Here is a 57,671-nt window from a genome sequence, read left to right as displayed (position 1 = left end):
GAGGGCGACGCGCTTGCGCTGGCCGCCGGAGAGCTGGTGCGGGTAGCGGTCCTCGAAGGCGGCGAGTCCGACCCGGGCGAGCCATTCACGAGCCCTGCTCTTCGCCTCCGCCTTGGGCACACCGCGGAAGCGGGGGCCGGCCATGACGTTCGACAGGACCGTGCGCCAGGGAAAGGTCGCGTCCTGCTGGAAGACGAAACCGACCTTGTCGCCGACGCCACGCACGGGTTGCCCGGCGACCAGGACCTCGCCCTGGGTGGGCTCCTCCAACCCGCTGACCAGCGTCAACGTGGTGGACTTCCCGCAACCGGTCGGTCCGACGACGGCCACGAACTCGCCGTGACCGACGGTGAGGTCGAGTTCCCGCACGGCGGTGTGCGGAGCTCCCGACGGGGTCCTGAAGACCTTGCTCGCGCCCCGCAGCTCGATGGCGGGACTGGTGTGTGCGCTCATGGCCGGGGACGGTAGAGGTGACCCACGAGACAGCATCAGCCTTCTGAGCGCATGCGCTTCTTTTGCCTGCAAAGGCCTGTTGTGCTCGTTTTGCTCGCGCTACAACAGCGAAGCCGAAACACGGGCTCGAAGCCCGCCTGGCCCTCAGGAGCGAGGCCCCATGATTGACGTCCTGGTGGTGGACGACGACTTCCGTGTCGCCGAGATCAACGCCAAGTACGTGGGAAAGGTTCCCGGTTTCCGGGTCGCCGCCCGCGCCCACAGTGCTGCCCAGGGACTCGCCTGCGTGCAGCGGGGGAACATCGACCTGGTCCTGCTCGACCACTACCTGCCCGACGGGACCGGTCTCGACCTGGTCCACCGCATGCGGGAGCAGGGCCATGGCACCGACGTCATCATGATCACAGCGGCCGGCGACGTGACGACGGTGCAGAGCGCGATGCGGCTGGGCGCTCTGCACTACCTGGTCAAACCCTTCACGTTCGCAGCGTTGCGCACCCGTCTGGACTCCTACGCCGCGCTGCGCCGCACGGTCGACCGGGTCGGCGGCTACGGCGTCGCAGGTCAGGAGCAGGTCGACCGCATCTTCGGCGCTCTGCGCACCGGCCCGGGGCCGTCCTCCCCCGGTCTGCCGAGCGGCCACTCCGAACCGACCGCCGACCTGATCTGCGCCGTCCTGCACCGCGCGCGCCACCCCCTGTCGGCCCACGAGGTCGCCGCCGAGACCGGCCTCAGCCGCTCCACCGCCCAGCGCTACCTCCGACAGCTGGAACAGGCGGGACGGCTGCACCTCTCCCTCAAGTACGGCGACACGGGCCGCCCGGAACACCGGTACGCGTGGGTGGCGCCGTGACGGGGCCGCGGAACACCCGGACGGCACGACAAGCGGCGGGTCCGTAGCCCGTCACGCGGCCCCCGCCCCGGTCAGCGACCGCACCTCGGTCTCCGCGTGCTTGGCCTCGTCCGCGCTCTCGGTCGAGGTCACGGTGCCCAGCCAGCCCGCCACGAAGCCCAGCGGGATCGAGACCAGGCCGGGGTTCTGCAGGGGGAAGTACTGGAAGTCCAGGTCCGGGAAGAGTGAATCGGGGCTGCCCGACACCACCGGCGACAGCACGACGAGCGCCAGGGCCGGGATCAGACCGCCGTACACCGCCCACACGGCGCCCCGGGTGGTGAAGCTCCGCCAGAACAGCGAATACAGCAAGGCCGGCAGGTTCGCGGACGCGGCGACGGCGAACGCCAGCCCGACCAGGAAGGCGACATTGAGGTCGCGGGCCAGCAGACCGAGGCCGATCGCGACCACGCCGACGCCCACGGCGGCCACCCGCGCCACCGTGACCTCGCTGCGCGGTTCGGCGTCCCGTCGGCGCAGCGAGGCGTACAGGTCGTGCGCCACCGACGCCGAGGAGGCGAGGGTGATGCCGGCCACGACGGCGAGGATCGTGGCGAAGGCGACGGCCGTCACGACCGCGAACAGAACCGTCCCTCCCGTGGAGTCTGCGCCGCCCCCGAGATCGAGGGCCAGGAGTGGCATCGCGGTGTTCCCGGACGCGTTCGAACCGCGCACTGCCTGCGGGCCGACGATCGCCGCCGCGCCGAACCCGAGCACGATCGTCATCAGGTAGAAGCCGCCGATCAGCCCGATCGCCCAGACGGCGGAACGCCGGGCGGCCTGTGCGGTCGGCACCGTGTAGAAGCGGGACAGGATGTGCGGCAGGCCCGCCGTGCCCAGCACCAGCGCGAGCCCCAGACTCATGAAGTCGAACCGCGCGGTCCAGTCCCCGCCGTACTTCAACCCGGGCGCCAGGAACGCGGCGCCGTGCCCGCTGCGGTCGGCGGCCGTGCGCAGCAACTGGTCGAAGTCACCGTGGAAGCGCACCAGGACGAGCACGGTGAGGACGACCGTGCCGCCCAGCAGCAGCACCGCCTTCACGATCTGGATCCAGGTGGTGGCCCGCATGCCTCCCAGGGACACATAGACGACCATGAGCGCGCCGACCCCGATGACGGCCCAGGACCGTGCCGCCTCGCCCGTGTTGCCCAGAAGCAGTGCGACCAGACTGCCCGCGCCCACCATCTGTGCCACCAGGTAGAGAACGGACACGGTGACCGAGGACGTTCCCGCCGCGATGCGCACCGGGCGCTCGCTCATGCGCGCGGCGACCACGTCGGCGAGGGTGAAGCGACCGCAGTTGCGCACCAGTTCGGCGACGAGGAACAGCACCAGCAGCCAGGCGACGAGGAAGCCCACCACGTACAGCAGCCCGTCGTATCCGAACAGCGCGATGAGCCCGGTGACACCCAGGAAGGAGGCGGCCGACATGTAGTCGCCCGCGATGGCAAAACCATTTTCCATGGGGGAGAACAGCCGTCCGCCCGCGTAGAACTCCTCCGCGGAACCGCGCCGGCTGCGGCTGACCCAGGTGGTGATCCCCAGTGTCACCGCGACGAAGACGCTGAACAGCAGCAATGCCGGCGTCTGATGGTTGCCGGTCACGACACACCGCCCCTCGCTCCGCGCGTCAGCTCCTGGGTGTCCCAGCGCAGTTCGAGCGCCGCCCGGTCCCTGCGCAGCCGAGCGTGGCGGGCGTAGGCCCAGGTGAGCAGAAACGTGCTGAGGAACTGCCCGAGGCCGGCGAGCAACCCCATGTTCACCGCCCCCGCCACGGGGCGCGCCATGAACCCGGGCGCGGTCGTCGCGACCACGACGTAGGCCACGTACCAGAGGAAGAACCCGAGGACGGCGGGTACCACGAAGCGCCGGTACCGGCGGCGGACTTCCTGGAATGCGGCACTGCGCTGCACCTCGAGATAGACCTGGGCCGCCGCCGCGGGGCCGGTCTCCCGCTCCCGGCGCGCCGCCGGCACCTCGCCCGCGTGGGGACCGACAGCAGGCGACTCGCCCCAGCCGGAGGCGAGAGCGTCGTACCACGGGTCCTCGTAGTGCAGGTCTCCTGCCGCCTCGATGAAAGCCCGGTCCAGATCTTCGTGGTGTTCACGCGCGTGCGACGTGGGACCGCCGGTCTCGGGACCGTCCCCGTCGGCACGGGCACGACCGTTGCTTGACTGCATGCCCAAGGATGGACAGAACGGGAAGATCCCTGACTCTTCTTCCCTGCACGCTTCACCCCATCAGGTGACCAATCGGCCATTCACCCTGTGGGCGGCCGTACCAACCCCTTTCGATACGCGTAACGCACCGCCTGGGCGCGGCCTTTGAGCCCTGTCTTGGTGAACATGTTGTTGATGTGGGTCTTCACGGTGGCAGTGGACACGCTCAGCCTGCGCGCGATCTCCTGGTTGCTGAGACCGTCGGCGATCAGCACCAGCACCTCCGCCTCCCGTGTGGTCAGCCCGTCGGGCGGGACCGCGGGCTCCGCCGGCTCCGGTTCGGGGGCCGACAGACGCTCCAGCAGCCTTCGCTGGACGCTCGGCGACAGCCCCGCGTCCCCGGACAGCACACTGTGCACCGCCCGTACGATCTCGTCCCCGCCGGCGTCCTTGGTGAGATAGCCGCGCGCGCCCGCTTTCAGCGCCGGGAACAGGGACTCGTCGTCCGCGTAGGTCGTGAGCACCACCACCTGCGTCCCCGGATGCTGCGTGCGAATGCGCCGGGTCGCCTCCACTCCGTCGCAGCGGGGCATGCGCAGGTCCATCAGCACCACGTCGGGGGCGAGTTCGGCGACGAGTCGCACCGCCTCGTCCCCGTCCCCCGCGGCCCCCACGACCTCGACTCCCGGCAGCAGCCCGAGCAACATCACGATGCCTTCCCGGACGACCGTCTGGTCGTCCGCCACCACCACCCTGGCGGGCTTCCTCTCCGGCTCCTCGGTCATACCGGCACCTTCAGCGTCACCACGAACCCTTCCTCACCCGGTCCCGCGGCGAGCGAGCCGCCCAGCAACTCCGCGCGCTCCCGCATGCCCAGCAGACCGTACCCGCCCCCGACCCCCGCGAGTTCGCCCGGCGAACCCCCCGTGTCCCGCACGTCCAGGGTGACTTCGCGCGGGCCGTACTCCAGCCTGACGCGGACCTTCGCGCCCGGTGCGTGCTTCCGGGCGTTCGTCAGGGCTTCCTGGGCGACCCTGCGCACAGCCTGCGACGCCTCGGCCGACAGCGGCCGGCGTTCACCCCCCACCGTGACCTCGGCGCCGTCGGAGGCACGGACGAGATCGCTCAGGAAGTCCTCCAGCGGCGTCAGTTCTCCCCGAAGGGCGGAGAGCGACTGTCTGGCCTCGTCCAGGCCGTCACGGGCCATCCCGCGGGCCGCCACCACGCGCTCGAGAATCCGCTCACGGTCCGCCCCCCGCTCGATCAGCAGCCTGGCCGCTTCCAGGTGCACGAGCTGGGCCGAGAGACTGTGGGCGAGAACGTCGTGGATCTCCCGGGCGATACGGGCCCGCTCGGCGAGCGCGGCGGACTCCGCTTCGGCCGCGCGCGCCGCCCGTTCCTGGGCGAGCAGCCGCTGCGTGTTGCCTCGGGCTTCGGCGTCCAGACGCAGGGTGTATCCGACGAGGGCCATTCCCCCGATGACGGAGGCCGAGGTCAGACCGTTGCCGTCGTCGACCAAGGCGAAAGCGGCGAACCCCGCCGAGGCCACCGGCAGGGCCGCGATCAAGGGCAACCGCTCCAGGGCCGTGATGGCGCATCCGCAGCACAGGACGATGGCCGGCGAACGGAACCCGGCGGCCTCGGACCCGACCGCCAGACCCAGCAGCATGAGGGCGAGTGCCAGGGACGGCCACAGACGGTGTTCGAGTGTGGTCCGGAACAGGGCCCATGCCAGCCCACCGGCCACCAGGACTCCGCCGGCGCCGGCCACCGCGATCCACCCGTGGACACGACTGTCGTGGAAGGCCGCCCACATCAGCGCGGTCAGCACCAGCAGCCTCACCGCCCAGGCCAGCAGCCGCCTGGGACGCGAGACCTCCTTGGGGCTCAGAGCCTCCCGTGAGGGCCAGCGGGTCCAGCCGTTCTCCCTCACACGCGCTCCTTCCACGCGGACCGGGGCACGCCGTCACCGTACGCCGTGGCGGGTGCGGGGGCCGGGTGCAGGGACTGCGTACGCCGGACCAACAGGCCCGAGCGGACCAGCAGGGTGGTCGCGAGGGCCAGCATCAGGGCGGAGCTGTCCTGGTGGACGCCCAGCAGCGTGCCGACTCCGAAGAGCCCCAGCCGCAGGCCGATGCCGACGGCCCAGACGGCGACGCTCGCCTTGGTGCTCTTGCTCCAGACGGCGCCGTCCGGCTCCACCCAGATGCGGGTGGTCCAGGCCCAGGCCGCGCCCATGGCCAGGCCGACGGTCACTTCGGCGCCGAGCACCAGAGCCGCCGTGGTGGGGTGATGCGCGTCGAGGAGGTGCGGTTCGCGCAGCGCCAGGACGGCCAGGATGCCGGGCAGGAGCCACCATCGCCGGTCCGTGTCGATGCGGCTTGCGCGGAACTGCCGCACGATCACGAGCGTGATCACGGCCATGATCACCAGTGCGTCGACGAGCCCGGACATCACAGCCTCCGTGAGCGGGAAGGGGAGGCCGGCAGCGAGTGCTGCCGACACCTTCGACGCTACGGAAATCCGTCCGTCCGCAGATCGGAGCCGGGGTGGATCGCGGGTGGATCTCCGGCAGGGGCGGTCTCCACCCGTGGGTGGAGACCGCGACCGGAGACGGACCGGACGCCGGTCGGTCACCGGTCCGCGGCATCCGGCCGGCACGGATTCGCGGGCCCGACCAGACCGTCGCACGGACTTCTGGCCGAGCCCGCACGAACCGGCACGGCCCCGCTGCGGCTACGCGTCGATGCGCGACCGGTCCAGGGTCGCCGCGGAGCTGGAGATGAACTCCTTGCGCGGTGCCACGTCGTTGCCCATGAGCAGGTCGAACACCTGCTCGGCGGCCTCCAGGTCGGAGAGGTTGATGCGTCGCAGGGTGCGATGACGCGGGTCCATCGTCGTCTCGGCCAGCTGATCGGCGTCCATCTCACCGAGACCCTTGTAGCGCTGGATGGAGTCCTTGTACCTGACACCCTTGCTCTGGAACTCCATGAGCTTGTCGCGCAGCTCGCGGTCGGAATACGTGTACACGTACTTGTCCTGGCCCTTCTTGGGCTGGACCAGCTCGATGCGGTGCAGCGGCGGCACCGCGGCGAACACCCGGCCGGACTCGACCATCGGCCGCATGTACCGGTGGAACAGCGTCAGCAACAGGGTCCGGATATGGGAGCCGTCCACATCGGCGTCGGTCATCATGATGATCTTGCCGTAGCGGGCCGCGTCGATGTCGAAGGTCCGCCCGGAACCCGCTCCTATGACCTGGATGATCGCGCCGCACTCGGCGTTCTTCAGCATGTCCGTCACGGACGACTTCTGGACGTTGAGGATCTTGCCCCGGATCGGCAGCAGCGCCTGGAACTCGGAGTTGCGGGCCAGCTTCGCCGTACCCAGCGCCGAGTCTCCCTCGACGATGAACAGTTCGCTGCGCTCGACGTCGTCGCTGCGGCAGTCGGCCAGCTTCGCGGGCAGGGACGAGGACTCCAGCGCCGTCTTGCGACGTTGTGCGTCCTTGTGCTGCCGGGCCGCGATACGCGTCCGCGCGGCGGCGACCGCCTTCTCCATGACGACCCGCGCCTGAGCGGCCGCGTCGCGCTTGGTGGAGGTGAGGAACGCCTTCAACTCCCTGGAGATCACGGTGTTCACGATGCGCCGGGCCGCCGACGTGCCGAGGACCTCCTTGGTCTGCCCCTCGAACTGGGGTTCGGCCAGACGCACGGTGACAACCGCGGTCAGACCCTCCAGAGCGTCGTCCTTGACGATGTCGTCCTCGGCGACGCGCAGCATCTTCTTGGCCCGCAGCACCTCGTTCATCGTCTTGGCGACGGCCTGCTCGAAGCCTGCGACGTGGGTGCCGCCCTTGGGCGTGGCGATGATGTTCACGAACGACCGCAGGGTCGTGTCGTAACCGGTGCCCCAGCGCAGCGCCACGTCGACGCCGAGCTCACGGGTGACCTCGGTCGGGGTCATCTGCCCATGATCGTCCAGGACCGGGACCGTCTCCTTGAACGTGCCCTGACCGGTGAGGCGCAGGACGTCGCAGACGGGCTTGTCGGTGGCCAGGTACTCGCAGAACTCGCTGATGCCGCCGTCGAAGCGGAAGGACTCCTCGCCCTTGCTGCCGCCCTCGCCGAGCCCGTACTCGTCGCGTACGACGATGGTCAGGCCGGGCACCAGGAAGGCGGTCTGGCGGGCGCGCTGGTGGAGGTTGTCCAGGGAGAGCTTGGCGTCCTTGAGGAAGATCTGACGGTCGGCCCAGTACCGCACGCGCGTGCCGGAGCGGTTCTTGGCGATCCGCTTGACCTTGCGCAGGCCGCCGGTCTCGAACTCGGCGTCCGGACCGATCGCGGCGAAGGAGCCCGGGACGCCTCGCCGGAAGCTGATCGCGTGCGTGTGGCCGCCGCGGTCCACCTCGACGTCGAGTCGGGCGGACAGGGCGTTGACCACGGAGGCGCCGACGCCGTGCAGGCCGCCGGAGGCGGCGTACGAGCCGCCGCCGAACTTGCCGCCGGCGTGCAGTTTGGTCATGACGACCTCGACGCCGGACAGACCGGTCTTGGGCTCGACGTCGACGGGGATGCCACGGCCGTTGTCGCGGACCTCGACCGAGGCGTCGTCGTGGAGGATCACCTCGATGTGGTCGCAGTAACCGCCCAGGGCCTCGTCGACGGAGTTGTCGATGATCTCCCACAGGCAGTGCATCAGGCCACGGCTGTCGGTCGAGCCGATGTACATACCCGGGCGCTTCCGCACGGCCTCGAGGCCTTCGAGGACGAGCAGGTGCCGCGCGGTGTAATTGGAACCGTCCCGGTCTGCTCCTGCCAGCAGCGCTGTGGACGGCACGGACATTTCGGCGGTCACGCGGTTCGCTCCTCGCTGAATTTCAGTTGGGGCCCTTCGGGGTAAGGGCGCGGCTTGGGTTGCCGCCCCGAGGGTACCGAGGCCTGGTAGAGCCGTTGTCACGCCACCCTCGCGTCTGGACTCACACTAGTCCAGCGTCGTATGCATGTTCGATCCCTCGATGGAGTGAAGTACATGTCACGTTCCCTTCGGGGCATGAACCATTTAGGCTCCGGGCACGTCCTCATGAACAAACCGGCAAGCCAGCCGGGAGGACCGGACCATGACCGACAGCGCGAAACCGTAAGCACCACAGACCACGCAATACGGCACATTCGCCGCCAAACCGGCAGCAGACGGCCACCTCGGAAAAGATTTTTCGAGGGAAAGCCACGAGCGGGAACGTTTTGGGGCTGGTTGGATGTTGACCCTGGTACGACAGCTCGTCGAGCTAGAGAAGAGGCGACGTGACTACTGTTCTGACCCCCGCGAGCCCGCTGACGGCCGCTGACCGCTGCGACCGCTGCGGCGCCCAGGCGTACGTGCGCGTCGTCCTGCTCAGCGGTGGAGAACTGCTCTTCTGCGCCCACCACGGCCGCAAGTTCGAGCCGGAACTCAAGAAGATCGCCGCTGAGATACAGGACGAGACGGAGCGGCTGACTACCGTTCCCGTGTCCGCCTCCGAAGAAGAGCGCTGATCCGACGCGTCCACGACGAGCCAGACCGGCACAGGCCGGCGTACGGGCGGCCGTCCCTGATTCCAGGGGCGGCCGCCCGCTCGTGTGACGTGGCGCGGCCCGTGAGCCCGGGTCGCGCCCGAGAAGCCCCGCTCAGGCGCCGCCAGGGGCCTCGTGGGGGCTTCGGGTGCCGACGTCCCAGTGCAGTGTCCGCAGGGCGTCCGAGACCCGTGTGTAGACGCCTGGGCTGCCCGGCCGCCCGCAGCCGCTGCCCCAGGACACGAGCCCGATGAGCCTGCCCTGTGCGACCAGCGGTCCGCCGCTGTCGCCCTGACAGGCGTCGGGGCCGCCACGCGCCTCCCCCGCGCACACCATGCTCCGCGCCTCGTAGGTGCCGTCGGTGGAACCGGGGTAGGCCCGCTCACAGAGCGTGTCGGCCAGGACGTGGACGTGCGCCGCCCGCAGGCTGTGCGCGTACGCGCCGAATCCCGAGGTGTCGCCCCAGCCGTAGACGACGGCGTCCGAGCCGGGCTCGTAGGCCGTGTCTCCCGCGGCGGCCATGGGGGCGACCGCCGTCGCCGCGAGCGGCTCGGCGAGGCTGAGCACGGCGAAGTCGCCGGCGTTGCTGGAACTGTCGTAGCCCGGGTTCACCCAGACGCTGCGCACGGAGATCTCCTGGCCCACGCCCGTGTACAGGTCCGTACGGCCCGCGACGACCTTCAGATCGGACAACCGCCCCGGGGGCCCTCCCAGGACGTCCTCGCCCATGCAGTGGGCCGCCGTGAGCACAGTGGACCGGCCGACGGCCACGCCTCCGCAGAACTGGCCCGAGCGCGTACCTCCGAACCGGTCACGACTGGACAGGGCGACCACCCAGGGCGCCTGGGAGACGTCGATGGGGACACCCCCCAGGACGACGCCGTCGGAGGCTGCCGGGGCGGCGGAGGCCAACGGTATGGCCATCACCGCGGCCGCCAGGATCAACGGCCGGGACAGCGCCCGGACCAGGCAACGACGCATGCGCGCTCCTCACTCGAAGTGATCGATGAACACCCAGAGTGATTCAGAGCGACCTGTCCCGCACCCGCGCACCGACGCCGAAGGCCCGGCCCCCGATGGGGGGCCGGGCCTTCGGCCTGGTACGGCGGGGCGACCTAGTCGAGGTAGTCGCGCAGCACCTGCGAACGAGACGGGTGGCGCAGCTTCGACATGGTCTTGGACTCGATCTGGCGGATGCGCTCGCGCGTGACGCCGTACACCTTGCCGATCTCGTCGAGGGTCTTCGGCTGACCGTCGGTGAGACCGAATCGCATGGAGACGACTCCCGCCTCCCGCTCGGACAGGGTGTCGAGCACCGAGTGCAGCTGCTCCTGCAGAAGCGTGAAGCTGACCGCGTCGGCCGGGACGACGGCCTCGGAGTCCTCGATGAGGTCGCCGAACTCGCTGTCGCCGTCCTCGCCCAGGGGGGTGTGCAGCGAGATGGGCTCGCGGCCGTACTTCTGGACCTCGATGACCTTCTCCGGGGTCATGTCGAGTTCCTTGGCCAGCTCCTCCGGGGTGGGCTCACGGCCCAGGTCCTGGAGCATCTGGCGCTGCACGCGCGCGAGCTTGTTGATGACCTCGACCATGTGCACCGGGATGCGGATGGTGCGGGCCTGGTCGGCCATCGCGCGGGTGATCGCCTGACGGATCCACCAGGTGGCGTACGTGGAGAACTTGTAGCCCTTGGTGTAGTCGAACTTCTCGACCGCACGGATGAGACCGAGGTTGCCCTCCTGGATGAGGTCCAGGAAGAGCATGCCGCGGCCGGTGTAGCGCTTGGCCAGGGAGACCACCAGACGGAGGTTGGCCTCCAGGAGGTGGTTCTTGGCGCGGCGGCCGTCCTCCGCGATGATCTCCAGCTCGCGCTTGAGCTTCGGCGCGAGCTTGTCGGCGTTGGCCAGCTTGTCCTCGGCGAACAGACCGGCCTCGATGCGCTTGGCGAGTTCGACCTCCTGCTCGGCGTTGAGCAGCGGGACCTTGCCGATCTGCTTGAGGTAGTCCTTGACCGGGTCGGCGGTGGCGCCCGCGGCCGCGACCTGCTGCGCGGGCGCGTCGTCCTCGTCCTCGTCGGACAGGACGAAGCCGGCGCTCTCGGTGCCCTCGGGCTCACCCTCGGCCTTGGGAGCGTCCTCGAGGACCTCTTCCTCGACCAGCTCGGCGTCGTCCTTCTTGGCGGAGGTCTTCTTGGCGACCGTCTTCTTCGCGGCGACGGTCTTCTTGACGGCCGCCTTCTTGGCGGTCGTCGTCTTCTTGGCAGCCGCCTTCTTGGCGGTGGCGGCTTCCTCTGCGGGGTCGTCCACAGCGGGGGCGGCGGGGGCGGCCTCGGTGGTGGCGGTGGCCTTCCGCGTGGTCACCGTCTTCGCCGCGACCGTCTTGGTGGCGGTGCGCTTGGCCGGACTCTTCGCTGCGACGCTCTTTCGGGTGCGCTTGGGCTCCGCGGCACTGACCATCAGCGTCACACCCTCTTCCTCGAGGATCTGGTTGAGGCTGCGCAGTACGTTCTTCCACTGAGTGGCCGGAATCTGGTCAGCTTCGAAGGCCCGACGCACATCGTCGCCGGCGATCTGCCCCTCAGCCTTTCCCCGCTCAATGAGCGCCATGACAGAGACGGACTCGGCGATCTCCGGCGGGAGCGTACGGGATGTGCTGGCCGACACGAACAACCTCTCGGAACGTTGGAAAACGGCTTCCGGCCCCGTTCGCAGACGAACAGGAGCCGACCACCGACCTGGGGGTGGGCCGACGGTGCGGGCGGGGACCGGGAGGATTCACAGCGCCTTGAACGGCGTCCGTATTCCCTCCGCGGCAGCCACCTCTTAGGTCATCGCGTTGTTTCCACAAGCGTTACGCCCAATCTTCGTGGCCCGAGTCACACCGCGTAAGCATGCAAAAACGGTCAGACACGGGCAGAGGCGGTCACCCGTGGTGTCTACCCGAGCCTCCGTAGCCGAATCCCCTTTGCGCCCTCCCTGCATCCCTGGCCGAATCTCCCCCTGTCGGCCGTCGGACCCCGCAGACCCCGTGGCGGGTTCTGCGGGGTCCGGTGAGAGGGCGGGCGCGTCGCCCGGGGACGACGCGGCGGGAGAGGACATCCGCGGATGCGGTCAGTGCTCGCGCGGCGCCGGCACGACGCGCTCCACCTCGGGATGCACGGTGAGCAGCTGCCGCATGGCCGTCTCCGCCGCGGTGCCGTCGCCCGCGGCGAGCGCGTCGACGATTCTGCCGTGGTGCCCCAACGACGCGTCGTTGGGACGCTCGCACCCCGCGATCGGACCGCCGGAGACCTGCAGAGCGGAGGACACGATCCCCGAGAGGTGCTCCAGCATGCGGTTGCTCGCGACCTGGATGAGCAGCGAGTGGAACTCGGTGTCGGCCCGGGAGTACGTCAGTGCGTCACCCTGCCCCATGGCGTGAGCCATGATCTCGACCATGTCGGAGAGGCGCTGCTGGATGTCGGGCCGCCCGTGCCCGGCGGCGAGGCGGGCAGCCAGCGGCTCGATCGTCCAGCGCAGCTCGGTCAGCTCGCGACGCTGGTCGTCGCGCTGGGGGCCGAAGGCGCGCCACTCGATGATGTCCGGGTCGAGGAGATTCCAGTCGCTCACGGGACGCACACGCGTGCCGACGTTCGGCCGGGCACTGACCAGGCCCTTGGCCTCGAGGACGCGCAGCGACTCGCGGACGACGGTGCGGGACACCTCGAACCGCTGGCCGATCTCCTCGGGCACGAGCGGGCGGTCCGCGCCCAGGTCGCCCGAGACGATCATCTGGCCGAGCTGCTGGACGAGTTGGCCGTGCAGTCCGCGTCCGCGGCTGCCCGTGGCGCGGCGCCCCACGCGCCCCATCTCGGGCTCGACGGACTCCCAGACGGGAGCTCCGACGCGGTCGGCGGCGGGGGCCTCGGCGTAGGGGTAGCGGTCGAATCCGCCCGGGCCGGCCAGACCGGAGTCGGTGGAGCGGGCGGCGGTCATCATGGTGTGCGCAAGGGTACTCACGGATCCTTTGTCGGCGCTGCCTCCAACTGCCTTGAGGTCTTTGGTGAAAAGCACACGAAAGGGTGATCGCTCACCTCGTCGCAATTGACGCCTTATCGGAAAGAAACGGGCTTTCTGTGGGGAGTTGCGCACATGCCAGGACGGGATCGGCCGGGGACGGTCGTCATCGGACCTTGCTGCGCAGCGTGGTGAGCACATACGCGCACACCAGGGCGGTGAGGGACAAGGTCATTGCCCCGCCGACGGGTTGAGCGATCACGCGTGCCGCGGCGGCCAGATACCGACCTCCCCCGAAGGGCCACTGCACCAGGAGCGTCTCCCGCAACCGCACGGACAGCCCGGCCGCCGTCCGCACGGACGCACTACCCACGAGCTCCTGTACGACGGGTACGACGACCACCGGCACCGCCAGCACCGCCGCCAGCCCGGCCGTGGTGGAGCGGAAGACGCCGGCGGCCAGCACACCGGCCCAGGCGCAGCCGACCACGAGAGCGAGCCAACCCGCGCTCAGCGCCATCCAGTCCGCGGGAACTCGCGCGAGCTCCCGTCCGTAGACGAGGTAGAGCACTTCGGCGTCGCAGCCCACCGCGAGAAAGGCGAGCATCACGGCGGTGAAGGCGGCGACGAGGAGCTTGGCGGTGAGCACCCCGAGCCTGCGGGGCACGGTGCCGCGGTCCGCCGCCAGGGCGGGGTGGCGGAACTCGTCGCCGAAGGCCAGCGCGCCGAGCAGCCCGGCGCCGAGCGCAGCCGGCGGCAGCGGCAGCTCCACAGGCCACGCGGCCAGCAGTCGTGCCTGCCCGGTGTGGCCGTCGTGGGCCAGGAGCAGGGCGGTGAGGGCGGAGACGAGCAGCACGACGGCACCGGTGACGAAGCCGGTGCTGATCCCCGTGGCGCGGCGAAGTTCGTAGCGCAGGGGTCGCAGAGGACTGGGAGCGGACCGTACGGAGATGGGGGGTGGGAGGTCGGGCAGGGCGTCGGGGGTACGGGAGGCGGAGGCCCGCGGGGTGCGCCGGGCGGACGGCAGGACGGGCGGTGCGTCGGTGGGGCGACGCTCCTCCAGGGTGAGGGCCGCCGTCGCAGTCGACGCGGTCGGGGTCGACGGGGTCGGGGTCGACGGGGTCGCGGTCGGCATGGCCGCGGTCGCGCCGTCCTCGTCCACCGCCGCGGCGCCGGGCCGGGAGGAGCCGCCCTCCGCCTGGGAAACGCCCGAAGAAGGTTCCTCGGCCGGGCGGTGCGTCACGGGGAAGGGTGGCGATTCACTGTCGGCCGCCTGCGTCGCGACGGCGGCGGTCCCCCGCGCATCGTCCTCGACGCCTGGGTCCTCGGACGGCTTTCGGCCGTCCGAGCCCTTCGCGAAGGCGCCGACGACGGCTCGCCCGCCGGACGACGGGTTCGGCTGCGCGGCGCCCGCAAGGCGCGGCCCCGCTTCGGCGCGCACGGGGAGGGAAGCCGCCGAGCCCACCCCTGCCCCCGGCCCCATGTCCCCTGTCTCGTCGGCCAGTTGATGGACGAGGACGCCGTGCCGGAACGCCGTCTCGCCGACGTGGGCGCACGTGCTGCCGTACACGGAGAGTCGGTTGCCGTCCTCCTGCACGACCTCGACCGAGCGCCGTCCGGCCCGGGCCTCCTGGGTGAGCAGGGCGGCCAGGCGAACGGCGTGGGGGGTGCGCACGGCCACCCGGGGGCGCAGCCGGGTACGGGCGAAGTCGACGGCCTCCTGGTCGGCGACGAGTCTGCCCCGGTCGAGGGTGACGACGCGGTCGGCGGTGCGGGCCGCCTCCTTGGGGTCGGCCGTGGTCGTCAGGACCGTGCCACCCTGGGCGGCGTGCGCGCGCAGCATGCCGAACAGCCAACGGCTCTCCCGCCCGGAGAGCCCGTCGGCGGGGTCGTCGAGGACGAGCGTGTGCGGATCGGCGAGAAGGGCACAGGCCAGACCGAGCCGCCGGTCGACGCCGCGGGAGAGGGAGCCGAGGCGTTCGTCGCGCAGGCTCACCAGACCGACGACCTCCAGCACCTCGTCGGCCCGTCGGACCGGCACCCCGGCGGCCGCGCACAGCATGCGCAGATGGCCACGGACCGTGCGCGCGGGGTGCCCCGGCACATCGCCCAGGAGGACGCCGACCTCACGCGAGGGGTGCGCGATGCGGTGCAGGGGGCGGCCTCTGAAGTAGGCGAGGCCGCGGCCCTGTTGGAGTTCGAGCATCAGTCTCAGCACGGTGGTCTTGCCCGCGCCCGACGCCCCGAGCAGCACGGTGACGCGGCCCGCGCGCGCCTCGAAGGAGACGTCGTCGACGGCGGGCGGAAGCGCCTTGCGGGAGTTGCTGGTCAGTCCGAAGGCCTGGATCACCCGAAGCAAGATAGCGCGCTATGTCCGTTTTTTCCGTTCACCGCACGGGTCCGGCGCGCAAGCATGCCCGCCCCGCCGGCCTTCGCCCGCGCGCTGCACCCGCGCGACGGTCCACCTTCAGACCTCGGGCCGCAGCATCGGCGGGTTGAGCAACGTCGCGCCGCCCGCGCGGAAGAGCTGGGCCGGGCGACCGCCCTGCCGGGTGGTGGTACCGCCTGTGGGCACCAGGAAGCCGGGCGTGCCCGTCACCTTGCGGTGGAAGTTGCGCGGGTCGAGTGCCACGCCCCACACCGCCTCGTACACGCGGCGCAGTTCGCCGACCGTGAACTCCGTGGGGCAGAACGCGGTCGCGAGGGACGAGTACTCGATCTTGGAGCGAGCCCGTTCCACCCCGTCCGCGAGGATCTGCGCATGATCGAAGGCGAGCGGTGCGACCGTCTCGCCGTCGCGGCCGTATCCCCCGTGCTGCAGCAGTTCCTCCACGGGCGCCCAGCGCGCGTTGCTGGCGTCGCCGCCCGCTCGCGGAGCCGGGAGGTCCGGGGCCAGCGCCAGGTGCGCGACGCTGACGACGCGCATCCGGGGATCGCGCCCGGGATCGCCGTAAGTGGCGAGCTGCTCCAGGTGGGCGCCGTTGTCCTGCGCGGGGACCGAGGGGTCGTGGGCGTGCAGACCGGTCTCCTCGGCCAGTTCGCGCGCCGCCGCCTGCGTCAGGTCCTCGTCGGCCCGCACGAAGCCGCCGGGCAGCGCCCAGCGCCCCTTGTACGGCGCCTCGCCCCTGCGTACCGCCAGCGCGCACAGGGCGTGACGGCGCACGGTCAGCACGACCAGGTCCACGGTGACGGCGAAAGGCGGAAAGGCTGACGGGTCGTAGGACATGCGGTGATCATAGTCGTCTCCCTGACGATAAACACTCCTTTCGCCGGTCGCATCGAGGGCTGATCCACCGCCGTCCAACACGGCCCTCGCCGTACGGGCCGCCCCCCGCCCTGTTCGGCGTCGCCCGAGGTCACATGGGGGTCACACTCCCAGTTGGAGTCCTTCGGCCGCCTCCTCCACCATGGCGAGTCCGAGCCGGCTGACCCGTACGGAGAAGGGCGCGCCCGCCACCCGCAGACCCGTCAGACCGACCTCGCCCAAGGGCGCGCTGGGCAGGGGGCGCAGGGTGACGGTTCCGGCCGGGGCGTCCGGCCGGACACCGACGATCGTGGTCAGCAGCAGGACCCCGGCCGCCGCAGCGGTGGCGGCGGGACGGCAGGCGGCCGGATGCGGAAGGGGCGCGCTTCCGTCTCCGCGCTGCTCCCCCGCGTACATCTCCGGGAGACGGTGGCCGAAGGCATCGGCCGCCGCCAGTACTCCGCGCAACAGGGCAACGCTCTCCTTCTCATGGCCCGTGGCCGCCAGGCCCGCGACGGCGATCGCCGTTTCGTAGACCCGGACGGCGCCGCTGCGGTGGCCGAAGGGGTTGTGGCCGACCTCCTTCGCGCCGAGGCCGCGAAGCCCCCAGCCCGAGTCCATGGCCGGGCCGCCGAGCAGCCGGGCCAGCTGCTCGGTCTGCACCTTGTCCAGCAGCCCCGGGGCGTGGGCGCCGCCGCCCAGCAGCCCCGTGTCGAGGATGTGGGCGGTGGTCGCGCAGAGGTGGGGCAGCGGTCGCCCGTCGGGACCGAGCGCGGCCGCGGGTCGGCCGCCTGCCCGGTCGTCGATCCAGAAGTCCCGCCGGAACACCGCGCGCGCCGTCCGGGCCCACTCCCGCAGCCCGCCGTCGCCCGAGGCTCCACAGGCGTCGAGCAGATCGGCGCCGAGCAGCGCGGCACGGTGGGCGTGGGCCTGGGTGTCGCAGCGGACGGGGCCGTTGGGCAGCGGGTCCCGCAGGTAGGGGCCGTCGCCGACCGACGTGCGCAGCCAGGTCAGACAGCGCTCGGCCGCGGGCAGCAGTTCCTCAATCTCGCTGTCGGGCAGTCCCCATCGGCGGGCCTCCGCGAGGAGCACCGGGAAGAGCAGTGTGGCCTCCGTCCCCGTGCAGGCCGGCGGCAGGTGCACGCCCGCGTCCCGCCGCGGTCCGGGAATCATGCCGCACCGCGGTCCCGGGAGGGTGACCTGAGTGCGGGCGAGCGTGCGCAGCGTGCTCGCGGCGAGGCGGGTGCCCAGGGGCAGCGTCATGCGGGCCGCGGCGAGCGCCTCGGCCGGGGCCAGACCGCAGCGCCAGGGGGCCCCGGCCGCGAGGTGGGTGTCCGCGGGGCGCTCGGGGTCGCGCACCAGCAGGGCCTGCAGGTCCTGGACACTCGTGGCCAGCAGGGCCCGGACGCGGGGGTCGTCGCCCGTGGCGTGCGCGGGCGCCAGGGGGCTGGTCGCCGCTCGGCCGACGGCACGGACCGGGCCCGCGCCGTCCAGCCGGATTCTCAGCTCGACGCAGACGCTGCCGCCGGGCGGCACGTCGAATTCCCAGCGCAGCAGTCCCGCGGACGCGATCGCGTCGGCGGGGGCGGGGTCGGCGCTGACGCTCGACGTCCCGGCGGCACAGGACCACCGCAACCCGGAGTCGTAGACGGTGGCGGGCAGTTCGGGACCGACGGCGCCGGCCGCGATCGCCCCGAGGTCGGCCAGGTCGGTCCCGAGGGCCACCTCGACCGGGAGGCGCAGCGGGCGGGCGGCGGTACTGCGCAGAGTGATCCGCTCCGTGCCGTCCGCGGACCGGATCCGCTCGACGATCACATCCGGGTCCGGGCCGCCGTGCGGAGTGACACGCAGGGTGCCCACGAAGCGCGCGGAGTCGGCCAATGTCATCCGGGCCTGGACCACGAGGGGTTCGCGTCCTGCCACCCGCAGCCGGCAACGGGACAGGACCCGCCGGCCCGCGCGGTAGAAACCCTCCAGGCCGTGTCCTGTCAGTTGCCCCTGTTCCGTCGAGATGGCGAGACCTGGCAGGGCGACACAGATCATCGCCGTGTGAGCGGGCGGCAGACCCGCGATGCGCGGCGGGGCCGACGAGACGGGTGCCGGGGTGCTGCCCCTGGCCGCCGCCGCTGACGGGCGACCGACGGTTCCGGGTGACGGATGGAGGCTGGAAGGGAGGCGGGCGTTGGGCCCGGGCGGCAGGACACCGCCCTGGGCGGGTGGGCCGTCGTCCGGACTCGGGCGGCCCGGACCCGGCCGGTCGGAGAGGCGTGGGTCGGAGCTTCGTGGGTCGGAGCTTCGTGGGTCGGAGCTTCGTGGGTCGGGAGGTAGCCGGTCGGCATCCGTGCCATGGGGCGGAGCCGGGACGGCGGGACCGGAGCGTTCGTCGAGGCGGAAGCGGTGGTCGGCGGCGGAGGGCGGAGTCGGCTGATACATGCGATGACTTCTTCTGCTCTCTGTGCGCCTCGGGCTTGGTCGAGGCCTGGTGGAAGGCTCCGGCAGGGCGGGTGAGCTGTGGCGGCCTGCCCTGTGCAGGCGTTCCGCCACTCAGGTGAACTGGGTGGGACTCCCCCAGGTCACGCCCCCGGCCCACGGGCCCCACCGAATGGCGGTCGCCTCCGCGAGCGTCGGCCGGTCCGGGGCGCGGCTGGTCGCGAAGCCACCTGGGCCGGACCGGGAGCCGGTCCGGCCGGCCGCACCCGGTGGGAGCGCTCGCCACGGCACGCCGATGTGCGTCGCCGTGAGACGCCGATGTGCGTCGCCGTGGAACGCCGGCTTGCGTCGCGGTGGGCGGGACTCAGGGGGCGGCTGGGGTATCGCCCGGACGGGACCCCACGCCTTCGATGCCCTCTCCATGATGTCGGGTGGAGGACTTCCCTCCAGGGCGCGTGCGGGATCCTGCACGGCTCGGAGCGGCGGGACGCGTGGCGTGCGTACGCGTCGGGCGGGTGAGAAGCTCCTCCGTCTCCGGTCCGTCAGCACCTGCTTCCACAGTCTGCGCGGGGGCCGTCCCGCCGGCGGTGGAACGGGGTCGGCGACGCCTGCGGGCAGTCGGGCGCGCGGAGGTCGTCAGGGGCACTGGCGTGCACACCGGTGCCCCAGACACGTCCCAGTCCGCTGTGCCTCCCACATCGCGGGGACGGACCGTGGCGCCGGTCTCGCCGATGCCGTCCCCGTCGTCCGGATCGCCCGCACCGTCGGTCATGAAGGCCTCGCGCGTCTCGCTGGTGGCGCTGGTCGCGACGTCCTCGCCGGTATCCCCTGCCGTGGCGGTCTCGCCCGTCGTGCTGGTCGCGCCGATGGCCGTCGTATCCACCGGCCGCACTGTTCCTTCGGTCGGCGGGGCCGGCGGGGTCTCGCCCGGCCTCTCGGCCGCAGAGCGCCGTCCGCGTCCATGCCGTTCGGCGCGCAGGCAACGCCGCACCGACTCGGGGTCGAGGCCTTCGTTGCAGGCCTGGTGCAGCAGGTGGGCGAAGAGATATCCCGGGTCCGCGCCCAGCGCCATGGCGAACGCCTCCCTCGCTTCGAGTTCGTCGCCGCCGGACCAGGCGACCCAGCCGGCCAGAGTGAGCGGCGCCGCCGCGTGTTCTCCGTAGGGTCCGACGCAGCGCCGTGCCACCGCTCGCCACAGACGCAGCGCGGGAGCGGCCTCGTCGCCCTCCATCCACTCGGCGGCCCGGTCACGCGTCACGCGATCCTGAAGGCCGAGGATCAGAGCCGCGGCCTCGTCGCATCCGAGCAGGTCGTCGTCTCGGTGATCGGCGAGGAGCACGCCCGGCACCACGGGCGCTGTGGCCAGGCGCCGCATGACCCGCTCGGCCAGTTGGAGCGTCTCGGCGGCCACCGCCGCACGGCTCGCATCGTCGAGGATCCTCGGGACGAGCGCCAAGGCGGCGGTGTCCAGGGCGACTTCCTGCTCCAGCGCCGCACCGGTCTCCAGCGGCTGCAGCCGGGCCCGCAGCTCGCGCAGGGTGCCCCGGACCTGGATCCCCGCATAGGTCGCGGCCGCGGCCAGCACGGAGGTACCGGGCAGGCCCATCGGGACACCCTCGACCGGGCAGCACCCCTCGCCGGCGCAGCAGTACGACCAGAAGCGACCGTCCGCGATGCAGAGCGCCTCGATCACGGGGATGTCGAGACGGCCGCATTCGAGACGCAGCTGCTCGGCCAGCGGCTCCAGGCGCTCCATGACCTGACGGCCCGTCTCTCCTCGCTCCGGTTCCTGACAGAGGTAGGCCACCATCTGTGCCGGGCGGTCGCCTCGGCGTTCGCTGCCCTTGACCAGGCCCTGCGCCAACTGTTGGGCGACGGCGCCCCAGTCGTCCGGGTTCGCGGGAATGCCGAGCCGGGCCCGGCCGCCGAACCGTCCTCGTCCGCCGCGGTCGTGCAGGGCCACCAGGACGATGCTGTCCTCCGGCCGGTACCCGAGCAGGTAGGGCAGCGCATCGGCCAGTTCGTCCGGAGAACGCAGCGTGACCTGGTGGGCGGTCTGGGCAGTGCCGTACTCGGCCTCACCGTCGTACATCGGGTGGCTCACGTACGTCGTGCGGCCATCGGTCTGCGACAGCCCTTGCTGCAGCCGCCCGCCGCCGTACGGAGGGCCTTCATCGCCGCCATCACCTCCCTCACGTCCCTCACGGCCCTCACTCACGGACTCTCCTCCCCCGGGACCGTCGCCTGCCTTTGGTCCGCCACCTCCTTCGATTCCGAGCCCTTCTCCGAAACCTCCGTCGCCGTCGCGCCCACCGATCCGGTCCCGGCTCCGGTCCCACCCCTCGGGCCCGCCGTGGGCAGCCTGCCCATCCCATGCGTCCCGTCGGGTGATGTCGCCGTTTTCGGATGATCCAGTGGATTCGCTGTGATTCGTCATGCGCAGACGATCTCGCGGATGACGGAATCCTGCTCGACCTGTGGATAACTCCGATCGCGGACATGTCAGGCAAGCCGGGCCGTCGAGGCCCGGACCGGTCGAGAGCCCTGCTCCCGCAACGGCCGTGACCGGATTGTCAGCGCCGTCCTGTTGTATGGAGGCATGGAGCACACGAGCAACACGGATCTCCGGGCCGACGCCGACGCCGTCCTCGCCCGCCTCGTCGGCGACGCCTCGGGCGTGGCCCGGCTGCGGGAGGATCAGTGGCGGGCGATCGAGGCGCTGGTCGCCGACCGCCGTCGGGCCCTGGTGGTCCAGCGGACGGGATGGGGAAAGTCCGCGGTCTACTTCGTGGCGACCTCGCTGCTCCGCGCCCGTGGGTCCGGTCCCACCGTGATCGTCTCCCCGCTGCTCGCCCTGATGCGCAATCAGGTCGAGGCCGCGGCCCGGGCCGGCATCCGTGCTCGGACCATCAACTCCTCGAACACCGAGGAGTGGGAGGCCGTGCAGAGCGAGATCGCCGCAGGGGAGGTCGACGTCCTGCTGGTCAGTCCGGAGCGGCTGAACAACCCGGACTTCCGTGACCAGGTGCTGCCCCGGCTGGCTGCCGCGACCGGGCTGCTCGTGGTCGACGAGGCCCACTGCATCTCGGACTGGGGCCACGACTTCCGGCCGGACTACCGCCGGCTGCGGACCATGCTCGCCGACCTCCCGCCGGGCGTGCCGGTCCTCGCGACGACCGCGACCGCGAACGCGCGCGTGACCGCCGACGTCGCCGAACAACTCGGCACCGGGGGCGCTTCGGACGCCTTGGTGCTGCGCGGTCCGCTGGATCGCGAGAGCCTCAGCCTGAACGTGCTGCGGCTGCCCGACGCGGCGCACCGGATGGCCTGGCTCGCCGACCATATCGACGAACTTCCCGGCTCCGGAATCGTCTACACGCTCACCGTGGCCGCCGCGGAGGAGGTCACCGCCTTCCTCCGGCAGCGCGGCCATGTCGTCGCCTCCTACACGGGCCGCACCGAGAACGCCGACCGGCAGCAGGCCGAGGAGGATCTGCTGGCCAACAAGGTGAAGGCGCTGGTGGCGACCTCCGCTCTCGGCATGGGCTTCGACAAGCCCGACCTGGGCTTCGTCGTGCACCTCGGCTCGCCGTCCTCCCCCATCGCGTACTACCAGCAGGTGGGCCGCGCCGGACGTGGTGTCGAGCACGCGGAGGTGCTGCTGCTGCCGGGGCGGGAGGACGAAGCGATCTGGGAGTACTTCGCCTCGCTCGCCTTCCCGCCCGAGGAACTGGTGCGCCGCACTCTGGACGTCCTCGCGCACGCGGAGCGGCCCGTGTCGCTGCCCGCCCTGGAACCCCTGGTGGAACTGCGCCGCTCCCGCCTGGAGACCATGCTCAAGGTCCTCGACGTGGACGGGGCCGTCAAGCGGGTCAAGGGCGGCTGGCTTTCGACCGGACAGCCGTGGCGCTACGACACCGAGCGGTACGCGTGGGTGGCGCGCCAGCGCAAGACCGAACAGGAGGCGATGCGGCAGTACGCGTCGACGACGGACTGCCGGATGGAGTTCCTGCAGCGCCAGCTCGACGACGACGGCGCCAAGCCGTGCGGACGATGCGACAACTGCGCGGGAGCGCGCTACGCCGCCGACACGTCCTCGGCCGCCCTGGACGCGGCGCGGGTGGATCTGGGCCGCGCGGGCGTCGAGGTGGAGCCCCGTCGGATGTGGCCGACCGGCCTGGCGGCGATCGGCATGGACCTCAAGGGGCGCATCCCGGCGACCGAACAGGCGGCGACCGGACGAGCCCTGGGACGCCTTTCGGACATCGGCTGGGGAAACAGGCTGCGCCCGATGCTGACCCCCCAGGCGCCGGACGCGCAGGTTCCGGACGATGTGGCCAGGGCCGTGGTGGATGTGCTGGCGGACTGGGCGAAGGGACCCGGCGGTTGGGCCTCCGGAGCGGCCGACGCCTCACCACGCCCGGTCGGCGTGGTCACCGTCGCCTCCCGCACACGACCGCGGCTGGTCCACTCACTGGGCGCGCGGATCGCCGACGTCGGAAGGTTGCCCCTGCTGGGAGCGGTGGAATACACCGTCGACGCCTCGCCGATCTCCCGGAGCAACAGCGCCCAACGCCTCAAGGCGCTCGACGGCATGCTGCAGGTGCCGCTCGCCCTCGCTGCCGCCCTCGCCGAGAACCCGGGCCCGGTCCTGCTCGTGGACGACTACACCGAGACGGGCTGGACCCTCGCGGTGGCGGCCCGGATGCTCAGGCGGGCGGGTGCTCAGGGGGTGTTGCCGTTGGTGCTGGCCATGCAGGGCTGACGGAGCGGAGCCGACCGCGAGAGCACTCGGCGGACCCAGGCCGACGCCTGGAGACCCTCGTCGCCGGGTGCGGCCGGACACCGAAGGAGCCGGTCGACGGGGCGCCTCGACCCCTCGGCGTCTGCGGCCACCAGGCGCCGAACGTCTCGTCTCGGAGGCGCCTACAAGGCTTGAACATCGACTCACGCATCCATCCGTGAATCACTGGGTAGGGATATAAGCCACTCACCGCCATATAACGGTCGGTGGCCCCAATTGCTCGTTGCCGCATCGAAGTTCGACAGGAAGAATTGAAGTCCGCTCCCCGCACGGCTCGGTCCGTAGTCCGGTTGGGCTCTGCTGCGGCGTGCGCTCCCCCGAATCCGACCCGCCCGCAGTGTGGGCCGTAGCCGAAGGGAGGATCGTGACCTTCGGATTCGCTCCGTCCTCGGCGGCATCGTTGTCGACGTCCACGTCCGCCACCTCCGCCACCCGCTTGCTCGAGCCTGCCGAATGGGCCGCGGCCGGGATACCCCTGCTGCGCAACCCACGGGAAGTCGTCAGCGGACTGCACTCGCGGCACCGGCCGGGGCCGACCACGGCGATCGTGGCCGTCCTCGACCCGGACGAGCGGGTGCGGGCCAGCGCATCGTTCACCCGGCGACAGGCTTCGAGTGACGGCTGGGTGTTCCGCAACGCCCTGCTCGCCCAGCTACGCCGAGTCATACCCCACGACCTGCGTCTGCGGACTCCCGTGCGGACCGCCGTGCTGCTCTACTGCCGCGACGGCGACGCGCGCTGGACGGAGGAGGACGGGGCGTGGATGTGGGGCCTGCGGGACGCCTGCACGTTGCACGGCCTGCGCTGCGGGGCGTACATCACTCTGACTCGGGACGGTTGGCAGGTCCTCGGCGAGGGCCGCGGGGGCCGACGGCCCAACGCGGATTCGACTCCGGAGCCGTTCGCCCTTTCCGAGGCTCCGCCGCCGCTGCCTCGGACCGGGGGCTCCGCCTCCGAGGTGATGCGTCGCGCTGCCGCCCGCTGAACGGCTGCCGTTCGTTCGCAAGGTTCGACGGCTCCCTACCCCGACTGCGTGGGCGACCGCCGGTCCCGCGGGTCATCGGGCAGCCGGGCAGCCGGGCAGCCTGAGACCCTCCCCGGCGAGGCGCGCAGACGCCCCGAGGGCCGGGCACTTGGACGAGGCGGCACGCCGAGCACGCGGTGCTTCGAACCGTCCCCGAGACCCGCGCCGATGAGCACGCGCCGGCCACTGTCGGCCTGAGCTGCAACACACACGAGGCGCAGGAGCACGGCACGGGAGCCTGGCGGTAGCCGAGAACAAGACCCGTGCCGATGGCGACGGCCGACGCGAAGACGAGGACGCCGGGCGCGGACGGGACAGTGACAGCGACAGCGACAGCGACAACGACAACGACAACGACAACGACAACGGCGATCACGACGGAACGGTGCCACGGTCGGGCCGGAACCGGGTCGGTATCGCGCCGGAGCCGGGCCTCCGGCCGACCCGGTGAGGGCCGTCTCCGGGCACACCGAAGAGGCGCCGCAGCAGCGACGCCTCTCTGGACTCCGGGCCTCGCGGCCTACCGGAGACGGCTCAGACGCCCGCGCCCAACACCCCGTTGATCTGCTGCGGGTCGCCGCAGACGATCAGCAGGGCCGAGGCGCGCGCGAGGGCCAACGGCACCGCGGTGGCGGCGACGGTGTCGGATCCGCCGTTGACGGCGACGACGACGACCGGACGCACGCCCGCTCGCGCCAGCGCGGCCGCATCGGCGTAGAAGACGTCGTCTCCGGCGTCATGCTGCGCCCAGTACGGCGCCTCGCCGAAGGAGAGCTCATGAGCGGCCCAGGGGTGCTGTTCGCCGGTGGTGATCACCAGCACGTCCCCCGGAGCGCGCCCGGATTCCAGGAGGAGGTCCACGGCCTCCTCGGCGGCGTCCAGCGCGCCCTCGGCCGAGGCCGGGATCAACTGGACCTGAGCAGTCGCCGGTGCAGACGCGGCGGCGGGAGTGGCCTGGGCCGAAGGCCCGGGCTTGGCGGCCGTGTCACGCGGCGCGCGTTGCGCCGGCGGCGTGGGCCGGAGGGGTCCGGGACGACCGGGACGCGACGGCGCGGCGGGACGGGGTCCGGGAACAGGTCGAGGGGTCGGCGCGGTGCGGCCGCTGGCCGGCATGGCGCGGGGACCCTGGGCACTCTCGTGAATCTGAGGCTCCTCGGGAATGAGAGGCATGAGCTGTTGTCTATCAAACGTTGGTGCGGCACGCGCCAGCGGGTGGCACATCAGTGCGACCGGGACGGTCAGAAGTCGAAACCGAGTTGACCTTCGACCTCCGGAACGCTTCCGTTCGCCCAGCTGCGGGCCTTCTTGAGGTGCCGCCACTGGGGCAGCGCATCAAGATACGCCCACGACAACCGGTGGTACGGGGTGGGCCCCCGCTCCTCCAGTGCAGCCTTGTGCACGGGCGACGGATACCCGGCATTGGCTGCAAAGCCGAAGTCTGCATGCTCGGCACCCAGTTCGGCCATCATTTTGTCGCGCCGGACCTTGGCGATCACCGAGGCCGCCGCGACCGCCACGCACGACTGGTCGCCCTTGATCACCGTGCGGACGCGCCAGGGGGAACCGAGGTAGTCGTGCTTCCCGTCGAGGATCACGGCGTCCGGGCGGACCGGGAGGGCCTCCAGAGCGCGTCCGGCGGCGAGCCGCAGTGCGGCGGTCATCCCGAGATCGTCGATCTCCTCGGGTGATGCGTGCCCCAGGGCGTACGACGTCACCCACTTCAGCAGCTCCTCGGAAAGCTCGTTGCGACGCTTGACGGTGAGCAGCTTGGAATCGGTGAGGCCGACGGGAGGTCGACGGAGTCCGGTGACGGCCGCGCAGACGGTGACGGGTCCGGCCCACGCACCCCGGCCCACCTCGTCGACGCCGGCAATGACCTTGGCCCCGGTCGTGGCGCGAAGGGAGCGCTCGACGGTGTGAGTGGGTGGTTCGTACGGCATGGCGCCCCTAGATTACGCCGCCCCGATCCGGTCGCGACACCCCGGTCGGCACCGACTCTCTCGCGGGCCGGTCGCATCGGCGTCGACAGCGCGCTCAGGACGCGCCCGGCCGGAGCAGGGGCAGCATGAGCCGGTCCACCATCTCCTCGAGCTCGGCATCCTCCCATTCGCAGGCGCATATTTTCGAGCGGTACATCATCATGGCCGGAATGGCGTCGAAGACGTAACTGTTCGCCGCGTCGGCTCGCACCTCTCCCCGCTCGATTCCCCTGCTGATGACGCCATGCAGGAGCCTGACCGTCGGCTCGACCACGCCCTCGAAGATCAGGACCTGGAAGCGCTCCGCCTGGAGTGGATCGCATTCGTGAATCACTGAGCGCAGCGCCAGTCCCGGGCGGGAGAACATCGCGTCGCGCGCGTCTCGGCACAGCGCCAGCAGGTCCTCACGCACGCTCCCCCGATCAGGGGCGCCCTCCAGTCGCGGCAGTCCCGCCCGCAGGGCCTCCGCGACGAGGTCCTCCTTGGAGGGCCAGCGGCGATAGACGGCGGCCTTCCCGGTCTGGGCGCCGGCCGCGACGCCTTCCATCGTCAGGCCGTTCCAGCCGACGGTGCCCAGCTGCTCCAGCGCGGCATCGAGAATCGCACGTTCGAGCACGGCGCCGCGCCGGCGAGGAGAGGCCGCCGGAGCGGGGGCGGCCGTCCAGCGCGAAGTAACCATCTGAGTGTCTCCAGCGAGCAGAAAGTACGGGGAGGGGGCAGGGAGAGGTTCCGGGCGGCAGCGGCGGAGGACTCGCCAGGGGACGACGCCACAAGTGAACGCTTGCGTTCACTACGAGGAACTCACTACCTTTGACGGGCCAGTGAACGCCATCGTTCACTAACGCTCTTGTGGGGGACTCACCGTGACAACCTCTCAGTTGATCCAAGACCGGAAGCCGGGCTCTGCCCGGCGTGCGGGACACCCGGGCATCGCACTCGCCGTCATCGCGGCCTGCCAACTCATGGTGGTCCTCGACGCGACGATTGTGAACATCGCCCTCCCGCACATTCAAGGCGCACTGAAATTCAGCACCACCGATCTCACCTGGGTGGTCAGCGCCTATACGCTCACCTTCGGCGGCCTGCTGCTGCTCGGCGCCCGCGCCGGCGACATACTCGGCCGACGCCGGGTGTTCATGGCCGGCATCCTGCTCTTCACCTTCGCCTCGCTGCTCGGCGGACTGGCCCAGGAACCCTGGCAGTTGCTGGCCGCACGGGCCCTGCAGGGCATGGGAGGCGCCATCGCCTCGCCGACTTCGCTGGCGCTCATCACCACGACCTTCCCCGAAGGCCCCGAACGCAACCGGGCCTTCGGCGTCTTCGCCGCGGTGTCCGCGGGCGGCGGCGCCATCGGACTGCTCGCCGGCGGCATGCTCACCGAGTGGCTCGACTGGCGCTGGGTGCTGTTCGTCAATGTGCCCATCGGGATACTCATCGCCTCGCTCGCGCCGATGTACATCAACGAGTCCGAGCGCCACCCCGGGCGCTTCGACATCGCCGGCGCGCTGACCTCCACGACCGGCATGGCCTCTCTGGTCTATGCCTTCATCAGGGCCGCGGAGGAAGGCTGGCGGGACGGACTGACGCTCGGAGCCTTCGGAGCCGCACTGCTCCTGCTGATCGCCTTCGTGTTCACGGAGAGGCGCGCCAAGGAGCCGATCACCCCGCTCAGGATGTTCACCGACCGCAACCGCTCCGGCACGTACGTGATCATGCTGAGCCTCGCCGCGGCCATGTTCGGCATGTTCTTCTACATCGTGCTCTTCGTGCAGAACGTGCTGGGCTACAGCCCCATCAAGGCCGGTCTCGCGTTCCTGCCCGTCACGTTCGCCATCGCCGCCGGCGCAGGTCTGTCGCAGCGGTTCCTGCCGGTCCTCGGCCCCAGGCCGTTCATGGTGGCCGGAGCCACGCTGGTGGTGATCGGCCTCACCTGGCAGGCCTTCATCACCCCGGACAGCTCCTATGTCGGCGGCGTGCTCGGGCCGATGCTGATCTTCGGTTTCGGCATGGGGCTGAACTTCGTGACGGCGACGGTCACCGCGGTGGCGGGTGTCGCCCCGCACGAGGCCGGCGCGGCATCCGGACTGCTCAACGCCATGCAGCAGGTGGGAGGTTCGCTCGGCCTGTCCATCCTGACGACCGTCTTCGGCACGGCCGCCAAGGACGAGGCGGAGAAGCAACTGCCGAAGTTCCTCGCCGAGGGCTCGGCGGAACAGAAGGCCGAGTTCGCCACAACGCATCAACTGCCCGCGCCCTGGGGGCACGAGGTGCTCGCCCACGGCATCTCGTCGGCCTTCGTCCCGGCTGCCGGGATGGCCGTTCTCGCCCTGGCGACGGCCTGGTTCGTGATCCGGGTCCGCAAGAGCGACCTGGAGGCGCTGTCCGGCACGGCGGCCCCCGTGGCGGGCTGACCGAACGGTGCCATGGGCCGGCCCCGGAATGTCGCCACTGCGCTCGATGGAGGCGCGTCCCCCGCTCCCCGGTCGGCCCGCACGGCATCTGCACGACCACAGCATGATCATGAACAGTACGAACCGCACGCGCACCCCCTCCGTTGCTCACTCTCCCGACCGCCATGCCCGCACACCTCGCACAGCGGTCGTCCGAACAACGCCCGACCGTCACACAGAGTTCCTGATGAGCACACAGAGTTCACAACGGCTGGTCGGGAAGCGACCTGGACAGGGCGGCCCGCACTGCGCCGCACGACGGCCGGTCACCTGGCCGTCCCTTCGCCCGGCTCTCGCCTCACGCCGACGAGAAGAGCCATCCCGGCAAGTCCTCCACCTGCTGCGTCCAGGCGCTGGGAGGCGCCCCGGCCTTGCCCGCGGCGAGCACCCCGCCCACGATGGCGCAGGTGGTGTCCACGTCCCCGCCCACCTGCGCCGTCGTCCAGAACGCCGTCTCGTAGTCGGCCAGGGCGCGAGCGGCCGACCAGAGCGCGAAGGGCACGGTGTCATGGGCCGACGTCCGTCTGCCGCAGCCCAGCACGGCCGCGACCGTGGCCGCGTCGGCGTAGTCGAGCATGTCCCGGGCACGGCCCAGGCCCGCGCGCACGGCGCTCTTCGGGACCAGGGCGATGACACCGTCGAGCAGGGCCTCGGCTCCGGGCGGCCCGCCCGGGGATCCTGCCAGCGCGGCGGCCGCGGCTACGGCCATGGCCCCGACCACGGCCTCCCGGTGCTGATGCGTGGGGTAGGCGGAGATCTCCGCCTGGTGGGTCGCCTGCTCGGGGTCGCCCGCGTACCACGCGCCCAGGGGGGCGATCCGCATCGCGGCGCCGTTGCCCCACGACCCCTGCCCCTTGAACAGGGCGGACGACAGCTCACGCCAGTCGGCGCCCTCCCTGACCAGTCTGAGCAGGCGGTTGACGGCGGGGCCGTAACCGCGGTCGAAGTCGTGGTGCTCGGCGAAGGAGCGGGCCAGGGCATCCTGGTCGATGCGTTCGTGAGCGCCGAGGACCGCCACCACGGAGCAGGCCATCTCGGTGTCGTCGGTCCACTGCCAGGGACCGGGCGGCAGCTCGCGGCGCTGCAGCAGCGGATAGTTCACCGGCACGAAGAACTGCGAGCCCAGGGCGTCGCCCACGGCGAGCCCGCGCAGGCTGGCCAGGGCGCGTTCCAGGCGCCCGGCGGAAGCGGAGTCAGCGGTCATCTTTCACCCACTCTGTCCCCGGTGATCCCATAGGGCGCCGGTTCCCGCCAGCGGTCGAAGGGCCGGTCGAGGGCATACCTGTCGTCGTCCTGGAGAACGAGCATCCGCATCTCCGCGTTCCCCGGGTTGGCGAGGGACTCGAATTCGGCGACCGTCCAGTGGAACCAGCGCATGCAGAACAGGCGCATCGCCAGGCCGTGGGTCACCAGCAGCACGTTCGGCGGGTGGTCGGGAGCCTCGAAACTGCGGAAGAGGCTCTCCAGGAAGCCGCCGACCCGGTCGTAGACGTCTGCTCCGCTCTCGCCCTGCGCGAAACGGTAGAAAAAGTGCCCGTAGGCGTCGCGGTAGGTCTTCTGGAGCTGGACGTCGTCGCGGTCCTGCCAGTTCCCCCAGTCCTGCTCGCGCAGCCGGGGCTCCTCGCGGACCCGTATCAGCTCGGGATCAAGATGGAAGGCCTGCAAGGTCTCGTGCGTGCGCCGGTAGGGGGACACGTACACGCTGACCCGCTCGCGGCCGAAGACCTCCCGCAGGTGCTTTCCCGTCTCCTCGGCCTGACTGCGGCCCCGGTCGGTCAGGGCCAGTGCGTGGTCGGGTTCACGCTCGTAGACGGTGTCATCAACATTGCCCGTTGACTCCCCGTGCCGGACAAGGACGATGCGCCGTGGTCGTGCCATGCCAAGACCCTAGATCGATCGACGGCGGATCGAGCACTCGTACGGCCTCCATACGGCATAGGTCACACAAATACTGTCCCGGAAGGCCACGGACGGCGCACGTCGGACGGCGACGGCCTCATACCGTCCAGGCGGGCTCGAGCTCGACGATGTCGCCGGTCAGGGAGGAGACGTCGGCCTCCGTCTGCGCCCGCAGGGCAAGCCGTTCCACTCGTTCCGTCCGGTACTTGCCGTGCTCGGCCTGCGAGCGCCACATCGACAGGACGAGGAACTCGGGACCGGGCGCCTCGGCGAACAGCCCGCGGATCATGCCGGGCGAGCCGGCCATCGCGGGGTTCCACACCTTCTCCTGCATCAGCGTGAAGTGCTCGGCGCGCTCCTCGTGGACCCGGCAGAGGGCGACCCGCACCAGGTCGGAGTCGGTGAACCGGGGCTCGAAGCCCGTCTTGACGTCGAAGCGGTAGTCGAACAGCCGTACCTGGGGGTCCTTGAAGGTGCCCGACTGGGCCGTCGCCAGCCGGTCGTGGGAGCGGGCCATGAAGGAGTCGTAGAAGGCGCGGCTCTCCCAGAACGTGAAGACATGCGCGACGGAGGGCCGTGCCCTGCTCCAGCCCCCGCCCTGTCCCCGAAATCCCGGCTCCCCCAGAAGCCCCGCCCACTTTCGCTGTCCCCGTTCGAAACCGCGGCGGTCCACCACGGTGCAGCGAATCCACTTGACCAGCACCGCGCCATGGTAAGGCCAGCGGGCGTGGCGTTGGTCACTCTCGTACACAGTGCTCCGCTGCCACGCTGCACGCGCGCGTGGCAGGATGGACAACCGGCCCTGGCGGACGGCCCGTTCGGGCGCGACAGCAACGGGGAATCGGGGAGGGGAAGTCCGGTGAGCGGCCTCAACAAGGGCATCCGCAAGATCGAGATGGCGCTGAAGTGGGATCCCAGTCCGGCGGGGCAGCCGCCCACCGACCTGGACGTCGTGGCGGCGACCTACCTGGCGAGCGATCCGCACGGCGACCCTGCTTATGTGGTCCACTTCGACAGCCGTTCGCCCGACGGCACGATCTATCTCAACCGGGACAGCAAGGACGGCAAGGGCTTCGGCTGGGACGAGGTCATGACGCTGGAGCTCGACCGTCTGGACGCGCGGTACGCGCGCGTGGTCCTCGGCGTAGTCATCCAGCAGAACCCCGAGCACCGGACCTTCGTCGGGGTGCTGAACCCGGGCTACCGCATACGGGAGGGCTACACCGTCCTGGACGAGGGTGACTTCGGCGACGTCCTCGGCGCGACCGCGGCGACGGTCGGGGAGTTCGTGCGCGAGACGTCCGACAGCTGGTCGTTCCACTCGGGCGTGCACGGCTTCGAGGACGACCCGGTGACGTTCACCAGGGTCATGGGCCAGGTCCACGGCTCCTGAACGCGCCGGTCACGAACGGGCGGGAACGCCGAGGGCGGTGGAGCCGAAGACCGGCTCCACCGCCCTCGCCGGATCACACGGACCCGGCCCGCACGACCTAGCTGCAGCCGCTGGTGGAGCCGCAGCCCTCGCAGATGTAGCAGGAGCCGGCCCGCTGCATCTTCGTGCCGCACGAGAAGCACAGCGGGGCGTCGGCCTGGATGCCCAGCTGCATCTCCACCAGTTCGGCGCTGGTGTGGGCCTGCTGCGGCACCGGTCGGGGCGCCTCGACCTCGGCCTTCGGAGTGGCGACGGCCTTCAGGTCCGTCTGGCGGGGCGCGGACTGGGCGAGGCCCTCGACGTCCACGTCCTCCTCCTCGAGGTTCGGCTCGTAGGAACCGGTCTCCAGGTGACGCTGACGCTCCTCGGCGGAGTGGATGCCGAGCGCCGAGCGCGTCTCGAAGGGCAGGAAGTCCAGCGCCAGGCGGCGGAAGATGTAGTCGACGATCGACTGCGCCATCCGCACGTCCGGGTCGTCCGTCATACCGGCCGGCTCGAAGCGCATGTTGGTGAACTTCGAGACGTACGTCTCCAGCGGCACGCCGTACTGGAGGCCGACGGAGACCGCGATGGAGAAGGCGTCCATCATGCCGGCGAGGGTCGAACCCTGCTTGGACATCTTCAGGAAGACCTCGCCGAGACCGTCGTCCGGGTAGGAGTTGGCGGTCATGTAGCCCTCGGCGCCGCCGACCGTGAACGAGGTCGTGATGCCGGGACGGCCCTTGGGCAGACGCTTGCGGACCGGGCGGTACTCGATGACCTTCTCGACCGCGGTGCGGATCGTGTCCTCGGCCTTCTCGGTGACCTCGGCCTTCTCCTTCTCCTTGGTCTTGGCGGAGAGGGGCTGGCCGACCTTGCAGTTGTCGCGGTAGATCGCGAGTGCCTTGACGCCGAGCTTCCAGGCCTCGAAGTAGATCTCCTCGACCTCCTCGACGGTCGCCGTCTCCGGCATGTTGACCGTCTTGGAGATGGCGCCGGAGATCCAGGGCTGGATCGCCGCCATCATGCGGACGTGGCCCATCGGCGAGATGGCCCGCTCGCCCATGGCGCAGTCGAACACCTCGTAGTGCTCGTGCGCGAGACCGGGGGCGTCGATCACGTTGCCGTTCTCGGCGATGTGGGCGACGATCGCCTCGATCTGCTCCTCCTGGTAACCCAGGCGGCGCAGGGCCTGCGGAACGGTGCCGTTGACGATCTGCATCGAGCCGCCGCCGACGAGCTTCTTGAACTTGACCAGGGCGAGGTCGGGTTCGACGCCGGTGGTGTCGCAGGACATCGCCAGACCGATGGTGCCGGTCGGGGCGAGCACGGACGCCTGGGCGTTTCGGAAACCGTTCTTCTCACCGAGGCGCAGCACGTCCTGCCAGGCCTCCGTGGCGGCGGCCCAGACCGGGGTGTCCAGGTCGTCGATGCGGACGGCCGTCCCGTTGGCGTCCGAGTGCTGCTTCATGACGCGGTTGTGCGCGTCCGCGTTGCGGGCGTAACCGTCGTACGGGCCGACGACCGAGGCCAGCTCGGCGGAGCGACGGTAGGCCGTGCCCGTCATCAGGGAGGTGATGGCGCCGGCCAGGGAGCGGCCGCCGTCGGAGTCGTACGCGTGGCCGGTGGCCATCAGCAGGGCGCCGAGGTTGGCGTAGCCGATGCCGAGCTGGCGGAACGCGCGGGTGTTCTCGCCGATCTTCTGGGTCGGGAAGTCCGCGAAGCAGATGGAGATGTCCATCGCGGTGATGACGAGCTCGACGACCTTCTGGAAACGGTCCGCCTGGAAGGACTGGGTGCCCTTGCCGTCGTCCTTCAGGAACTTCATCAGGTTCAGCGAGGCGAGGTTGCAGGACGTGTTGTCCAGGTGCATGTACTCGCTGCACGGGTTCGACGCGGTGATCCGGCCGGACTCGGGGCAGGTGTGCCAGTTGTTGATCACACCGTCGTACTGGATGCCCGGGTCGGCGCAGGCCCATGCGGCCTCGGCGAGCTTGCGGAACAGCGCCTTGGCGTCGACCTTCTCGATGATCTCGCCGGTCATGCGGGCCCGCAGGCCGAACTCGGCGCCGTTCTCGACGGCCGTCATGAACTCGTCGTTCACCCGGACGCTGTTGTTGGCGTTCTGGTACTGGACGGACGTGATGTCGTCCCCGCCCAGGTCCATGTCGAAGCCCGCGTCGCGCAGGGCGCGGATCTTCTCCTCTTCCTTCACCTTGGTGGCGATGAAGTCCTCGATGTCCGGGTGGTCCACGTCGAGGACGACCATCTTGGCCGCGCGACGCGTGGCGCCACCGGACTTGATGGTGCCGGCGGAGGCGTCGGCGCCGCGCATGAACGACACCGGGCCGGAGGCGTTGCCGCCGGAGGAGAGGAGCTCCTTGGAGGAGCGGATCCGGGAGAGGTTCAGGCCGGCGCCGGAGCCGCCCTTGAAGATCATGCCCTCTTCCTTGTACCAGTCGAGGATCGACTCCATGGAGTCGTCGACGGCCAGGATGAAGCAGGCGGAGACCTGCTGGGGCTGCGGGGTCCCGACGTTGAACCAGACGGGGCTGTTGAAGCTGAAGATCTGGTGCAGGAGGGCGTAGGCCAGCTCGTGCTCGAAGATCTCGGCGTCGGCGGGCGAGGCGAAGTAGCTGTTGTCCTCGCCGGCCTTCCGGTAGGTCTTCACGATGCGGTCGATCAGCTGCCGGAGGCCGGTCTCGCGCTGGGGGGTGCCCACGGCACCGCGGAAGTACTTGCTGGTGACGATGTTGACCGCGTTCACCGACCAGAAGTCGGGGAACTCGACGCCACGCTGCTCGAAGTTGATCGAGCCGTCGCGCCAGTTGGTCATGACGACGTCACGACGCTCCCAGGCAACCTCGTCGTAAGGGTGCACTCCGGGGGTCGTGTGGATGCGCTCGATGCGCAGGCCCTTGGCGTTCTTGGCTCCCTTGGCTCGGGAACCTCGTGCCGGACCGCTCGCCGTCTCTGTCATGCCGCCTCCCTCTACGGGCGAAAACGCCCTGAAATGCCACGTTGTTCCCGTGGCACATTGTTCTGTCTGGTGCTGTGGGCACCCACGCGCTACCGCCCACAACAGGTCTTCGTCCGCCGCCGCCCTGCCGCCTCGGTGAGGCTCCGGGTGCGGCCGTCGGTCAGTCGGCGGCCCGGGCCGGCTCGGGGACCTGCACGGTCCCTCCCCGCCCGCCGCCGTCCTTCCGGCTCCCCGCGAGATCCCCTGCGTCGTCCGCGCGGTCGTCGTCGTCCGCGGCGGGGGGCCCCGTCTGGTCCCTGAGCTCCCCGATCGCCGCCTCGAAGTCCTCGAGCGAGTCGAACGCCCGGTAGACGGAGGCGAACCGCAGATAGGCGACGAGGTCGAGCTCCTGCAACGGGCCGAGTATGGCCAGCCCCACGTCATGGGTGGTCAACTCGGCGCTCCCGGTCGCCCGGACCGCCTCCTCGACCCGCTGGCCGAGCTGGGCGAGGGCGTCCTCGGTGACGGGCCGTCCCTGGCACGCCTTGCGCACGCCGTTGATGACCTTGGTGCGGCTGAACGGCTCGGTGACCCCGGACCGCTTGACCACCATCAGCGAGCACGTCTCCACGGTCGTGAAACGACGGGAGCAGTCAGGGCACTGACGCCGCCTGCGGATCGACGTGCCGTCGTCCGTCGTACGGCTGTCGACCACACGACTGTCGGGGTGCCTGCAGAAGGGGCAGTGCATGAACTCCAACCCTCCTCACAGCAGACTCAATGGCCTCGCCAGGCCTCACGGGCCCCTCGAAGCAGCCCCAAGCATAGGGGATCCAGCAGCATCCGAAGACACCGGGGACCACAACTTCTGGGCCGCTGCGCCAATCCAACCACTAGATGTGGGGCTTGGCGCATACATCCAGGCCGTATCGCGTGTCGCGCCCGCCGCGCTCACCGCGCGCGATCCGGCCGTCACACCGAGCACGCGAAATCCACCCCGGCACGCGCGTGTGCGGGCGTATCGCGGCGGCGCCCACGGCGATACCGTGAGCGCCGGAAGGAGGAGAGGTGGGACTCTCGCGCAGTAGCGGGACCGGTCCTCGGCCGACCGGAGACCGGATGGCAGACTGGGGCCAAGCCTCACAAGGTCATCGTCTCCGGCGGTGAAGGGTACAACGATGAGCCCTTTTGCCCGCTGGAGACCGCGTTAGCCATACACCCCGACACATGATCAAGTCCGGTTATCCACGCTTTTTCACTCGAACGTGTGTTTGGCGCAACCTTTCGAAAGCAACTACCGTTGTCCAGCAGGGAGACAACCGAGAGGGGCCGACGTGACCACCACCGCAGACAGTGCCACCATCACTGCCCAGGACCGCTCCCAGGGCCGACTCGAGCCGGTGCATGCGATGAACGAAGCCATGAATCCCGAGGCGCACAAGCGCTCGTTGCCCGGTCGACCTCCAGGCATCCGCGCCGACAGCTCGGGGCTCACCGACCGGCAGCGCCGAGTGATCGAGGTCATCAGGGACTCCGTACAGCGGCGAGGTTACCCGCCGTCCATGCGGGAGATCGGTCAGGCGGTCGGCCTGTCCAGCACGTCCTCGGTCGCCCACCAGCTGATGGCACTGGAGCGGAAGGGGTTCCTGCGCCGCGACCCGCACCGTCCGCGCGCGTACGAGGTGCGCGGCTCCGACCAGGCCGCCTCCGTGCAGCCCACGGACACCGCCGGGAAGCCGGCCGCGTCCTACGTCCCGCTGGTCGGCCGGATCGCCGCAGGCGGACCGATCCTCGCCGAGGAGTCGGTGGAGGACGTCTTCCCGCTCCCGCGGCAGCTCGTGGGCGACGGCGAACTGTTCGTCCTGAAGGTCGTCGGTGACTCGATGATCGAGGCCGCGATCTGTGACGGCGACTGGGTCACCGTCCGCCGCCAGCCCGTCGCCGAGAACGGCGACATCGTGGCCGCGATGCTCGACGGGGAGGCCACCGTCAAGCGCTTCAAGCGCGAGGACGGCCATGTGTGGCTGCTGCCGCACAACTCCGCCTACGAGCCGATCCCTGGCGACGACGCGACCATCCTCGGCAAGGTGGTGGCCGTGCTCCGCCGCGTCTGAGCGCGGCAGCGGGCGGGCACTTCCCCGCCCTACCCCTGACTGGGCCCCGGGATCCCTGCGCCGGTTCCGGGGCCCTGCGCTGCGCCGGCGGGCCCGCCCCTCCCCCGGCGCTACGCGTCCACCTGAGCCTCGGCATCCGCCTCCGTCTCGGTGGCCTCCGACACAGTGACCCCCGTCTGCGTCTCCGCCCGCGTCCTGGCCTGCGCCTCCACGTCGGACTCCGCCTGCCTGGCCTTCGCGTCGATCGCGGCCAGGGACCTGCGGACCTGGTTGCGGTCCGTGGTGTACCAGAAGTCGGGCAGGGAGGCCTTCAGATAGCTCCCGTAACGCGCCGTCGCCAGCCGCTGGTCCAGGACGGCGACCACACCGCGGTCCCCCGACGCCCGGACGAGACGGCCCGCGCCCTGGGCCATGAGCAGCGCCGCATGGGTCGCGGCGACGGCCATGAAGCCGTTGCCGCCCGCTTCCTCCACCGCCTTCTGGCGGGCGCTCATCAAGGGGTCGTCCGGGCGCGGGAACGGGATCTTGTCCATGACGACCAGCTGGCAGCTGGCACCGGGCACGTCGACGCCCTGCCAGAGCGACAGCGTGCCGAACAGGCAGGTCTTCGGGTCGGCCGAGAAGTTCTTGATCAGCTCGCCGAGGGTCTCCTCACCCTGGAGGAGGATCGGGAACTCCGGCAGACGGGTGCGCAGTTCCTCGGCGGCGAGCTGCGCGGCGCGCATGGAGGAGAAGAGGCCGAGCGTGCGCCCGCCGGCCGCCTGGATCAACTCGGTCAGTTCGTCGAGCATGTCGGCACGGTCGCCGTCGCGGGCAGGGCGCGCGAGGTGTTTGGCGACGTACAGGATGCCCTGCTTGCGGTAGTCGAAGGGCGAACCGACGTCGATGCCCTTCCACTGCGGGACGTCCTCGCCCTCCGTGCCCTCCGGGGCGAGGCCCATCGACGCGCCCACGCCGTTGAAGTCCCCGCCCAGCTTCAGCGTGGCCGAGGCCAGGGTGACGGACCGGTCCGTGAAGAGCTTCTCGCGCAGCAGACCCGAGACGGACATGGGGGCGACGCGCAGGGAGGCGCCGAAGCGGTCGTGGCGCTCGTACCAGACGACGTCCCACTCGGAGCCGTTGCAGATCCGCTCCGCCACGTCGTGCACGGACTCCACGGAGGCCAGCGCCTGCTTGCGGACCGCGTCCTCGTCCTGGACGGACTTGTCACGGGTGGCGCCGATGGCGGAGATCACCGTCCGCGCCGCGTCGCGCAGCGCCATGAGGGCGTAGCCGAGGTCCTCCGGGATCTCCTCCAGGCGGCCCGGCAGAGCCAGCTCCATGAGTCGCTCGAAGCCCTCCGCGGCGGTCTGCAGCTGGTCGGCAGCCTTCTCGTTGACCAGCTTGGCCGCCCGGCGCACCGCCCGGTTGACCTGGCCCGGGGTGAGCTCGCCGGTGGCGACGCCGGTGACCCGGGAGACCAGCTCGTGCGCCTCGTCGACGATCAGCACCTCGTGCTGCGGCAGGACGGGGGCGCCCTCGATGGCGTCGATGGCCAGCAGCGCGTGGTTGGTGACGACGACCTCGGCCAGCTTGGCGCGCTCGCGGGCCATCTCGGCGAAGCACTCCGCGCCGTAGGCGCATTTCGTGGCGCCGAGGCACTCCCGGGAGGACACCGACACCTGTGCCCAGGCCCGGTCGGACACGCCCGGCGTGAGGTCGTCGCGGTCCCCCGACTCGGTCTCGTCGGACCAGTCCCGCAGCCGCAGCAGGTCCTGGCCGAGCTTGCTGGTGGGCGCGGCCGCCTCGAACTGGTCGAAGAGGCCCTCCTCCTCGTCCTGCGGGACGCCCTCGTGCAGGCGGTGCAGGCACAGGTAGTTCGACCGGCCCTTGAGCATCGCGAACTCCGGGCGCCGGCGCAGCAGCGGGTGCAGCGCCTCGACCGTGCGCGGCAGATCCCGTTCGACGAGCTGGCGCTGCAGGGCCAGCGTGGCCGTGGCCACCACGACGCGCTCTCCGTGTGCGAGGGCGGGCACGAGGTAGCCGAGTGACTTGCCGGTGCCGGTGCCGGCCTGGACCAGCAGGTGTGAGCCGTCGTCGATCGCCTGGGCGACGGCTTCGGCCATGGTCACCTGGCCGGGGCGCTCCGTGCCTCCGACGGCGGCGACGGCGGCATGCAGGAGTTCGGGGAGTGAGGGCTTCGTCATAGCGCGACCACCCTACGGCGCGGCACTGACAAACGGGTGGCCGAGGCGGACGTGAGGGAAGGGATCAAGACCGTGGGTTTCCTGGTGGTGGAGGAGAGGGCGGGCCGATGGTGGCAGAAGGTGACCGTTCGGCGGCGAGGGATGGCCGGATCCGACCAGGGTCGCCCGAGTGGCTTCACAGGAGATCACGCAACCGACGTTCCCGGATCATCAGGGCCGCCCGCTTGGCGGGCAGATCGAGCTCCGCGGAGAACCGGAAACCGGCGCTCAGGAAGGCGGCGACGGACGGGACGTTGCGCAGGTCGGGTTCGGCGACGACCCGTGTGCACTCGGGCGTTCCGTCGAGGACCAGATCGGCGACGGCTTCGAGCAGGGGGCCGCCGAGTCCTCGTCCCCGGTCGGCCGCGCCGCCGATGAGGAGGTGGACTCCGATGTCGTGGGGTCGGGCCGGGTAGTGGCCGGCCAGCGGGTCGAGGTCCGCCCGGTAGATCTCCCAGTAGCTCATCGGCCGCCCCTCCAGCACGCCCAGGCACGGGATGCTGTGTCCTGCGGCGGCGAGTTGTCCGCGCAGATGTCGCTCGGTCACGGACTCGGGTCCCGCCAGGTCCCAGAAGGCGGCGACGGCCGGGTCGTTCATCCACCGGCCGACGAGCGGGAGATCCCGCTCGATCCGCACGGGGACGAGCCGGAACGCACCGGCGGGTGTGCCGACGGCCCCCAGGTCGCCGACGGCGGGGACCGAAGGCGCACCGGGGTCTGCGGCCGTCCCGGCAAGAGGCACGGCGGACTCCTCTCGGACCGTTCAGACGAGCAGGGGGTTGGCGACGTCGACGTAGACGGACTGGGTGTCCACCGGTCCGACGAGTTCGTCGAGCCCGTGCAGCCGGGTGAGGAGATTGGCCTTGCAGCGCAGGACGGGTGCGTCGAGCAGCCGGGCGGGCAGCGAACTGCGGCCGCCGCCCGTCCGCCCGGGGCCGGAGGCGGGCCGGCCGTCGGTGCGAGGCCGGTCGGCGTCGGCGAGGAAGCGCCGGAAGGCCGCGAGCAGCAGACGCTCGTCGGCGAGCCGCTGGGAGCCGAACGCGCCGATCAGACCCAGCACGTTGTTGATCCCCAGGTAGTAGCAGAACCGCTCGTCGGTGACGTCGTCGGAGACGAAGGAGTCGCTGCGCTCGCCGACTCCGGGCAGCCGGGCGTCGAGGTCGGCGCGGCGGGACTCGCGGAAGTAGTAGCCCTGGTTGTCGCGGTAGCGGCCGCCCCTGGGCCAGCCCTCCCGGTCCAGCAGGACGAGCGTGTTCTGCTGGTGCGCCTCCAGGGCGATCCCCGCAGCGCCGTCGAGCCACAGCACGGGCCGGACGACCTGCTCCAGGTAGCGCAGGAACCACTCCGCCGCCACCGCCCCCGGCGGCCGGCCGGTGCGCCCGGCGAGACGCGTGACGAGCACGGCCAGCCGGGAGCGCCGGACCGGCCCCGCGCCCGCGGGGGCGGGCGGTGTCCCGGGCGGGCGGTGGTCCGCGCCGTCCGCGTCGGCCGCCTCGCGGGCATGCGGCCGGGGCGCCACGAGACCGGCGAGGCAGCAGACGTCGTCCGCCGGGGCGAAGGGGTTGTGGCGGATCATCACGTCGAGTCCGGTCAGCGGGCGGCCGTCCGGGCCGTCCACCGCGAGCCAGGCCGGATCGCGGACGATGTCGAAGTCCGGGTGGGCCGCGTGCCATCGCTCGGCGAGGCCGCAACGCAGGAGGCGGTGCACCTCCACGCCCCGGTGGAGTTCCTTGCGCAGGTTCTCCCGGCGCGAGTTGGTGATGCGCAGGCCCAGGGACAGCTTCAGCATGGCCCCGGCGCCGGACCGGTGCACGGTGCGGACGGAGGAGGTGGGGTGCCACGGAAGGCCGTGCGCGCCCAGATCCCGGAGCAGACCGGCGTCGAACAGCGCCTCGGCCTCGGGTCGGCGGCGCATCTCGCCCAGTTGCCAGGGATGCACGGGCAGGGCGGCGAAACCGTCGGGCAGCGGCAGTCCCGCGCCCGCCAGCCGCGCCGTCAGCCGGGCGGCGGGGACGGGGCGGCCGCCCTCCGTCCAGGCGGAGTCCGTGGCGAGCACGGTGGGGGCGACGGCGAGCCAGTGGAGCGGGAAGGATCCGCGCGACTCGGGCGAGTAACGCCGCGCCTCACCCTCCGTGAGCCCTTCTCGGCTCTTGGGGGTCGGGTGGAGCGGGTGGCCCAGCAGCAGCGCCTGCTCGGCGGCCAGGAACAGGTCGGGGCCGTCGGCGGGGCGCTCTCGGCGCTCGGCGATGAAGGCGGCGGTACGGCGGACGGAGTCGGCGACCCGCGCGACCAGGTCGACGCCTTCGTCACCGCTGCCGTCCCTGCCGTCCCTGCCACCCGCGCCGCCCCGGCCGCTCGCGGGCGTCTCGCGGGCCAGCAGGGCGGCGACCGTGACGGCGTCCGCGGACGGGGCCTGCTCGGGAGCGCCGGCCAGGCGCGGCGGGCCGAAGCGGTGCCAACCCGTCGCCGACCAGTGCTGTACGGGGACGAGCAGGCTGACGCCGCTCGCGGGCAACGGCACGCGCAGGACGCCGTCGCCGGGGGCGGCCAGGCCCGTCTCGCGGACCCAGCAGCGCAGCAGGTTCTCCACGGCGGCGGCCTGGGCGGCGGTGTGCGGATCGGGGTGGTCCAGGAGGTCGTCGGCGTCGGAATGCGGCGGTTCGGCGGGTGGGGCCGTTTCCGGCCCACGCGGCGTCGGCAACGAGAGCGCGGAGGGGGCGGCGAGCCCGGCGGAGGAGGAGGCGGACGGCCGCTCGGGCGGCGCCGGTGGTGCGTCCGCAGGGGGTCCGGGCTCGGCGTCGGCGTGTTGCGGGGAGGTGGTCAAGGTCGGTCCTCGGTCGGTCCTCGTGGAATGAAGGGCGAAGCGAGCAGGCGCGGGCACGAAGCCGCCGGTCGCTCCCGCTCCCCCGGGCGCGCCGGGCTCCGGTGACGCCGGTGGGGAGCGGCCGGCCGGATCATCCGGCGCGGTCGGCGCGGCTGTCCTGGCGCGGGACCTGCTCGGGGGGCCGGCCCGGCGGGTTCCGTCTGCCCGGGCCGTGCGCCTCCCCCTGCCCCGCCTGCCCCGCGTGTGCCGTCAGCTCCTTGGGTCCCTTGCCTCCCTTGCCTCCCTTGTGTCCCTTGTCGGCCGTGCCGTGGGCGCGGCTCGCGGCCACGGCCGCCATGGCGTCCGCCAGTCGGTCCAGCACCGCGGCGGCCTGCTCGTCGGTGATGGTCAACGGCGGAAGCAGTCGTACGACGCCTGCGTGACGGCCCCCGAGCTCGACGATCAGGCCGCGCCGCAGGCACTCCCGCTGGAGGGCGAGGGCCAGCGCCGGGGCGGCGGGGAGGGGGCGATGCGCACCACCGAGCCCATGGGCCCCGGCGGACCCACTCATCGCACCGGCCGGGTGGACGTCGTCGGCCCCACCGGTCTCGTCGCTCCCCGCGCTCCCGCGTGGCGCTTCCGGGTCCACCATCTCGACCCCGATCATCAGCCCGCGCCCTCGTACGTCCCCCACACACGGGAACTCCTCGGCGAGGCGCCGGAGCCGGCCCAGTATGCGGGCGCCCAGGACGGCGGCGCGGTCGGCGAGGCCGTTCTCGCGGACGAAGGCGAGGGTGGCCGTGCCGGCGGCCATGGCGAGCTGGTTGCCGCGGAACGTGCCCGCGTGGGCGCCCGGTTGCCAGACGTCGAGTTCCTCTCGGTAGACGACGACGGCGAGCGGCAGGCTGCCGCCGATGGCCTTGGACAGGACCATCACGTCGGGGGTGACGCCACTGTGTTCCACCGCCCAGAACGCGCCGGTCCGCCCGACGCCCGTCTGGACCTCGTCGGCGATCAGCGGGATGGAGCGGTCCGCGGTGATCTGTCGCATCCGGCGCAGCCAGGCGTCCGGGGCCGGGATCACCCCTCCCTCCCCCTGCACGGGTTCGATGATCATCCCGGCGGGCCGCCGTACCCCCGACTTGGGATCGTCGAGGACGGACTCGGTCCAGCGGGCGGCGAGCTCGGCGCCGCGCTCGCCGCCGACGCCGAACGGGCAGCGGTAGTCCTGCGGATAGGGCAGCCGTGCCACCCTGACGTCGCCGGCGCCCCCGGAGACTTCGAGGGATCCGGCGGTCATCCCGTGGTAGGCGCCGGTGAACGCCAGGACGCCCGTACGGCCGGTGGCGGCCCGGACCAGCTTGAGCGCGGCCTCCACGGCGTCCGTGCCGGCCGGCCCGCAGAACTGCACGCGCGCGTGGTCGGCCAGGCCGGGCGGCAGGGTGCGGAACAACTCGGTGACGAAGGCGTCCTTGACGGGGGTCGCGAGGTCGAGCACCTGAAGGGGCGCGCCCGAGTCGAGCACGTTGCGGACGGCCTCCAGCACGACGGGATGGTTGTGCCCGAGGGCGAGAGCGCCGGCGCCCGAGAGACAGTCGAGGTAGCGGCGGCCGTCCGCGCCCTCGATGGTCAGGCCGCGTGCCCGCACCGGCACGATGGGCAGGGCACGCGCATAGGTGCGCGCCGCCGACTCACGCGCCGACTGACGCCTCAGAATGCCCTCGGGCACTGGCTCGGTGACGACCACGGCTTCCCGTCCTCCCGCAGTTCAGGGGCCGGGCGCGGACAGCGGACCCCCCACCGATACCAACCCCGGACCGTCTTCGCGGTTACGGGTTGCCGCAAGATCTCCGCTGTGACCGAACAGTTGCCGTTCCGTCAGGAGACCCCCACAGCGAGCGCATATCGTGTGGAGGCATCGCACCTGGCCGCGAGGCCCGCCTGAACTCGGGCGGAGCCACCCGTGAGTTCCGCTCCGGGGGAACGGCAGGTGTTTCAAGTTCGTTCACAGCAGGGGGAGTCACACCATGCGATCCACACGGCCGTCGTTCACCGTTCGCCGGAGGAGGAACGCGCGCCGCAGCACCTCCCCCGTGCTGGGCGCCGTGGCGCTCGTCTCGGTGCTCGCGCTCACCGCGACCGCGTGCGACTCGGGCGACACCGACGCCGGCGGCGAGACGCGCTCCTCCGCGCCGGCCACCGCCGACGGAAAGATCACGATCCCGGACGACATCAAGGACAAGCTCAAAGAGCACGGGATCGATCTCGACAAGTGGAAGAACGGCGCCTGGAAGAACTGGGACAGGGACGACTGGCTGCGCGAGGCGCAGGACTACGTCAACCCGATCATCAAGGGACTGTGGGACCCGGACCGGATGCGCAAGGCGGAGGACCCGGACCGCAGCGTCGACGACAGCGACCTCTCCGGCGACCAGGGCGTGACCGACCCGACGCCGCAGGCGGTGGACGCGAAGGCCGTGCCGACGAAGTACCACGCCAACGCGCCCGAGGCGGGCAAGGTGTTCTTCGACTCCCCCGAGGGCACCATGGTCTGCTCGGCGACGGTCGTGCAGGACCCGGCCCACCCGGGCAAGTCCAACCTCGTGTGGACGGCGGGCCATTGCGTGCACGCGGGCAAGGGAGGCGGCTGGTACCGCAACATCGCCTTCGTCCCGTCGTACAACGATCAGGGCCTGTCCTCCGAGCAGTTGCAGACGGCGACCAAGGAGCAGGCCGCGCCGTACGGCGTCTGGTGGGGCGACTGGACGAAGACCTCGGACCAGTGGATCGCGCAGGGCGGTCAGACCGGCGGCGACGGCGCCTCCTACGACTACGCCGTCATCCATGTGACGCCGGAGGAGGGCGGTTCGGGCAAGTCGCTGGAGGAGACGGTCGGTTCGGCTCTCCCGGTGAACTTCAAGGCCCCGGCGGTGCCGAAGGTCGACAGCATCACCGCGACCGGATACCCGGCGGCCAAGCCGTACGACGGCCAGAAGCTCTACCAGTGCCAGGACAGGCCGGGGCGGTTCTCGATCAACGCCGCGGACCCCACGATGTACCGCATCGGCTGCACGATGACCGGCGGTTCGTCGGGCGGCGGCTGGGTCGCGACGGGCTCGGACGGCAAGCCGGCGCTGGTGTCCAACACCTCGATCGGCCCGGTGAAGTCGGGGTGGCTCGCCGGCCCGCGGCTCGGCGACGTGGCCAAGGGCGTCTACGACTCGGTGAGCGGCAAGTTCGCCGGGCGGTAGCCGCACCGGCGGTGGGTCGCCGAGGGGATCTGGCAGTGGAGCCCGGGCCGTCCCACCGCTGTTCGCCCCGGCGCCCGGCGGTCCGCCCGCACCGGAGCGGCTCCTCGGCAGGCACGTGACGCACTCCGGCCGGTGAGCCGGACAGGCCGAAGGCCCGTCCTCCGCGGTGAGCGGAGGACGGGCCTTCGGCGTACGACGGGTCGGGCCGGTCGCGGCGGTCTAGGCGGTCGGCGCCGGAACGTACGGCGCGAGGTCCGCCGCCAGTTCCTCGTGCACCCGGGCCTTCAGCAGGGTGCCCTCCGCGGTGTGCTCCTCGGAGATCACCTCGCCCTCGGTGTGGGCACGGGCGACCAGGCCGCCGTGGGTGTAGGGCACGAGCGCCTCGACCTCGACCGACGGCCGCGGCAGCTCGTCGTCGATCAGCGCGAGCAGTTCGTCGATGCCCTGGCCGGTGCGGGCCGAGACGGCGATGGAGCGCTTCTCGATCCGCATGAGCCGCTGAAGCGTCAGCGGGTCGGCCGCGTCCGCCTTGTTGATGACGACGATCTCGGGCACGCCGGTGGCGCCCACGTCCCGGACGACCTCGCGCACGGCGGCCAGCTGCTCCTCCGGGTCGGGATGCGAGCCGTCCACCACGTGGAGGATCAGGTCGGACTCGCCGACCTCCTCCATGGTGGAACGGAACGCCTCGACCAGGTGATGCGGCAGGTGCCGGACGAAACCGACGGTGTCGGCCAGCGTGTACAGACGGCCGCTCGGGGTCTCCGCCCGGCGCACGGTCGGGTCCAGGGTCGCGAACAGGGCGTTCTCGACCAGGACGCCCGCACCGGTGAGGCGGTTGAGCAGGGACGACTTGCCGGCGTTGGTGTAGCCCGCGATGGCGACGGACGGCACCTTGTGGCGCTTGCGCTCCTGACGCTTGATCTCGCGGCCGGTCTTCATCTCCGCGATCTCCCGGCGCATCTTCGCCATCTTCTCGCGGATCCGACGCCGGTCCGTCTCGATCTTGGTCTCACCGGGACCACGGGTGGCGAGGCCGCCGCCCTTGCCGCCGCCCATCTGCCGGGACAGCGACTGACCCCAGCCGCGCAGCCTCGGCAGCATGTACTGCATCTGCGCGAGCGCGACCTGCGCCTTGCCCTCCCGGGACTTGGCGTGCTGGGCGAAGATGTCGAGGATCAGGGCCGTGCGGTCGATGACCTTGACCTTGACGACGTCCTCGAGGTGGATGAGCTGGCCGGGGCTGAGCTCTCCGTCGCAGATCACGGTGTCGGCGCCGGTCTCCAGGACGATGTCCCGGAGTTCGTTCGCCTTGCCGGAGCCGATGTAGGTGGCCGCGTCGGGCTTGTCACGGCGCTGGATCACGCCGTCGAGCACGAGCGCTCCCGCCGTCTCCGCGAGGGCGGCGAGCTCCGCGAGGGAGTTGTCCGCGTCCTGCGAGGTTCCCGTGGTCCAGACGCCGACGAGCACGACGCGCTCCAGGCGGAGCTGTCGGTACTCGACCTCGGTGACGTCCTCGAGCTCGGTGGAGAGACCCGCCACGCGGCGCAGGGCCGCGCGCTCGGAGCGGTCGAACTGGTCGCCGTCCCGGTCTCCGTCGATCTCGTGGCTCCAGGCGACGTCCTCTTCCATCAGGGCATCGGCCCGAAGACCTTCGGGGTAGGCGTGCGCAATGCGCTGGGTGTCCTGGGAAGGGGAAGAAGAGGAGGTCATTGGGTCCTTACGTCGTTGGGAATGCCGGTTCGGCGGCCTTCATGAGGGACAACGCACGATCAGCCCGGGAGATTCCCGTGCACCGTGCCGCGCCGACCGCACGATGGTCGCACGGTACGGCCCGTCTCGTCATCGTCTTATTCCGACGCCCGCGCGGCCGTCGGCTGCGGCTTCGGGGTCTTCGGCCCGGCCTTGGAGGCGCCCTTCGGTTCGGCCTTGGGCTCGGCCCTGGCGACCGGCGGCGCGGGCTTCCAGTCCGGGTGACCCGGCATCGCCGGCGTCTTCTCGCCGTACAGCCAGGCCTTGAAGAAGCCGCTCAGCTCACGGCCGGAGATCCCTTCGGCGAGGCGCTCGAAATCGGCCGTGGTCGCCGTGGAGTCGCGGTGGTTGTGCACCCAGGCCCGTTCCAGACGCTCGAAGGCGGGGCTGCCGATCTCCTGGCGCAGGGCGTACAGGACGAGGGCCGCGCCGTCGTAGACGTTGGGCCGGAAGATGCTGATCTTCTGGCCCGGGTGGGGCGCCTTGGGCAGCGCCGGGGGACCTCCGGCGGCGCGCCAGCGGTCGGAGGCGCCGTACGCGGCCTTCATCCGCGCCTCCAGGGTGCGGCCCGCCTTCTCCTGCGCGTACAGCGCCTCGTACCAGGTGGCGTGTCCCTCGTTGAGCCACAGGTCGGACCAGCTGCGCGGGCTGACGCTGTCGCCGAACCACTGGTGGGACAGCTCGTGCACCATGATCGACTCGACGTACCACTTGGGGTAGCCGGGCTCGGTGAAGAGGTCCTTCTCGAAGAGGGACAGGGTCTGGGTCTCCAGCTCGAACCCGGTCGAGGCGTCGGCCATGAGCAGGCCGTACGTCTCGAAGGGGTAGGGGCCGACCTTGCTCTCCATCCAGGCGATCTGCTCGGGGGTCTTCTTCAGCCACGGCTCCAGGGCCTCGCGGTCCTTGGTGGGCACGACGTCCCGCACCGGGAGGGCGTGCGGTCCCTCGCGGTGCACGACGGTGGAACGCCCGATCGACACCTGGGCGAGCTCGGTCGCCATGGGGTGCTGGGTGCGATAGGTCCACGTGGTCGCCGCGCCGACGCGTTCGACCCCGGCCGGCAGGCCGCCCGCGACCGCCGTGTAGTCGTTGGGTGCGGTGACCCGGATGGTGAACATCGCCTTGTCGGAGGGGTGGTCGTTGCACGGGAAGACCAGGTGGGCGGCGTCCGCCTGGTTGGCCATGGCGAGGCCGTCCGCGGTCCTGACCCAGCCGCCGTCCCGGTCGTCGGCGCTCACGGGATCACTGCTGTGCCGCACGGTGATCCGGACCCAGCTGCCCGGGGGCAGTGACCTCGACGGGGTGACCACCAGGTCGTCGCCTGCTCCGGCGAAGGCGGCGGGCTCGCCGTCGACCTCGACCGAGTCGACCTTGCCGTGGGCGAAGTCGAGGTTGATCCGGTCCAGGGCGGCCGTGGTCCAGGCGTCGATGGTGGTGACCGCCTTGAGCGGCTCGCTGTTGACGCCGGAATAGGTGAAGGACAGGTCGTACGAGGCGACGTCGTACCCGGGGTTGCCCAGGTACGGGAAGAGGCGGTCGCCGAGGCCGAGCGGGTCCGCCGGAGCACTGGCGGCGACGAGGCAGACGGAGACGGCCGAGGCGAGCAGCGCGGACTTGAGCCGGACGCGGGGGGTGAGCAGCATGCACCACCGCTACCAGCGCGGACGCGGGCCGCGTCGGCGACGCGCTCCCGGCCCACCCGAACGGATGGCGCCCGCGCGCGTGAGCGGACGCCCAGGAGAAACCGGGCCGACCCGGGCGAACTCGGGAGAACGGCGCCGCGACGCGCGCACCCCGCGCGCGGGGTGTGCCCTACGCCGGTTCGGCCGAGGTCTGCGCGTGGTGCTGCGCGCGGTCCACGTCGTACACGCCCGGCACGTTGCGCATGGCCCGCATGAGGGCCGGCAGGTGGGCGGCGTCGGGAAGCTGGACGGTGTACCTGTGACGTACTCGCTGCTGGCTCGGGGGCTCGACGGTCGCGGAGACGATCTCGGCGCCTTCCAGGGCCATCGCCTCGGTGAGGTCGGCGAGCAGATGGGCCCGGCCGAACGATTCGGCGACCAGGGTGACCCGGCAGCCGGTGGTGTCGCCCCAGCGCACGTCGGCCTCTTCGCGCCCCGCGCTCGCCATGCGCCCCACGGCGTCGCATTCCGCGCGGTGCACGGTGACCACTCCCCCGCGCACCAGGAACCCGGTGATGTCGTCGAGCGGTACGGGCGTGCAGCACCCGGCGAGCCGCACGGTGGCGTCGGGCCGGTCGACCACCGTGACGGCGGCTCCGGGGCGCTCGGCGGGCACGTCGGCTCCGAAGGGGTCGGCCGCGGACCGGGCGGTCGCCTCGGCGGCCTTGGCGGCCTCCGGGTCCCCCGCCGGTGCGGGATCCTCCGGCTCGGCCGGGGCGGGGTGCGTCGCCAGCCATCGCTGGATGGCGATCCGGGCGGCCGGGGTGTGGGCGTGCTCCAGCCACTCCCTGGACGGCTCCGAGGCCGGGTCCTGGCCCATGAGGAGCTGGACGGTGTCGCCGTCCCGCAGAACGGTGCTGAGGGTCGCCAGACGGCCGTTCACCCGGGCGCCGATGCAGGCGTGGGCGTCCTCGCCGTACTGCGCGTACGCCGCGTCGACGCAGGTCGCGCCCTCGGGCAGGCCGAGCGTGCCGCCGTCCGGGCGGAAGACGGTGATCTCTCGGTCCTGCGCGAGGTCCTCGCGCAGGGTGGACCAGAAGGTGTCCGGGTCGGGCGCGGCCTCCTGCCAGTCCAGGAGACGGGAGAGCCAGCCGGGCCGCGTCGGGTCGACACGCTCCTCGTCGGCCGCCGCGGCCCGTTCCCGGGCCTGCTCCTCGGAGGGAGCCGGGTAGGGATTGCCGAGCGCCACGACGCCGGCCTCCGCCACCTTGTGCATCTGGTGGGTGCGGATGAGGACTTCGGCGACCTGGCCGTCCTCGCGGGCGACCGCGGTGTGCAGCGACTGGTACAGGTTGAACTTGGGGACGGCGATGAAGTCCTTGAACTCCGAGACCACCGGCGTCATACAGGTGTGCAGCTCGCCCAGGACGGCGTAACAGTCGGCGTCCTCGTTCACCAGCACCAGCAGGCGGCCGAAGTCGGAGCCGCGCATCCGGCCGCGCTTGCGGGAGAAGCGGTGCACGGAGACGAAGTGCCGGGGGCGGATGAGGACTTCGGCCTGGATGCCGGCGTCGCGCAGGATCGCTCGCATCGTGTCGGCGAACTCCGCGAGGGGGTCGTACGCGCGGGACGCGTTCTCGACGACGAGCTCGCGGGTGTGCTCGTACTCCTCGGGGTGCAGGATCGCGAAGACGAGGTCTTCCAGCTCGGTCTTGAGGGCCTGGACGCCGAGACGCTCGGCGAGCGGGATGAGGACGTCCCGGGTGACCTTGGCGATGCGCTCCTGTTTCTCGGGGCGCATCACGCCCAGGGTGCGCATGTTGTGCAGCCGGTCGGCGAGCTTGATCGACATCACGCGGACGTCGTTGCCGGTGGCGACGAGCATCTTGCGGAAGGTCTCGGGCTCGGCGGCCGCGCCGTAGTCGACCTTCTCCAACTTGGTGACGCCGTCGACGAGATAGCGCACCTCGGCGCCGAACTGCTCCCCGACCTGGTCGAGCGTCACATCGGTGTCCTCGACGGTGTCGTGGAGCAGCGAGGCGGTCAGGGTCGTGGTCTCCGCGCCGAGTTCGGCGAGGATCAGGGTCACGGCGAGCGGGTGGGTGATGTAGGGCTCGCCGCTCTTGCGCATCTGGCCGCGGTGCGAGGACTCGGCGAGGACATAGGCGCGGCGCAGGGTTTCGAGGTCGGCGTCGGGGTGGTGGGCGCGGTGGACCTCCACGACGTGGCCGATCGCGTCCGGGAGCCGGCCGCGGGAGGCGGGGCCGAGCAGTGCGGCGCCGACCAGGCGGCGCAGATCGATCCGGGGACGGCTGCGCCTGCGGGGCGTGGCCGGCGCTACCGGGCCTGGGGTCGCAGGGTTCGTGGCCTCCGCACTCATGGGCACCTCCGGCTGCGTGGACCGGCGGACGGGGTGTCCCAGGGCGGACACGGCTCAGGGGACTGGTGAACGGTCCCCCGTCCGGGCCGGTGCTTGATGCTACCGAGCCCACCACGCGGGACCGACCGCCTCTCGCCGAGCGTGAAACGGATCACCCATTCGAGCGACGGATGGCGGGTTTACGGTTTTGAGCCACCCGTCCTGGTGCCGGTCGCGCATTCGAACCCCCGGCCCGCCAATCGGGGTTGATCATGCGCGCCTCCGGGGCGGCCCGGCCTCCGATATGAAGTCCGGCTCACCTCAGAGGCCGGCTGTTTCCAGCCACTCGGACTCGATCTCCCCTGTGGCGACGATCACTGCGGGGCCGGTCATCTCGATCTCGCCGTCCGGCAGTTCGATGATCACCAGGCGTCCGCCCGGCACGTCGACCGTGTACGTGGCCGGCGTCCCGGTGAGCGCCGGGTCGGCGCCGTCCCTGCGCGCGGCCGCCACGGCGACGGCGCACGCGCCCGTGCCGCACGAACGGGTCTCGCCGGACCCGCGCTCGTGCACACGCAGGGCCACGTGGCGCGGGCCGCGGTCCACCACGAACTCCACGTTGACCCCGTCAGGGTAGGCGGAGGCCGGGCTGAAGGGCGGCGGCGCGTGCAGATCGCCCGCGTGGGCGAGGTCGTCGACGAAGGCGACGGCGTGCGGGTTGCCCATGTTGACGTTGCGCGCGGGCCAGCTGCGCTCGCCGACGCTCACCGTGACGTCCCCCTCGGGGAGGAGCGCCCTGCCCATGCCGACGGTGACGTCGCCGTCCTTGGCGAGGTGCACGCGCTTGACGCCCGCGCGCGTGGCGACCGTCAGATCGCCCTCGGAGACGAGGCCGGCGTGCTGGAGATAGCGGGCGAAGACGCGGACCCCGTTGCCGCACATCTCGGCGATGGAGCCGTCGCCGTTGCGGTAGTCCATGAACCACTCCGCCCGGTCCGCCATCTCCTTCGCCTCGGGGTGCGCGGCGGACCGCACGACGTGCAGCAGACCGTCACCGCCGATGCCCGCGCGTCGGTCGCACAGGGCGGCGACGGCGGCCGGCGGGAGGTCGACGGCGTTGTCGGGGTCCGGAACGATCACGAAGTCGTTCTCGGTACCGTGTCCCTTGAGGAAGGCGATCCGAGTGCTCATCCCTCGATCGTACGGGGTGGCCACGACACCGGGTCCGGGCCGCGGAGCAGCCGGCCGCCACCCGTGTGCGGGCGGCTCAGCGGAGCCGGGCGACCCGCCAGACCGCCAGGGCCACCACCGCGGCGACCATCACGACGTAGGCGATGGCGACCCGCCAGTCGGGCCGGCGCCCGGAGCCGCGCGCGGGCAGGCCGGGCCACGTGTAACCGACGCGGCGGGCGGCCATCATCCCCCAGCCGGCCGCGCAGGAGCAGATCAGCAGCCCCAGCATGGCGATCATGGCCCCGCTGTCGCCGAAGTCGAAGGCGAGCGGGAAGGCGAACATCAGGGAGCCGATCGCGGCCAGGGCCACGATGGGCGCGAGCTGCCAGATCCGCAGCCGACGCTGCGGGCGCAGCTCGACCTCGACCTCGGGACCGCTCGCGAACATCTCCTCGGGCTCGGGACCGTCGTCGGTCACACCGCCCTGGGTGTCGTCCTCGTCCGGCCCGTCCGGGCTCAGACGGAACTCACCGGGCTCCGGTTCACCGCTGCCGGTGATGCGGTGCTCGGTGCCTTGTGCGGTGTCGCGAGGGCCGGCCTCCATCGCCACGCGCCCTCCCAACTCGGACTCCACTTGGTCGATCGAAGCTCGATGATGGCACGCCGTCGGAGGCCCGGATGACGGCCTGGGCGTCCCGATGCCATGACGTGATCAGGCTGTGACCGGTCGCTCGACCAACGCCAGCGCGAGCTCGGGAAGTTCCGCGACGTCAGCCGCAGCCCCACTCAACCAGTGCACCCGCGGATCGCGCCTGAACCACGAATCCTGACGGCGCGCGAAGCGCTTGGTGGCACGCACGGTCTCCGCGCGCGCCTCGCCCTCGGTGCACTCACCGGCCAGGGCCGCGAGGATCTGCTGGTATCCGAGCGCGCGGGACGCCGTGCGCCCTTCGCGCAGGCCCTGCGCCTCCAGCGCGCGGACCTCGTCCACGAGTCCCGCGTCCCACATCCGGTCGACGCGGCGGGCGATGCGCTCGTCGAGTTCGGGACGCGCCACGTCGACCCCGATCTGGACGGTGTCGTAGACGGAGTCATGGCCGGGCAGGTTGGCGGTGAAGGGCTTGCCGGTGATCTCGATCACTTCGAGGGCGCGGACGATGCGGCGGCCGTTGCCGGGCAGGATCGCCTGCGCGGCCTCGGGGTCGGCGGCGGCCAGCCGGGCGTGCAGCGCGCCCGACCCGCGCAGCGTGAGCTCCTCCTCCAGCCTGGCGCGCACCTCGGGGTCGGTGCCGGGGAACTCCAGGTTGTCGACGGCGCCGCGGACGTACAGACCGGAGCCGCCGACGAGGACCGGCCAGCGTCCCTCGGCGAGCAGTGCGTCGATCCGCTCGCGCGCCAGCCGCTGGTACTCGGCGACGGAGGCGGTGACGGTGACGTCCCAGACGTCCAGGAGGTGGTGCGGGACTCCGGCGCGCTCCTCGGGCGTCAGTTTGGCGGTGCCGATGTCCATCCCTCGGTAGAGCTGCATGGAGTCGGCGTTGACGACCTCGCCGCCGAGCCGCCGGGCCAGAAAAACGCCCAGATCGGACTTTCCGGCCGCGGTCGGTCCGACGACGGCGATGACGCGGGGGGCGGGGGGTGCGCTGCTCACTGCACCAGTCTCGCAAACCCCGCCCCCGGCCTCGAACGAGTTACGTGACGGCGTCGGCCCGGGGTCGTTCCCCGTTGCGGGATTTCCGTCGCCCTGCGCAAGGGCGGCACCCCCCGGTGGCACGAACGGACGCACCGGCCGACGCGGGATTTCGCCCGCACGAGTACCGTATGGAGTGGACATGGGCGTTTTGGCGCGACTTTTCCGGAGGTCGAAGTCCGTGGAGGTGCCGGCGACGGAGGAGGCGGCCACCGCCGCCGACGAGGCATCGGCCGACGCGACGGAGGACGTGGCCAAGGCGGAAACGGTCACGGAGGACTCGCAGGAGACGACCGAGGCCGCGTCCGCAACGCACGGCGAGGCGGCGAAGGAGCCGGTCGCCGCCTCCGACGACGGTGCCGACGGCGTCGGCATCCCCCGTCAGCAGTCCCCCGAGGAGACGGCCGACAGTGAGGCCGCCGACGAGGGCGCCCGTACATAACGCACCCGCGAGGGAAGGTGGCCCATGGGTCTCTTGGACAGTTTGAAGGCCAGGCTCGCCCCGGCCAAGGGCAAGGTCTCGGACCTCGCACAGCAGCACGGGGGCAAGGTGCATCACGGCCTCGACAAGGCCGCCAAGGTCGTCGACGAGAAGACCAAGGGCAAGTACAGCGACAGGATCCACACGGGCACCGACAAGGCCAAGGGGGCCATGGAGCGGCTCGCGCACAAGGACGAGCCTTCGACGGGAGGCGGTGACACCTTCGTCCCGCCGACCCCGCCGCCACCGGCTTCCTGACCGGGCGTGGATCGGCGGACGGCCGCGCGGCGGGAACGCTCGCGGCCGTCCGCCGATCCACGCCCGGGGCCGGACCACGCCCCGCGGCGCAGGGCGGCTACGTCCAGGTCGCGACCACGTAGCCCACGCCGTACGGCGCGTCCGCGTAGAGCAGCGCGCCCGTCAGCCCGGCGTCCTCGGCGGCGCCCGCGAGCACCTGCCACGGCGCCCGGCCGCAGGCCTTGAGCTCATACGCCAGCTGCGCGTCCAGCGCCTTGAGCGCCGCCACGTCCGCCGTGCCCAGCGCGCGGGCGACCTCCGCGTCGAAGGGGGCAGCGCGCTCGTCGAGATAGCCGGGGGCCTTCAGCGTCCGGCACGCGCTCGCGTCACCCATCACCAGCAGGGCGACCCGTCCCGGCGCCGCGCCGATCTCCCGGCCCACCTCGACGCAGCGCTCCGCCGCGAGCGGTTCCCCGACGCCGAGACCCTCTACCGGGGCGGCCGCCCATCCGGCCCGCTCCAGCAGCCAGGCGCCGACGGCGAGGGACGGCGGCAGATCGCGGGCGGGCGGCGCGTCCGGTGCGGCCGCCGCGGTGTCGTCGCCGTGGCCGAGGCGTACGCCGACGTCCACTCCGAAGGCGCGGAACGAACCCCGCGCGCCGTGGGGGTGGAGGCCTCGTCCGGTCTTCTCGGCGGGCCCGACGACCACGAGCCGGTCCGGCCTGGCGGCCGCCAGCACGGCCAGCGCGTCGGAGCAGGCGGTACGCGCCGCGTCCAGTTCCGACGCGGCGCCGGCGGCGACCTCGGGCACGAGCAGCGGCGGACAGGGGCAGACGGAGGCGGCGACAAGCATGATCCGCAGGGTAACCCCGCGGGCGTGCCCCCGGGCACCCCGCCGGGTCGTCCTCGGCGGTGCGCCCTCATCGGGGCGTCACCGGCCGAGGCGAGCTCCGTCGTCAGTCGCAGCCGCAGCCGCTGCCCGTGGCCACCGGAAGCGGCGCGGGCACGCCGATCTTGGGCAGACCGAGCAGGACGCCGGCCGGCTTGGCCGCCTGGTCCGCGGTGCGCTTCTCCCAGGCGTCACCCGCGCGCGTGCGGCGCACGTCCAGGACGGCGCCCTCGGCCAGGAGGTGGTGCGGGGCGGCATACGTGATCTCGACCGTCACCACGTCGCCGGGGCGCACCTGCTGCTCCGGCTTGGTGAAGTGCACCAGACGGTTGTCGGGGGCGCGACCGGACAGACGGTGCGTGGCGCCGTCCTTGCGGCCCTCGCCCTCGGCCACCATCAGCTCCAGGGTGCGGCCGACCTGCTTCTTGTTCTCCTCCCAGGAGATCTCCTCCTGCAGGGCGACGAGACGCTCGTAACGCGCCTGGACGACCTCCTTGGGGATCTGCTCCTCCATGGTCGCGGCAGGGGTGCCGGGGCGCTTGGAGTACTGGAAGGTGAACGCCTGCGCGAAGCGGGCCTCGCGGACCGCGTGCAGGGTCTGGTCGAAGTCCTCCTCGGTCTCGCCGGGGAAGCCCACGATGATGTCGGTGGTGATCGCCGCGTGCGGGATGGCGGCGCGCACCTTCTCGATGATCCCGAGGTAGCGCTCCTGCCGGTAGGAGCGGCGCATCGCCTTCAGGACCGTGTCCGAGCCCGACTGCATGGGCATGTGCAGCTGCGGCATCACGTTGGGCGTCTCGGCCATGGCGGCGATGACGTCGTCGGTGAAGTCGCGCGGGTGCGGGGAGGTGAAGCGGACGCGCTCCAGGCCCTCGATCGCGCCGCACGCGCGGAGCAGCTTGCTGAAGGCCTCGCGGTCGCCGATGTCGGAGCCGTAGGCGTTGACGTTCTGGCCGAGCAGGGTGATCTCGCTGACTCCCTCGGCTACCAGGGCCTCGATCTCGGCGAGGATGTCGCCGGTGCGGCGGTCCTTCTCCTTGCCGCGCAGCGCCGGGACGATGCAGAACGTGCACGTGTTGTTGCAGCCGACGGAGATCGACACCCAGGCCGCGTAGGCGCTCTCACGCCGCGTCGGCAGGGTGGAGGGGAAGGCCTCCAGCGACTCGGCGATCTCGACCTGGGCCTCTTCCTGCACGCGCGCGCGTTCGAGCAGGACCGGCAGCTTGCCGATGTTGTGCGTGCCGAAGACGACGTCCACCCAGGGCGCCCGCTTCACGATGGTGTCGCGGTCCTTCTGCGCGAGGCAGCCGCCGACCGCGATCTGCATCCCGGGCCGGGTCGCCTTCCGCGGGGCGAGACGGCCGAGGTTGCCGTAGAGCCGGTTGTCGGCGTTCTCGCGCACCGCGCAGGTGTTGAAGACGACGACGTCCGCGTCGCCGTCCGATCCTTCGGGGGCGCGCACGTACCCGGCCTCTTCGAGCAGCCCGGACAATCGCTCGGAGTCGTGGACGTTCATCTGGCACCCGTAAGTGCGGATCTCGTAGCTCTTGGGGGCTTGGACGTCCACTGCGAGGCTCCGGTCGCTGCTGCTGGTCATGGCTCAAGGGTAGGCGCTCGCCGGAGGACGCCCGCCGCCCCCGCTCTCCCGGGGCCCCGGCGGGCTCAGGGGTCGATGAGACCGGCGCGGATCGCGTAACGGGTGAGCTCCAGCCGGTCGCGCATGCCGAGCTTGTGCAGGAGGTTGGCGCGGTGCCGTTCGACCGTCTTGGCGCTGATGAAGAGCAGCGCGCCGATCTCCCTGGAGGTGTGCCCTTCGGCCACGAGCTT

Annotated in this window: 45 protein-coding genes (2 of these 45 cut by a window edge); 10 read left to right on the top strand and 35 right to left on the bottom strand. The window is 71.5% G+C overall.

Annotated elements, in window-relative coordinates; translation table 11 throughout:
• Positions 1–453, bottom strand: partial view of an ABC transporter ATP-binding protein gene (locus BG482_RS04040; RefSeq protein WP_069767446.1) — the 5' portion only. It extends 363 nt beyond the left edge of the window; the window shows 453 of its 816 coding nt (coding positions 1–453); it begins with the start codon at positions 451–453; its stop codon lies off the left edge, out of view.
• A 160-nt stretch (positions 454–613) separates the two neighbouring features.
• On the opposite strand from BG482_RS04040, the gene BG482_RS04035 reads away from it, so the two are divergent.
• Entirely contained in the window at positions 614–1,306 is a 693-nt protein-coding gene (locus BG482_RS04035; protein WP_069767445.1) for a response regulator, read from the top strand.
• 51 nt (positions 1,307–1,357) lie between these two features.
• Here BG482_RS04035 and BG482_RS04030 read toward each other — a convergent pair whose 3' ends face one another.
• The 6 genes from BG482_RS04030 to BG482_RS04005 all read right to left on the bottom strand — a co-directional run bounded on the left by BG482_RS04030 (position 1,358) and on the right by BG482_RS04005 (position 8,361).
• The gene (locus tag BG482_RS04030) at positions 1,358–2,950 is read right to left on the bottom strand and encodes a cation acetate symporter (protein ID WP_069767444.1); all 1,593 of its coding nucleotides are present in this window, start codon (positions 2,948–2,950) and stop codon (positions 1,358–1,360) included.
• Positions 2,947–3,525 (bottom strand): DUF485 domain-containing protein, encoded by a 579-nt coding sequence (locus BG482_RS04025; RefSeq protein ID WP_069767443.1) that lies wholly within the window; start codon positions 3,523–3,525, stop codon positions 2,947–2,949. Before BG482_RS04025 ends, BG482_RS04030 begins: the two co-directional genes overlap by 4 nt.
• An 80-nt stretch (positions 3,526–3,605) precedes the next feature.
• The gene (locus tag BG482_RS04020) at positions 3,606–4,289 is read right to left on the bottom strand and encodes a response regulator transcription factor (protein ID WP_069767442.1); all 684 of its coding nucleotides are present in this window, start codon (positions 4,287–4,289) and stop codon (positions 3,606–3,608) included.
• Complete coding sequence (locus tag BG482_RS04015) at positions 4,286–5,437, bottom strand: sensor histidine kinase (RefSeq protein ID WP_069767441.1); 1,152 nt, start codon at positions 5,435–5,437, stop codon at positions 4,286–4,288. The genes BG482_RS04020 and BG482_RS04015 overlap by 4 nt, the downstream gene beginning before the upstream one ends.
• The gene (locus BG482_RS04010; protein ID WP_069767440.1) at positions 5,434–5,958 is read right to left on the bottom strand and encodes a CcdC protein domain-containing protein; all 525 of its coding nucleotides are present in this window, start codon (positions 5,956–5,958) and stop codon (positions 5,434–5,436) included. Before BG482_RS04010 ends, BG482_RS04015 begins: the two co-directional genes overlap by 4 nt.
• 282 nt (positions 5,959–6,240) lie before the next feature.
• The gene (locus BG482_RS04005) at positions 6,241–8,361 is read right to left on the bottom strand and encodes a type IIA DNA topoisomerase subunit B (protein ID WP_069767439.1); all 2,121 of its coding nucleotides are present in this window, start codon (positions 8,359–8,361) and stop codon (positions 6,241–6,243) included.
• Between the two features lie 446 nt (positions 8,362–8,807).
• Here BG482_RS04005 and BG482_RS04000 point away from each other — a divergent pair, with 446 nt between their 5' ends.
• Entirely contained in the window at positions 8,808–9,038 is a 231-nt protein-coding gene (locus BG482_RS04000; protein WP_069767438.1) for a hypothetical protein, read from the top strand.
• Between the two features lie 132 nt (positions 9,039–9,170).
• Here the strand turns inward: BG482_RS04000 and BG482_RS03995 are convergent, their stop codons facing one another.
• From BG482_RS03995 to BG482_RS03965, 7 genes are all read right to left on the bottom strand, one after another.
• Positions 9,171–10,037 (bottom strand): serine protease, encoded by an 867-nt coding sequence (locus BG482_RS03995; protein ID WP_069767437.1) that lies wholly within the window; start codon positions 10,035–10,037, stop codon positions 9,171–9,173.
• Between the two features lie 134 nt (positions 10,038–10,171).
• Positions 10,172–11,716, bottom strand: coding sequence for an RNA polymerase sigma factor (locus tag BG482_RS44925; RefSeq protein WP_069767625.1), 1,545 nt, complete (start codon positions 11,714–11,716; stop codon positions 10,172–10,174).
• A gap of 447 nt (positions 11,717–12,163) precedes the next feature.
• Entirely contained in the window at positions 12,164–13,051 is an 888-nt protein-coding gene (locus tag BG482_RS03985; RefSeq protein ID WP_079141566.1) for a FadR/GntR family transcriptional regulator, read from the bottom strand.
• A 163-nt stretch (positions 13,052–13,214) separates the two neighbouring features.
• Complete coding sequence (locus tag BG482_RS03980; RefSeq protein ID WP_069767435.1) at positions 13,215–15,398, bottom strand: ATP-binding cassette domain-containing protein; 2,184 nt, start codon at positions 15,396–15,398, stop codon at positions 13,215–13,217.
• 117 nt (positions 15,399–15,515) lie between these two features.
• Positions 15,516–16,274, bottom strand: coding sequence for an NUDIX domain-containing protein (locus BG482_RS03975; protein ID WP_069767434.1), 759 nt, complete (start codon positions 16,272–16,274; stop codon positions 15,516–15,518).
• 141 nt (positions 16,275–16,415) lie between these two features.
• Positions 16,416–18,335 carry a glycogen debranching N-terminal domain-containing protein gene (locus BG482_RS03970; RefSeq protein WP_069767433.1) on the bottom strand — a complete coding sequence of 640 codons (1,920 nt, stop codon included), beginning with the start codon at positions 18,333–18,335 and terminating at the stop codon, positions 16,416–16,418.
• 751 nt (positions 18,336–19,086) lie between these two features.
• Positions 19,087–21,159, bottom strand: coding sequence for a DUF4192 family protein (locus BG482_RS03965; RefSeq protein ID WP_256096249.1), 2,073 nt, complete (start codon positions 21,157–21,159; stop codon positions 19,087–19,089).
• 162 nt (positions 21,160–21,321) lie between these two features.
• Between BG482_RS03965 and BG482_RS03960 the strand changes: the two genes are divergently transcribed.
• Together BG482_RS03960 and BG482_RS03955 are read left to right on the top strand one after the other, a co-directional pair.
• Positions 21,322–23,487: a RecQ family ATP-dependent DNA helicase gene (locus BG482_RS03960; protein WP_069767432.1), complete on the top strand. Its 2,166-nt coding sequence runs from the start codon at positions 21,322–21,324 to the stop codon at positions 23,485–23,487.
• A 403-nt stretch (positions 23,488–23,890) separates the two neighbouring features.
• Positions 23,891–24,511: a hypothetical protein gene (locus BG482_RS03955; protein WP_069767431.1), complete on the top strand. Its 621-nt coding sequence runs from the start codon at positions 23,891–23,893 to the stop codon at positions 24,509–24,511.
• Between the two features lie 573 nt (positions 24,512–25,084).
• On the opposite strand, the gene BG482_RS40520 is transcribed toward BG482_RS03955, so the two are convergent.
• The 3 genes from BG482_RS40520 to BG482_RS03940 form a co-directional block, all read right to left on the bottom strand.
• Entirely contained in the window at positions 25,085–25,720 is a 636-nt protein-coding gene (locus BG482_RS40520) for a hypothetical protein (protein WP_079141564.1), read from the bottom strand.
• Positions 25,721–25,788: 68 nt separating this feature from the next.
• Complete coding sequence (locus BG482_RS03945; RefSeq protein ID WP_069767429.1) at positions 25,789–26,490, bottom strand: ribonuclease HII; 702 nt, start codon at positions 26,488–26,490, stop codon at positions 25,789–25,791.
• A gap of 94 nt (positions 26,491–26,584) precedes the next feature.
• A complete protein-coding gene (locus BG482_RS03940; RefSeq protein ID WP_069767428.1) occupies positions 26,585–27,208 on the bottom strand; it encodes a TetR/AcrR family transcriptional regulator in 624 nt (207 codons plus the stop codon).
• A 184-nt stretch (positions 27,209–27,392) separates the two neighbouring features.
• Between BG482_RS03940 and BG482_RS03935 the strand changes: the two genes are divergently transcribed.
• Positions 27,393–28,940, top strand: a complete 1,548-nt coding sequence (locus tag BG482_RS03935; RefSeq protein ID WP_079141563.1) for an MFS transporter — start codon at positions 27,393–27,395, stop codon at positions 28,938–28,940.
• A 337-nt stretch (positions 28,941–29,277) separates the two neighbouring features.
• On the opposite strand, the gene BG482_RS03930 is transcribed toward BG482_RS03935, so the two are convergent.
• The 3 genes from BG482_RS03930 to BG482_RS03920 all read right to left on the bottom strand — a co-directional run bounded on the left by BG482_RS03930 (position 29,278) and on the right by BG482_RS03920 (position 31,581).
• On the bottom strand, positions 29,278–30,183 hold the full coding sequence (locus BG482_RS03930) for an ADP-ribosylglycohydrolase family protein (RefSeq protein WP_069767427.1): 906 nt from the start codon (positions 30,181–30,183) through the stop codon (positions 29,278–29,280).
• The gene (locus tag BG482_RS03925) at positions 30,180–30,857 is read right to left on the bottom strand and encodes a histidine phosphatase family protein (RefSeq protein WP_069767426.1); all 678 of its coding nucleotides are present in this window, start codon (positions 30,855–30,857) and stop codon (positions 30,180–30,182) included. The genes BG482_RS03930 and BG482_RS03925 overlap by 4 nt, the downstream gene beginning before the upstream one ends.
• 118 nt (positions 30,858–30,975) lie before the next feature.
• Positions 30,976–31,581, bottom strand: a complete 606-nt coding sequence (locus tag BG482_RS03920; protein ID WP_069767425.1) for a YdbC family protein — start codon at positions 31,579–31,581, stop codon at positions 30,976–30,978.
• A 156-nt stretch (positions 31,582–31,737) separates the two neighbouring features.
• Between BG482_RS03920 and BG482_RS03915 the strand changes: the two genes are divergently transcribed.
• Positions 31,738–32,271 (top strand): TerD family protein, encoded by a 534-nt coding sequence (locus tag BG482_RS03915; RefSeq protein WP_069767424.1) that lies wholly within the window; start codon positions 31,738–31,740, stop codon positions 32,269–32,271.
• 97 nt (positions 32,272–32,368) lie between these two features.
• Here the strand turns inward: BG482_RS03915 and BG482_RS03910 are convergent, their stop codons facing one another.
• Positions 32,369–35,269, bottom strand: coding sequence for a vitamin B12-dependent ribonucleotide reductase (locus tag BG482_RS03910; protein ID WP_069767423.1), 2,901 nt, complete (start codon positions 35,267–35,269; stop codon positions 32,369–32,371).
• Between the two features lie 160 nt (positions 35,270–35,429).
• A complete protein-coding gene (gene nrdR / locus BG482_RS03905; protein WP_069767623.1) occupies positions 35,430–35,999 on the bottom strand; it encodes a transcriptional regulator NrdR in 570 nt (189 codons plus the stop codon).
• 583 nt (positions 36,000–36,582) lie between these two features.
• Between nrdR and lexA the strand changes: the two genes are divergently transcribed.
• On the top strand, positions 36,583–37,362 hold the full coding sequence (gene lexA / locus BG482_RS03900) for a transcriptional repressor LexA (RefSeq protein ID WP_069767422.1): 780 nt from the start codon (positions 36,583–36,585) through the stop codon (positions 37,360–37,362).
• A gap of 110 nt (positions 37,363–37,472) precedes the next feature.
• Here lexA and BG482_RS03895 read toward each other — a convergent pair whose 3' ends face one another.
• The 4 genes from BG482_RS03895 to BG482_RS03880 form a co-directional block, all read right to left on the bottom strand.
• Positions 37,473–39,548: an ATP-dependent DNA helicase gene (locus BG482_RS03895; protein WP_256096248.1), complete on the bottom strand. Its 2,076-nt coding sequence runs from the start codon at positions 39,546–39,548 to the stop codon at positions 37,473–37,475.
• A 175-nt stretch (positions 39,549–39,723) separates the two neighbouring features.
• Entirely contained in the window at positions 39,724–40,329 is a 606-nt protein-coding gene (locus BG482_RS03890) for a GNAT family N-acetyltransferase (RefSeq protein ID WP_069767421.1), read from the bottom strand.
• 21 nt (positions 40,330–40,350) lie between these two features.
• The gene (locus BG482_RS03885; RefSeq protein ID WP_069767420.1) at positions 40,351–42,411 is read right to left on the bottom strand and encodes an IucA/IucC family protein; all 2,061 of its coding nucleotides are present in this window, start codon (positions 42,409–42,411) and stop codon (positions 40,351–40,353) included.
• A 130-nt stretch (positions 42,412–42,541) separates the two neighbouring features.
• The gene (locus BG482_RS03880) at positions 42,542–44,137 is read right to left on the bottom strand and encodes a diaminobutyrate--2-oxoglutarate transaminase family protein (RefSeq protein WP_256096247.1); all 1,596 of its coding nucleotides are present in this window, start codon (positions 44,135–44,137) and stop codon (positions 42,542–42,544) included.
• A gap of 280 nt (positions 44,138–44,417) precedes the next feature.
• Here BG482_RS03880 and BG482_RS03875 point away from each other — a divergent pair, with 280 nt between their 5' ends.
• Complete coding sequence (locus BG482_RS03875; RefSeq protein WP_069767419.1) at positions 44,418–45,641, top strand: serine protease; 1,224 nt, start codon at positions 44,418–44,420, stop codon at positions 45,639–45,641.
• Between the two features lie 219 nt (positions 45,642–45,860).
• Here the strand turns inward: BG482_RS03875 and hflX are convergent, their stop codons facing one another.
• The 6 genes from hflX to miaA form a co-directional block, all read right to left on the bottom strand.
• Positions 45,861–47,354: a GTPase HflX gene (hflX, locus tag BG482_RS03870; RefSeq protein WP_069767418.1), complete on the bottom strand. Its 1,494-nt coding sequence runs from the start codon at positions 47,352–47,354 to the stop codon at positions 45,861–45,863.
• Positions 47,355–47,491: 137 nt separating this feature from the next.
• Positions 47,492–49,036, bottom strand: coding sequence for a M1 family metallopeptidase (locus BG482_RS03865; protein ID WP_069767417.1), 1,545 nt, complete (start codon positions 49,034–49,036; stop codon positions 47,492–47,494).
• A 169-nt stretch (positions 49,037–49,205) separates the two neighbouring features.
• The gene (locus tag BG482_RS03860) at positions 49,206–51,395 is read right to left on the bottom strand and encodes a bifunctional (p)ppGpp synthetase/guanosine-3',5'-bis(diphosphate) 3'-pyrophosphohydrolase (protein ID WP_069767416.1); all 2,190 of its coding nucleotides are present in this window, start codon (positions 51,393–51,395) and stop codon (positions 49,206–49,208) included.
• A 300-nt stretch (positions 51,396–51,695) separates the two neighbouring features.
• A complete protein-coding gene (gene dapF / locus BG482_RS03855; protein WP_069767415.1) occupies positions 51,696–52,565 on the bottom strand; it encodes a diaminopimelate epimerase in 870 nt (289 codons plus the stop codon).
• A gap of 76 nt (positions 52,566–52,641) precedes the next feature.
• Positions 52,642–53,151, bottom strand: coding sequence for a hypothetical protein (locus BG482_RS03850; RefSeq protein WP_069767414.1), 510 nt, complete (start codon positions 53,149–53,151; stop codon positions 52,642–52,644).
• 108 nt (positions 53,152–53,259) lie between these two features.
• On the bottom strand, positions 53,260–54,198 hold the full coding sequence (gene miaA / locus BG482_RS03845; protein WP_069767413.1) for a tRNA (adenosine(37)-N6)-dimethylallyltransferase MiaA: 939 nt from the start codon (positions 54,196–54,198) through the stop codon (positions 53,260–53,262).
• Positions 54,199–54,379: 181 nt separating this feature from the next.
• On the opposite strand from miaA, the gene BG482_RS03840 reads away from it, so the two are divergent.
• Both BG482_RS03840 and BG482_RS03835 read left to right on the top strand, forming a co-directional pair.
• Entirely contained in the window at positions 54,380–54,679 is a 300-nt protein-coding gene (locus BG482_RS03840) for a hypothetical protein (protein ID WP_079141562.1), read from the top strand.
• Between the two features lie 24 nt (positions 54,680–54,703).
• Positions 54,704–54,976, top strand: a complete 273-nt coding sequence (locus BG482_RS03835) for an antitoxin (protein WP_069767412.1) — start codon at positions 54,704–54,706, stop codon at positions 54,974–54,976.
• Between the two features lie 97 nt (positions 54,977–55,073).
• Here the strand turns inward: BG482_RS03835 and BG482_RS03830 are convergent, their stop codons facing one another.
• The 3 genes from BG482_RS03830 to BG482_RS03820 all read right to left on the bottom strand — a co-directional run.
• Positions 55,074–55,808 carry a class III extradiol dioxygenase subunit B-like domain-containing protein gene (locus BG482_RS03830; RefSeq protein WP_069767411.1) on the bottom strand — a complete coding sequence of 245 codons (735 nt, stop codon included), beginning with the start codon at positions 55,806–55,808 and terminating at the stop codon, positions 55,074–55,076.
• 103 nt (positions 55,809–55,911) lie between these two features.
• Complete coding sequence (gene miaB, locus BG482_RS03825; protein ID WP_176741303.1) at positions 55,912–57,441, bottom strand: tRNA (N6-isopentenyl adenosine(37)-C2)-methylthiotransferase MiaB; 1,530 nt, start codon at positions 57,439–57,441, stop codon at positions 55,912–55,914.
• Positions 57,442–57,506: 65 nt separating this feature from the next.
• On the bottom strand, positions 57,507–57,671 hold the end of the coding sequence (locus BG482_RS03820) for a response regulator transcription factor (protein ID WP_069767409.1). Its footprint extends 543 nt past the window's final position; only the last 165 of its 708 coding nucleotides appear in the window; the start codon falls outside the window, past its right edge — the gene reads right to left on this strand; its stop codon occupies positions 57,507–57,509.

This window comes from Streptomyces sp. LUP30 (assembly GCF_001746365.1).
Lineage (GTDB): Bacteria > Actinomycetota > Actinomycetes > Streptomycetales > Streptomycetaceae > Streptomyces.
Note: the sequence above shows the minus strand (reverse complement) of the source record. Positions and strands in the feature narration are given on the sequence as shown.

Coding starts and splice junctions, on each gene's coding strand:
- BG482_RS03910 (WP_069767423.1), bottom strand. CDS start 35,269: ATGACAGAGACGGCGAGCGGTCCGGCACGAGGTTCCCGAGCCAAGGGA.
- BG482_RS04025 (WP_069767443.1), bottom strand. CDS start 3,525: ATGCAGTCAAGCAACGGTCGTGCCCGTGCCGACGGGGACGGTCCCGAG.
- BG482_RS03965 (WP_256096249.1), bottom strand. CDS start 21,159: ATGACGAATCACAGCGAATCCACTGGATCATCCGAAAACGGCGACATC.
- BG482_RS03840 (WP_079141562.1), top strand. CDS start 54,380: ATGGGCGTTTTGGCGCGACTTTTCCGGAGGTCGAAGTCCGTGGAGGTG.
- BG482_RS04010 (WP_069767440.1), bottom strand. CDS start 5,958: ATGTCCGGGCTCGTCGACGCACTGGTGATCATGGCCGTGATCACGCTC.
- BG482_RS03960 (WP_069767432.1), top strand. CDS start 21,322: ATGGAGCACACGAGCAACACGGATCTCCGGGCCGACGCCGACGCCGTC.
- BG482_RS40520 (WP_079141564.1), bottom strand. CDS start 25,720: ATGCCTCTCATTCCCGAGGAGCCTCAGATTCACGAGAGTGCCCAGGGT.
- nrdR (WP_069767623.1), bottom strand. CDS start 35,999: ATGCACTGCCCCTTCTGCAGGCACCCCGACAGTCGTGTGGTCGACAGC.
- BG482_RS03875 (WP_069767419.1), top strand. CDS start 44,418: ATGCGATCCACACGGCCGTCGTTCACCGTTCGCCGGAGGAGGAACGCG.
- BG482_RS03835 (WP_069767412.1), top strand. CDS start 54,704: ATGGGTCTCTTGGACAGTTTGAAGGCCAGGCTCGCCCCGGCCAAGGGC.
- BG482_RS03940 (WP_069767428.1), bottom strand. CDS start 27,208: ATGGTTACTTCGCGCTGGACGGCCGCCCCCGCTCCGGCGGCCTCTCCT.
- BG482_RS04035 (WP_069767445.1), top strand. CDS start 614: ATGATTGACGTCCTGGTGGTGGACGACGACTTCCGTGTCGCCGAGATC.
- hflX (WP_069767418.1), bottom strand. CDS start 47,354: ATGACCTCCTCTTCTTCCCCTTCCCAGGACACCCAGCGCATTGCGCAC.
- BG482_RS03830 (WP_069767411.1), bottom strand. CDS start 55,808: ATGCTTGTCGCCGCCTCCGTCTGCCCCTGTCCGCCGCTGCTCGTGCCC.
- dapF (WP_069767415.1), bottom strand. CDS start 52,565: ATGAGCACTCGGATCGCCTTCCTCAAGGGACACGGTACCGAGAACGAC.
- BG482_RS03945 (WP_069767429.1), bottom strand. CDS start 26,490: ATGCCGTACGAACCACCCACTCACACCGTCGAGCGCTCCCTTCGCGCC.
- miaB (WP_176741303.1), bottom strand. CDS start 57,441: ATGACCAGCAGCAGCGACCGGAGCCTCGCAGTGGACGTCCAAGCCCCC.
- BG482_RS03850 (WP_069767414.1), bottom strand. CDS start 53,151: ATGGAGGCCGGCCCTCGCGACACCGCACAAGGCACCGAGCACCGCATC.
- BG482_RS03930 (WP_069767427.1), bottom strand. CDS start 30,183: ATGACCGCTGACTCCGCTTCCGCCGGGCGCCTGGAACGCGCCCTGGCC.
- BG482_RS03925 (WP_069767426.1), bottom strand. CDS start 30,857: ATGGCACGACCACGGCGCATCGTCCTTGTCCGGCACGGGGAGTCAACG.
- BG482_RS04020 (WP_069767442.1), bottom strand. CDS start 4,289: ATGACCGAGGAGCCGGAGAGGAAGCCCGCCAGGGTGGTGGTGGCGGAC.
- BG482_RS03975 (WP_069767434.1), bottom strand. CDS start 16,274: ATGTCCTACGACCCGTCAGCCTTTCCGCCTTTCGCCGTCACCGTGGAC.
- BG482_RS03860 (WP_069767416.1), bottom strand. CDS start 51,395: ATGAGTGCGGAGGCCACGAACCCTGCGACCCCAGGCCCGGTAGCGCCG.
- BG482_RS03995 (WP_069767437.1), bottom strand. CDS start 10,037: ATGCGTCGTTGCCTGGTCCGGGCGCTGTCCCGGCCGTTGATCCTGGCG.
- BG482_RS03970 (WP_069767433.1), bottom strand. CDS start 18,335: ATGATCTGTGTCGCCCTGCCAGGTCTCGCCATCTCGACGGAACAGGGG.
- BG482_RS03895 (WP_256096248.1), bottom strand. CDS start 39,548: ATGACGAAGCCCTCACTCCCCGAACTCCTGCATGCCGCCGTCGCCGCC.
- BG482_RS03865 (WP_069767417.1), bottom strand. CDS start 49,036: ATGCTGCTCACCCCCCGCGTCCGGCTCAAGTCCGCGCTGCTCGCCTCG.